48 protein-coding genes (2 of these 48 running past the window's edge) are annotated in these 57,671 nt (G+C 71.4%); 27 read left to right on the top strand and 21 right to left on the bottom strand.

The window, feature by feature from the left end:
• Positions 1–184, bottom strand: the 5' end (the start) of a protein-coding gene (locus HKK74_RS06855; protein ID WP_187242208.1) for a 3'-5' exonuclease. Its footprint begins 440 nt before the window's first position; the window shows 184 of its 624 coding nt (coding positions 1–184); its start codon is at positions 182–184; the stop codon falls past the left edge of the window.
• A gap of 204 nt (positions 185–388) precedes the next feature.
• On the opposite strand from HKK74_RS06855, the gene HKK74_RS06850 reads away from it, so the two are divergent.
• Positions 389–1,300, top strand: a complete 912-nt coding sequence (locus tag HKK74_RS06850; RefSeq protein WP_187242207.1) for a helix-turn-helix domain-containing protein — start codon at positions 389–391, stop codon at positions 1,298–1,300.
• On the opposite strand, the gene HKK74_RS06845 is transcribed toward HKK74_RS06850, so the two are convergent.
• Positions 1,269–2,180, bottom strand: coding sequence for a LysR substrate-binding domain-containing protein (locus HKK74_RS06845; protein ID WP_187242206.1), 912 nt, complete (start codon positions 2,178–2,180; stop codon positions 1,269–1,271). The genes HKK74_RS06850 and HKK74_RS06845 overlap by 32 nt on opposite strands.
• Before the next feature lie 99 nt (positions 2,181–2,279).
• Here HKK74_RS06845 and HKK74_RS06840 point away from each other — a divergent pair, with 99 nt between their 5' ends.
• A complete protein-coding gene (locus HKK74_RS06840) occupies positions 2,280–3,548 on the top strand; it encodes an aminotransferase class I/II-fold pyridoxal phosphate-dependent enzyme (protein ID WP_187242205.1) in 1,269 nt (422 codons plus the stop codon).
• A 153-nt stretch (positions 3,549–3,701) separates the two neighbouring features.
• Positions 3,702–4,478: a dioxygenase family protein gene (locus HKK74_RS06835; protein WP_187242204.1), complete on the top strand. Its 777-nt coding sequence runs from the start codon at positions 3,702–3,704 to the stop codon at positions 4,476–4,478.
• Between the two features lie 13 nt (positions 4,479–4,491).
• Here HKK74_RS06835 and HKK74_RS06830 read toward each other — a convergent pair whose 3' ends face one another.
• Positions 4,492–5,874 (bottom strand): MFS transporter, encoded by a 1,383-nt coding sequence (locus tag HKK74_RS06830; RefSeq protein ID WP_222721951.1) that lies wholly within the window; start codon positions 5,872–5,874, stop codon positions 4,492–4,494.
• Positions 5,875–5,959: 85 nt separating this feature from the next.
• On the opposite strand from HKK74_RS06830, the gene HKK74_RS06825 reads away from it, so the two are divergent.
• Entirely contained in the window at positions 5,960–6,487 is a 528-nt protein-coding gene (locus HKK74_RS06825; RefSeq protein WP_187242203.1) for a winged helix-turn-helix transcriptional regulator, read from the top strand.
• Positions 6,488–6,519: 32 nt separating this feature from the next.
• Here HKK74_RS06825 and HKK74_RS06820 read toward each other — a convergent pair whose 3' ends face one another.
• Both HKK74_RS06820 and HKK74_RS06815 read right to left on the bottom strand, forming a co-directional pair.
• Positions 6,520–7,401 (bottom strand): DoxX family protein, encoded by an 882-nt coding sequence (locus HKK74_RS06820; protein ID WP_187242202.1) that lies wholly within the window; start codon positions 7,399–7,401, stop codon positions 6,520–6,522.
• Positions 7,402–7,535: 134 nt separating this feature from the next.
• Positions 7,536–7,700 carry a hypothetical protein gene (locus tag HKK74_RS06815; RefSeq protein ID WP_187242201.1) on the bottom strand — a complete coding sequence of 55 codons (165 nt, stop codon included), beginning with the start codon at positions 7,698–7,700 and terminating at the stop codon, positions 7,536–7,538.
• A gap of 76 nt (positions 7,701–7,776) precedes the next feature.
• On the opposite strand from HKK74_RS06815, the gene HKK74_RS06810 reads away from it, so the two are divergent.
• Both HKK74_RS06810 and HKK74_RS06805 read left to right on the top strand, forming a co-directional pair.
• Entirely contained in the window at positions 7,777–8,244 is a 468-nt protein-coding gene (locus tag HKK74_RS06810) for an SAM-dependent methyltransferase (protein ID WP_187242200.1), read from the top strand.
• A gap of 853 nt (positions 8,245–9,097) precedes the next feature.
• The gene (locus HKK74_RS06805) at positions 9,098–10,375 is read left to right on the top strand and encodes a TerD family protein (RefSeq protein ID WP_187242199.1); all 1,278 of its coding nucleotides are present in this window, start codon (positions 9,098–9,100) and stop codon (positions 10,373–10,375) included.
• A gap of 149 nt (positions 10,376–10,524) precedes the next feature.
• On the opposite strand, the gene HKK74_RS06800 is transcribed toward HKK74_RS06805, so the two are convergent.
• On the bottom strand, positions 10,525–11,796 hold the full coding sequence (locus HKK74_RS06800; protein ID WP_187242198.1) for a glycoside hydrolase family 16 protein: 1,272 nt from the start codon (positions 11,794–11,796) through the stop codon (positions 10,525–10,527).
• 146 nt (positions 11,797–11,942) lie between these two features.
• Entirely contained in the window at positions 11,943–14,768 is a 2,826-nt protein-coding gene (locus HKK74_RS06795) for a DEAD/DEAH box helicase family protein (protein WP_246491271.1), read from the bottom strand.
• Positions 14,769–14,928: 160 nt separating this feature from the next.
• On the opposite strand from HKK74_RS06795, the gene HKK74_RS06790 reads away from it, so the two are divergent.
• Together HKK74_RS06790 and HKK74_RS06785 are read left to right on the top strand one after the other, a co-directional pair.
• Positions 14,929–16,134, top strand: coding sequence for a cysteine desulfurase-like protein (locus HKK74_RS06790; RefSeq protein ID WP_187242196.1), 1,206 nt, complete (start codon positions 14,929–14,931; stop codon positions 16,132–16,134).
• A 115-nt stretch (positions 16,135–16,249) separates the two neighbouring features.
• Positions 16,250–16,750 (top strand): hypothetical protein, encoded by a 501-nt coding sequence (locus HKK74_RS06785; protein WP_187242195.1) that lies wholly within the window; start codon positions 16,250–16,252, stop codon positions 16,748–16,750.
• Positions 16,751–16,796: 46 nt separating this feature from the next.
• On the opposite strand, the gene HKK74_RS06780 is transcribed toward HKK74_RS06785, so the two are convergent.
• Positions 16,797–18,950 (bottom strand): acyltransferase family protein, encoded by a 2,154-nt coding sequence (locus tag HKK74_RS06780; RefSeq protein WP_312881306.1) that lies wholly within the window; start codon positions 18,948–18,950, stop codon positions 16,797–16,799.
• A gap of 279 nt (positions 18,951–19,229) precedes the next feature.
• Positions 19,230–19,865, bottom strand: coding sequence for an HhH-GDP family DNA glycosylase (locus HKK74_RS06775; RefSeq protein WP_187242193.1), 636 nt, complete (start codon positions 19,863–19,865; stop codon positions 19,230–19,232).
• A gap of 185 nt (positions 19,866–20,050) precedes the next feature.
• Between HKK74_RS06775 and rnhB the strand changes: the two genes are divergently transcribed.
• From rnhB to HKK74_RS06745, 6 genes are all read left to right on the top strand, one after another.
• Positions 20,051–20,800 carry a ribonuclease HII gene (gene rnhB, locus HKK74_RS06770; RefSeq protein ID WP_376771512.1) on the top strand — a complete coding sequence of 250 codons (750 nt, stop codon included), beginning with the start codon at positions 20,051–20,053 and terminating at the stop codon, positions 20,798–20,800.
• A gap of 76 nt (positions 20,801–20,876) precedes the next feature.
• Entirely contained in the window at positions 20,877–23,321 is a 2,445-nt protein-coding gene (locus HKK74_RS06765; RefSeq protein ID WP_187242192.1) for an AAA family ATPase, read from the top strand.
• Positions 23,322–23,442: 121 nt separating this feature from the next.
• Positions 23,443–24,525 carry a winged helix DNA-binding domain-containing protein gene (locus HKK74_RS06760; protein ID WP_187242191.1) on the top strand — a complete coding sequence of 361 codons (1,083 nt, stop codon included), beginning with the start codon at positions 23,443–23,445 and terminating at the stop codon, positions 24,523–24,525.
• Between the two features lie 83 nt (positions 24,526–24,608).
• Complete coding sequence (locus HKK74_RS06755) at positions 24,609–25,127, top strand: PadR family transcriptional regulator (RefSeq protein ID WP_187242190.1); 519 nt, start codon at positions 24,609–24,611, stop codon at positions 25,125–25,127.
• Positions 25,124–25,858, top strand: coding sequence for an ABC transporter ATP-binding protein (locus HKK74_RS06750; protein WP_187242189.1), 735 nt, complete (start codon positions 25,124–25,126; stop codon positions 25,856–25,858). The genes HKK74_RS06755 and HKK74_RS06750 overlap by 4 nt, the downstream gene beginning before the upstream one ends.
• A complete protein-coding gene (locus HKK74_RS06745) occupies positions 25,858–27,660 on the top strand; it encodes an FtsX-like permease family protein (protein WP_187242188.1) in 1,803 nt (600 codons plus the stop codon). The genes HKK74_RS06750 and HKK74_RS06745 overlap by 1 nt, the downstream gene beginning before the upstream one ends.
• A gap of 28 nt (positions 27,661–27,688) precedes the next feature.
• On the opposite strand, the gene HKK74_RS06740 is transcribed toward HKK74_RS06745, so the two are convergent.
• From HKK74_RS06740 to HKK74_RS06720, 5 genes are all read right to left on the bottom strand, one after another.
• Entirely contained in the window at positions 27,689–28,483 is a 795-nt protein-coding gene (locus tag HKK74_RS06740; RefSeq protein WP_187242187.1) for a putative hydro-lyase, read from the bottom strand.
• Between the two features lie 44 nt (positions 28,484–28,527).
• The gene (locus HKK74_RS39660) at positions 28,528–29,970 is read right to left on the bottom strand and encodes a TY-Chap domain-containing protein (RefSeq protein WP_246491322.1); all 1,443 of its coding nucleotides are present in this window, start codon (positions 29,968–29,970) and stop codon (positions 28,528–28,530) included.
• A gap of 99 nt (positions 29,971–30,069) precedes the next feature.
• Positions 30,070–31,614 (bottom strand): hypothetical protein, encoded by a 1,545-nt coding sequence (locus HKK74_RS06730; RefSeq protein WP_312881305.1) that lies wholly within the window; start codon positions 31,612–31,614, stop codon positions 30,070–30,072.
• A 242-nt stretch (positions 31,615–31,856) separates the two neighbouring features.
• Positions 31,857–32,588, bottom strand: coding sequence for a cytochrome b/b6 domain-containing protein (locus HKK74_RS06725; RefSeq protein WP_187242186.1), 732 nt, complete (start codon positions 32,586–32,588; stop codon positions 31,857–31,859).
• Positions 32,585–33,304, bottom strand: a complete 720-nt coding sequence (locus HKK74_RS06720) for a molybdopterin-dependent oxidoreductase (protein WP_222721949.1) — start codon at positions 33,302–33,304, stop codon at positions 32,585–32,587. The genes HKK74_RS06725 and HKK74_RS06720 overlap by 4 nt, the downstream gene beginning before the upstream one ends.
• A gap of 583 nt (positions 33,305–33,887) precedes the next feature.
• Between HKK74_RS06720 and HKK74_RS06715 the strand changes: the two genes are divergently transcribed.
• Positions 33,888–36,062 carry a SpoIIE family protein phosphatase gene (locus HKK74_RS06715; protein ID WP_187242185.1) on the top strand — a complete coding sequence of 725 codons (2,175 nt, stop codon included), beginning with the start codon at positions 33,888–33,890 and terminating at the stop codon, positions 36,060–36,062.
• 208 nt (positions 36,063–36,270) lie between these two features.
• A complete protein-coding gene (locus tag HKK74_RS06710; protein ID WP_187242184.1) occupies positions 36,271–37,980 on the top strand; it encodes an RNA polymerase sigma factor in 1,710 nt (569 codons plus the stop codon).
• A gap of 193 nt (positions 37,981–38,173) precedes the next feature.
• Here the strand turns inward: HKK74_RS06710 and yaaA are convergent, their stop codons facing one another.
• Positions 38,174–38,971, bottom strand: a complete 798-nt coding sequence (gene yaaA, locus HKK74_RS06705) for a peroxide stress protein YaaA (protein ID WP_187242312.1) — start codon at positions 38,969–38,971, stop codon at positions 38,174–38,176.
• Positions 38,972–39,091: 120 nt separating this feature from the next.
• A complete protein-coding gene (locus HKK74_RS06700) occupies positions 39,092–39,322 on the bottom strand; it encodes a DUF7455 domain-containing protein (RefSeq protein WP_187242183.1) in 231 nt (76 codons plus the stop codon).
• Between the two features lie 363 nt (positions 39,323–39,685).
• Between HKK74_RS06700 and HKK74_RS06695 the strand changes: the two genes are divergently transcribed.
• The 4 genes from HKK74_RS06695 to HKK74_RS06680 all read left to right on the top strand — a co-directional run bounded on the left by HKK74_RS06695 (position 39,686) and on the right by HKK74_RS06680 (position 43,503).
• Positions 39,686–41,782 carry a DNA gyrase/topoisomerase IV subunit B gene (locus HKK74_RS06695; RefSeq protein ID WP_376771511.1) on the top strand — a complete coding sequence of 699 codons (2,097 nt, stop codon included), beginning with the start codon at positions 39,686–39,688 and terminating at the stop codon, positions 41,780–41,782.
• Between the two features lie 133 nt (positions 41,783–41,915).
• Positions 41,916–42,158, top strand: a complete 243-nt coding sequence (locus tag HKK74_RS06690; RefSeq protein WP_222721947.1) for a type II toxin-antitoxin system VapB family antitoxin — start codon at positions 41,916–41,918, stop codon at positions 42,156–42,158.
• 5 nt (positions 42,159–42,163) lie between these two features.
• Positions 42,164–42,592, top strand: coding sequence for a type II toxin-antitoxin system VapC family toxin (locus tag HKK74_RS06685; protein ID WP_222721946.1), 429 nt, complete (start codon positions 42,164–42,166; stop codon positions 42,590–42,592).
• Between the two features lie 80 nt (positions 42,593–42,672).
• Positions 42,673–43,503, top strand: coding sequence for a 1-aminocyclopropane-1-carboxylate deaminase/D-cysteine desulfhydrase (locus HKK74_RS06680; protein ID WP_246491270.1), 831 nt, complete (start codon positions 42,673–42,675; stop codon positions 43,501–43,503).
• Positions 43,504–43,513: 10 nt separating this feature from the next.
• Here the strand turns inward: HKK74_RS06680 and HKK74_RS06675 are convergent, their stop codons facing one another.
• Both HKK74_RS06675 and HKK74_RS06670 read right to left on the bottom strand, forming a co-directional pair.
• Positions 43,514–44,899: an LVIVD repeat-containing protein gene (locus HKK74_RS06675; RefSeq protein ID WP_187242180.1), complete on the bottom strand. Its 1,386-nt coding sequence runs from the start codon at positions 44,897–44,899 to the stop codon at positions 43,514–43,516.
• 89 nt (positions 44,900–44,988) lie between these two features.
• Positions 44,989–45,558 carry a thioredoxin family protein gene (locus HKK74_RS06670; RefSeq protein WP_187242179.1) on the bottom strand — a complete coding sequence of 190 codons (570 nt, stop codon included), beginning with the start codon at positions 45,556–45,558 and terminating at the stop codon, positions 44,989–44,991.
• A 730-nt stretch (positions 45,559–46,288) separates the two neighbouring features.
• On the opposite strand from HKK74_RS06670, the gene HKK74_RS06665 reads away from it, so the two are divergent.
• Positions 46,289–46,858, top strand: coding sequence for a Uma2 family endonuclease (locus HKK74_RS06665; protein WP_187242178.1), 570 nt, complete (start codon positions 46,289–46,291; stop codon positions 46,856–46,858).
• Between the two features lie 39 nt (positions 46,859–46,897).
• Here HKK74_RS06665 and HKK74_RS39655 read toward each other — a convergent pair whose 3' ends face one another.
• Together HKK74_RS39655 and HKK74_RS39650 are read right to left on the bottom strand one after the other, a co-directional pair.
• Positions 46,898–47,902, bottom strand: coding sequence for a tetratricopeptide repeat protein (locus HKK74_RS39655; protein WP_246491269.1), 1,005 nt, complete (start codon positions 47,900–47,902; stop codon positions 46,898–46,900).
• Positions 47,892–48,983, bottom strand: a complete 1,092-nt coding sequence (locus tag HKK74_RS39650; RefSeq protein ID WP_246491268.1) for an AfsR/SARP family transcriptional regulator — start codon at positions 48,981–48,983, stop codon at positions 47,892–47,894. Before HKK74_RS39650 ends, HKK74_RS39655 begins: the two co-directional genes overlap by 11 nt.
• 92 nt (positions 48,984–49,075) lie before the next feature.
• On the opposite strand from HKK74_RS39650, the gene HKK74_RS06655 reads away from it, so the two are divergent.
• Positions 49,076–49,681, top strand: coding sequence for a DUF6506 family protein (locus HKK74_RS06655; RefSeq protein ID WP_187242177.1), 606 nt, complete (start codon positions 49,076–49,078; stop codon positions 49,679–49,681).
• A gap of 82 nt (positions 49,682–49,763) precedes the next feature.
• Here HKK74_RS06655 and HKK74_RS06650 read toward each other — a convergent pair whose 3' ends face one another.
• Positions 49,764–52,232, bottom strand: coding sequence for a DNA gyrase/topoisomerase IV subunit A (locus HKK74_RS06650; protein WP_187242176.1), 2,469 nt, complete (start codon positions 52,230–52,232; stop codon positions 49,764–49,766).
• A 116-nt stretch (positions 52,233–52,348) separates the two neighbouring features.
• Here HKK74_RS06650 and HKK74_RS06645 point away from each other — a divergent pair, with 116 nt between their 5' ends.
• From HKK74_RS06645 to HKK74_RS38970, 5 genes are all read left to right on the top strand, one after another.
• Positions 52,349–53,509, top strand: a complete 1,161-nt coding sequence (locus HKK74_RS06645; protein ID WP_187242175.1) for a lactate 2-monooxygenase — start codon at positions 52,349–52,351, stop codon at positions 53,507–53,509.
• Positions 53,510–53,600: 91 nt separating this feature from the next.
• On the top strand, positions 53,601–55,232 hold the full coding sequence (locus tag HKK74_RS06640; RefSeq protein ID WP_187242174.1) for an amidase family protein: 1,632 nt from the start codon (positions 53,601–53,603) through the stop codon (positions 55,230–55,232).
• Positions 55,233–55,668: 436 nt separating this feature from the next.
• A complete protein-coding gene (locus HKK74_RS06635) occupies positions 55,669–56,733 on the top strand; it encodes a methionine ABC transporter ATP-binding protein (protein ID WP_187242173.1) in 1,065 nt (354 codons plus the stop codon).
• Positions 56,730–57,386, top strand: coding sequence for a methionine ABC transporter permease (locus tag HKK74_RS38975; protein ID WP_312881303.1), 657 nt, complete (start codon positions 56,730–56,732; stop codon positions 57,384–57,386). Before HKK74_RS06635 ends, HKK74_RS38975 begins: the two co-directional genes overlap by 4 nt.
• Positions 57,387–57,491: 105 nt before the next feature.
• On the top strand, positions 57,492–57,671 hold the start of the coding sequence (locus HKK74_RS38970; protein ID WP_312881302.1) for a MetQ/NlpA family ABC transporter substrate-binding protein. Its footprint extends 651 nt past the window's final position; 180 of the gene's 831 nt are visible here — the first part of the coding sequence; the start codon lies at positions 57,492–57,494; its stop codon lies off the right edge, out of view.

Here is a 57,671-nt window from a genome sequence, read left to right as displayed (position 1 = left end):
CGCCGACCGTGGAGCGGGCCGGCCGGACCAGCACCCGGTGGCGCGAGACCCGTTCCCGGGACGCCAGGTCCACGACGCAGAGACCGATCTCGATGATCTCGCTGACCTGACCCGCGGGCGGCGCGCCCGGCCAGCAGGTGGCTTCCACATCGACGACGTTGAGGAAGCGTCCGTACGGCTCCATGGCGGACACGCTAATGATCGCTGCTCCGCCGCGCCGCTCATTTTCGCCGCGCTCGCCGGTACCGCCGGGCCGGATGGGTGATCTCGCGCTTCCGGACACTCGCGCTTCCGGACACCGGCGCCAAGGCCCGTGGCGCGCGCCCGGTCGCCCGGCCTCGTTGACCGGTTTGAGGTTCCACCTACTGGAAGGTGCACAGTCGTGCCCATGACCGAAAGCGCGGAGCTCTTCACCATCGGGCGGCTGGCCCGCCGCACCGGCGTGTCCGCGCGGACGATCCGCTTCTGGTCGGACGCCGGCCTGGTGCCGGCCAGCGCGCGATCGGCGGCCGGTTACCGCCTCTACGACGCCGAGGCGGTGGCCCGTCTCGACCTCGTACGGACGCTCCGTGACCTCGGGCTGGGTCTCGACGCCGTACGGGAGGTCCTGTCCCGGGCCACCACGCTCGCCGAGGTGGCCGAGACGCACGTCACGGCACTGGACGCGGAGATACGAACCCTGCGGCTGCGCCGCGCCGTTCTCAGGACGGTCGCCAAGCGCGGCAGCACGATGGAGGAGGCACAACTGATGAACAGGCTGGCCAGGCTGTCCGCCGAGGAGCGGCAGCAGATCATCGACGAGTTCGTCGACGGGATCGCCGAGGGGATCGACCCGGAGGCTCCGGCGATGGGCATCGCCCGCAGCATGCGGCAGCTGCCCGCCGACCTGCCCGACGACCCCGCGCCCGAGCAGGTCGACGCGTGGGTCGAGCTGGCCGAGCTCGTCGGAGACGAGGACTTCCGGCGGCGGGTCAGGGAGATGGCGGTCGCCGGCGACGGGGCCGATGAGCTCGAGTTCGGGCTCGACCACCACTCGGTCGTTGAGCACGCGGGCCCGGCGCTCGCGAGCGGGATCGCGCCCGGTTCGGCCGAAGGGCAGGCCGTACTGCGCCGGATCGTGACCGCGGACATGCCCGCCGAGCAGCGGGCCCGCATGCTGGAGCAGCTGGAGACGTTCACCGACGCCCGGGTGGAGCGGTACTGGCAGCTGTTGTCGATCCTCAACGGGCGCGTCCCGCAACCGGCGGCCGTGCCCTGCTTCGAATGGCTCATCGCGGCTCTGCGCGCTCACGCCGCCTGAGCACGCGTAGCACCGCCTGGACCGCCGGGCGGTCCCGGCTGCCGGCGCGCAGGAGCGCGACCACGTCGCGTCCCACGCCGTCGGCCGCCGGCTCGAGCGTCGTGACGTTCGGCCACCGGTCCACGTCGCTCGAGGCCGGGATGAGGGCGACGCAGTGGTCCGCTGCGACCAGGGCGGCGACGACGGCGTAGTCACCGCTGCGGTGCACGATGTCGGGGGTGAACCCGGCCTGGCGGCACAGCGAGGGCACCAGCTGCCCGAAGTAGGTGCCGCGGTCGCCCGCGATCCAGCGTTCGGTCGCGAGGTCGCCGATCCGGACCGGCCCCGGCCGGCCGGCCAGCGGGTGAGCCGCGGGCACCGCGAGCCGCACGGGGTCGCGGAACAGCGCCTCTTGGCGCAGGCCACCGGAGACGCGCAACGGCGTGGTGTCGTACGAGGGCACGACCGCGAGGTCGATCTCGCCGGACGACACCGCGACGAGCGCGTCCTCGGTGGTGAGGCTGCGGCCCTCGACCCGCAGTAGCGGGTGCTCCTCCCGCAGCTCGACGAGGACGCGCGGGAGCACGTGGATCGCCATGGTCTGTACCAGGCCGACCCGGATCGTGCCCGACAGCGTCCCGTGCAGCCGCTCCATGGCGGCGCCCGCCTCCTCGATCTCGCGCAGCACGCGTTCGGCGCGGATCGCGAGCTCGACTCCGGCCTCGGTCAGGCGCAGCGTGCGCCCGACCCGTTCGGTCAGCGGCGTCCCGGCCGCCCGCTGGAGCGTCGCAAGCTGGTGGCTGGCCGCCGACCGGCTGAGGAACAACGCCTCGGCGGCGGCCGTCAGCGTTCCCCGCAGCCGCAGCTCGTGCAGCAGCCGCAGGGCGGGTACGGACAGCATTGGTGCACCATATCGAACAGTTCACGGCAGAAAGTTGAGCTTGTCCGGTCCTGACCGTCCTGATCTGCTGGAGGTCCACGCACCATCAATGGAGGCGCCGTGACCGACACAGACCCGAGCCGTACAGACGGGCTGCCGTACCCGCCCGGGGCGATCCTCGCCGACACCCAGGCGCACCTCGACAAGCTGGCGGAGGCCTGGCGGCACATCCAGCGGCGGCGTGCGGCCGGGCTGCCGCTGCACAACGCCAGCGGGCTGGAGCGGGGCCTGCCGTTGCCGGCCGACGTCGACCCGTGGCTCCTCGACGACGAATGGGCGGGTGCGCTGTGCGCCGAGAAAGTGCGCGAGCTCGGGCTCGGGCACCTCGGCGGGACGCCGGACCGCCATGACGTCTTCGTCACCAACCGCCTCACGGCCGCGCTGTACGCCGCCTTCCAGATCACCGTGCGTCCCGGTACGACCGTGGTGGGCGTCTCGCCCAGTTACAGTCATCCGGCCGTGGTCCGCGGGGTACGCGACGCGGGTGGCGTGCTGGTCGACACGGTGGGCGCCGACGCCTTCGAGCGGGCACTGGACGAGCACGGCGACGAGCACGGCGACGTGCCGGTGGTCGTGCTCACCCGGCTCGCGGTCACCTATGAGGCGCTGCCCGAGAAGGAGCTGAACCGGGCCGTCGAGCTGGCGCACGCGCGTGGCGCCATCGTGATCGTCGACGACGCGGGCGGCGCCCGGGTCGGTCCCGCCGTGCTGGGTCAGCCGCGCACCCTCGAACTCGGCGCCGACCTCGGGGCGACGGGCATGGACAAGTACGGGCTGGCCGGTCCCCGTGTCGGCCTGCTCGGTGGCCGGACCGATCTCGTCGCCAAGGCGCGGGCGCGGGCGTTCGAGCTCGGAACCGAGTGCCGGCCGATGCTCTACCCGGCGGTGGTCCGCAGCCTGGAGGGCTACCGGCCGGAACTGGTACGCGAGCTGGTCGCATCCACCCGCGAGGTCGGGGAGGCGCTGCGCGAGCGGCTCGGCGACTGGGTGGAGCACACTCCGTTCATCACCCGGCTGCCCGGTGAGGGTGTCCGCGACGAGCTCGCGCGCCGGGCCGGGGCGCAGAGCCTGGAGCTGGCCGCGATCGAGGCGACCGCCGCCCTGTCGATGATCCTGCTGCGCGACCACGGGCTTCTCACCGTGCACTTCGCGGGCATGCCGCCCGGTACGGCCGCGCTACTCATCAAATTCCTGCCGGCCCGGGTCATCAGCGCCATCGGCGGCCCGGAGGCGTTCGCCGCGGCGGTCGACGGCGCGCTGGACGAGGCCGCCGCAGTCGTCACCGATCCGGCGGCCACCCGCCGCCTTCTGCACGGGGCTCAGGCCTGACGTGCCGTACCGCGGGCGGACGCCGGCCGCCGCACCGGTGCCGTCCGCCCGCAGTACGGCGGGCAAGGGCATGGGCAGGGACAAGTCATTGAACTCTCAAGCACTTTGACCTACAGTCGACGGTATGAAGTTGAAGCTTCAAGGACCGTTGCTATGACGCGAGCGCCCGTGCTGTATCTGAGTCATGGGGCACCGCCGCTGGCCGACGACACGCTGTGGACCCGCCAGCTCGCCGACTGGGGCGGCGAGCTGGCCCGGCCGGCGGCCGTCCTGATGGTGTCCGCGCACTGGGAGGAGGCGCCGCTGACGCTGGGCGCGACCCGCACGGTGCCGCTCGTCTACGACTTCTGGGGCTTCCCCGAGCACTACTACCAGGTCACCTACCCCGCGCCGGGTGCGCCCGAGCTGGCGGGCAAGGTCCGCAAGCTGCTGCGGACGGCGCAGACGCCCGTGCACGACGATCCGGGGCGAGGGCTCGACCACGGCGCCTACGTGCCGCTCGCCGAGATGTTCCCCGGCGCGGATGTACCTGTGCTGCAGATCTCCATGCCCACCCTCGACCCCCAGGGTCTGTACGAGGTGGGCCGCAGGCTCGCCCCGCTGCGCGACGAGGGCGTGCTCATCGTGGGGAGCGGTTTCTTCACCCACAACCTGAGCGGCCTCGATCCCTCACTGGCCTTCGACCAGGCCCCCGGCTGGTCGAAGGAGTTCGACGCCTGGGGTCGCGAGGCGCTGGCCGCCCGGGACGTCGACGCCCTGCTCGACTTCCAGCGCAAGGCGCCGAGCGGCCGTATCGCCCATCCGCGCACCGAGCACTTCGCGCCGCTGTTCGTCACCCTGGGCGCGGGCGAGGCCGATCAGGAAGCGCAGCGCACGGTCATCGAGGGCTTCTGGTACGGCCTGGCCAAGCGGTCCATCCAGATCGGCTGACGCTCGGATCCGGTCACCGGGCGGCCGGTGTCCGGCCCGACAGCAGAGCGGCGGCCGCTCCGAGCGCAGCGCCGCCGGCGGCGGTCGCGATCGCGATGTCGGTGCCGTGCACAAGGCCGGCGGCCCCCGTGATCGCCACAACGATCGCGACGCCGAGTGACGACCCGATGTAGCGGGCGGTGTTGTTGGCCCCCGACCCCATGCTCACGCGGTCGGCGGGCACGCTCTCGACGGCGAGCCGGGCGAGCGCGGCGTTGACCAGCCCGCTGCCGAGCCCGGCGACCAGCAGCCCGGCGGCGGTCTGCGGCCAGGGACGGTGCGTCGCGAGGCCGAGGAGCGCGACGTTTCCGGCGGCGGCGAGCGCGAGGCCGAGGGCGAGCTGGTGGTCGCCGCGCATGCGCAGCCTCCTGGCCTGCAGCGCGGTGACGAAGGACGCGCCCGACCAGATGCTGAACACTCCCGCGCTCGTGAGCGGGCTCTGCTTCAGCGTGTGCTGCAGGACGGTCGGCAGGTAGCTCATCGGGCCGATCACGGTGAGCCCGGTGACGAGGGCTCCGCCTGTGGCGGTGAGGAACAGCGGCCGCCGGAAGAGCGCGAGGTCGAGCATCGGCTGCGCGATCCGCCATTCCACCGCCACGAAGGCGGCGATCAGCAGGGCCGCCGCCGCGAACAGCAGCGTCACCTGCGGGCGGGCCCAGCCGGCCCGGCCTTCGGTGACGGCTCCGAGCAGAGCAGCCAGCCCGAGGCCGAGCGTCACCACTCCGCCGACGTCCAGGCGCCGCGTACGGGCGGCTCGCGACTCCGGCAGCCGCAGCCCGGCGAGGACGATGGCCGCGGCGCCGCCGACGAAGATCCAGTAGCCGGCCCGCCAGCTGCCCGCCTCGGCCACGAGACCGGTCACCACCGGCCCGAGGGCGATGCCCAGCCCGATCATGGCGCCCCAGAGGCCCGTGGCGCGGACCCGCTCCGCACCGGCCGGGAACGCGTGCCCGATCAGGCCCAGCCCGGCCGCCAGCAGCGCGGCGCTCGCGGTGCCCTGGACCACCCGCGCGGCGACGAAGACGAACGTGCCGGTGGCGACCGCGCACACCACGCTGGCCACCGCCAGCACGCCGGCGCCGACCACGAACACGCGCTTGCGCCCGTAGTCGTCGGCCAGGCTGCCCGCGACCAGCAACAGCGCCGCCAGCCCGAGCGCGATGCCGTTGAGGATCCAGGTCTGCCCGGTCGCCCCCGTGCCCAGGCCGGCCGAGATCTCGGGAAGCGTGGTCATCGGAGCGGTGTAGTTCATCAGGACCAGCAGCGTCGCCGCGCACACCACGACCAGGGTCGTGGTGCCGCGTCCCTCCGGGCTCTCGGTGACGGTCCCGCCCGTTCCGATCGCGGTCTGCGCCACGGCCCCTCCAAGGTTCGTTCACTGAACTCCAGGGACTGTAGCAGTGTTGGTTCGGTCAACGAATCGACTGGGGTAGCCTCGTCGTGTGGCGCTCGGCAAGGACTACGCAGGGCAGGACTGCTCGCTGGCGCGGGCACTCGAGCTCGTGGGCGAGCGATGGACGCTGCTCGTCGTACGTGACGCGTTCTACGGCGTCCGCAGGTACAGCGACTTCCTCGCTCACCTCGACATCCCGCGCGCCGTCCTCGCCGAACGGCTGCAGGCGCTCACGGCGGCCGGCGTCCTGGACAAGCGGCGCTACCAGCACGCGCCGCCGCGCGACGAGTACGTCCTCACCGAGATCGGCCGTGAGCTGTGGCCGGCCCTCCGTGCGCTGTCCTCGTGGGGTGCGCGGCACCTGTCGGACACCGGGCCGAGCCGGGTCTTCTCCCACGTGCACTGCGGCACGCCGCTCGGCCGTTTCGGCGAGTGCCCCTCCTGCGGGGATCCGGTGCCCCCACAGGACGTGGAGGTGCGGCCCGGACCAGGTGCGGGCACCCGTGACGACCCGGTGAGCCGCGCGCTACGGCAGCCGCACCGGCTGCTCGAGCCGCTCTTCGGCGCCCCCTCCTGAACCCGCCCCGTTGCGAAGGGAGCGGCCGGCGGTCAGCCCTCGGTGGGCGGCTTCGCCGGCTCGGTGCCGGCCTGCCCGCTGCCGGCCGCGGGCTTCTTGGTGCTGCGGCGCTTGCGGCGGCCCGCCACGAGGACGTCCTTGGACGCGTCCTCGACGATGTTGGAGACGAGCCGGGGCTGCCCTGCCGGGTCCGCCGCGGCAGGGCGGTCGCCCGTGGACGGGTCGGCGGGCGTCCCGGAGATCGCCCGCCCCGGCTCCCGGCCGCGGTCACCGGTGGGATCCGCCGGCTTCTCCGGCGCCTCGCCCGAGGTCTCATGCGTGCTCTCCGCCTTTGCGCGCGATGCCCCGGCGGAGGCCCTGCCGGACCGGGACCGGCCGAAGAGCTTACGAGAGGTCCCGCCGGAGGTGGACTCCGGTCGCGGCTCGGGCTCCCGGCCCGGTGGAAGCGCGGGGACGTCGGCAGGGGCGGGGGAGGACGGCGCAGGCGGGGCGGTTCGGCGCGGGAACAGCCGGCGGTCGACGGTGAAGCGGCCCGCGCCGCCCGCCGCGAACAGCAGGCTCGCCACCGCGAGGACGAGCACCAGCTCGAAGCCGTTCTCGACGGACCCCTCGTTCACCAGGAAGACGCCGTTGTCGGCGTGCACGAACACGAACGCGCCAACCATGTCCACGAACAGCAGCAGCCCCACTACCGGTAGGGCGAGTCCGAGGATGAGGGCGACACCGCCGAGAAGTTCCACGAACGTCGCGTAGATGGCGGTGGCCGTCGGAGCGGGGACGCGCAGCCTGTCGAAGTCCCGGCTCGTGGCGGTGATGCCGACCTGGATCTTCTGCCAGCCGTGCGCCAGGATGACGATGCCGACCCCTAGGCGGGCGAGGAGCGCGACGTAGTCGTACAGCGGCCGAGTGCGCATGGCCGTTCCCTTTCTGCGAAGACGGTTCCCCCCGGCGTTCCGGATGTCGGACCACGATGAGCCGACTATATGGCGCTGCGACACGTATGTGGCATCTGCTGCACACCTGCACTAAGAAGCGGTGCGGACCACTTTCACTCCTCGGAGGGCACTTTGGGGGCACTTTGGTCGGGGGCTGTGAAGAACGAGTCGATCGCCTGGCGGCCGCGCTCGGATGCCGTTGGCATCAGGTGAGCGTATGTGCTCAGCGTGAAGCCGGGGTCCTCGTGGCCGAGCGAGGCGGCGACGGTCCGTTTCATCGCCTACCAGGCTGCACTCCACCTCGCGGCCGTCCTCATCTGGGCACGACGCTGACCAAAGAGATAGAACCTTGCCATGCCAAGCTTCGAGGTCACACCGATAGGTACAGTCCGGAACAACCGGACGGACGTCCAGCACACGGACAACTGGGGTGCCGTCCGCAGCACGATCACCATCGACGAGCGCTTCGGCGAGGCGTGCCTCCAGGGTCTGGAGGGCTTCTCCCACGTGGAGATCCTCTTCATCTTCGACCAGTTCCCGGAACACGACGACTACCGCGAACCCCGCCCCTACCGCGGCCGCTCCGACCTCCCGCCCGTTGGTGTTTTCGCCGGCCGCGGCCCCCGCAGACCGAACCGCATCGGGGTAACGTGCTGCGCCATCGAATCCGTCCACGGCCGCGAACTGACGGTGGTGGGCCTCGATGCGGTCTCCGGCACCCCGGTCATTGACCTGAAGCCGACGATGGCGGAGTTCCGCGCGGTGAACATCAAGCAGCCGGAATGGGTCAGCGGCCTGATGTCGGAGTACTTCCAGCCGTGAACGCCCCCCGTCAACCCGCCCGCGCTCACCGCCTGACCCTCTGACAGGTCACGAATGCGGCTGGAGTACTAATCGGACAGGCATGTCCGATCTACTGACCACCCGACCTAAGAGACACGGCCTAACCGTCCTGGCCATGGCACTGGCCGCGTTACCGACCGTCCCTCGACCCCCGGACGCCAGCGTGCGCTAGCCCCATCCGGGCAGGGTGTGCGACGGCCCCGGCCCCTCCGCGATCCGCGAGGAGGGCCGGGGCCGTTTTGGTGTTACCAGCCGTGGATGGCCAGGGCGCTTCCCGTGATGTAAGCGTGAATGCCTGCGGCGGGGTATTCGATGGTGTGCGACGGCAGGACGGCGGGGTCGCTCCACAGAAGCTTCCCGCACTTGTGCGGTTCCGCGTTGTACGGTTCCCCGGCCCACCGCGAGGCGGCGTGAAATTGGCATCGTGCGCCGTGGGTGGGGTGCACGCGTTGACGGTGGTGCCGTAGATCGAGACGACGCCGGGGACGGTGACGCTCGGGGTGGCGGGGGAGAAGTGGCACGGCACCAGGCGCACGCTTCGCCCCGGGTCTGGCGGTCGGTGAGGTTGCCTCGGCGGACAGTGATCTTGCTCCGCCCCGAGGGCACATTGAGGGCACATGGCGGCCGGTGAACGCCGGGGGTAGAAAGTGCGGCTCTGGCAGGGCGGATGTGGATACCGTCAGGTCGCAGACAGGGTGCTGGCCAATATGTGGCATCTGTGCAAGGGCAGCGGTACGCGCTCGATGCGGGTCGATGAGTACGCGGCGACGTCCATGCTTGGTTATGGTTTGCGACATATCTCTTTGTCGCCGTCCAGGGTGAGGGAACCGTAATGTCGATGCAGAAGGGCACCAACGTGCCCGTCCCGGTGGCCAAGGTCACGGTGGAGCTGGGCTGGCAACAGGCTCCAGGCACGCCCGACGCGGACGCGTCGGCGTTGCTGCTCACCGCCACCGGCAAGGTCCGCTCCGATACCGACTTCGTCTTCTACAACCAGCCGTCGCACGGCAGCGGCGCCGTACGGCACCAGGGCAAGCGCCAGGACGGCGGTGCCATGCGCGACGTGCTCGCCGTGGACCTGTCGACCGTGGAACAGCAGATCCAGACGGTCGTCGTGGCGGCCTCGACCGACGGCGGGACGTTCGGTCAGCTGCGCGGGTTGTACGTGCGCGTGCTCGACGCCGCCAACGGAGCCGAGGTCGCGCGGTTCGACAGCACCGACGCGACGACCGAGACCGCCTTCGTGCTCGGCGAGCTGTACCGGCGCAACGACGCGTGGAAGTTCCGGGCGGTGGGCCAGGGCTACTCCTCCGGTCTGGCCGGGCTCGCCACCGACTACGGCATCAGCGTGGACGAGCCCGCCGCACCGGCGCCCGCCCCGCAGAGCCCGCCCCCGCCCGCGCAGCGCAGCGTGCCCACGCCTCCGCCGCCCCCGCCGGCCCCGGCCCCGCCCGCGCCGCCGGCTCAGCCGGTACGGCTGACGAAGCTCACGCTGACCAAGGCCGCGCCCTCGGTGTCCCTCACCAAGCGGGGCGCGACCTCCGGGGCCATGCGGGTGAACCTCAACTGGGCCGCCCGCGGCGGTGCGGCGAAGGGACGGTTCGGCAAGCTCCGCCGGGGCGTCGACCTCGACCTGGACCTGTGCTGCCTGTGGGAGCTGACCGACGGCAGCAAGGGCATCATCCACGCGCTCGGCGACTTCGGCTCGCTGCACCAGCCGCCCTTCATCCAGCTCGACCGCGACGACCGCAGCGGCGCCGTCGAGACCGGCGAGAACCTCACGATCAACCTTGACCACTCCGCCAAGTTCCGGCGGATCCTGGTGTTCGCGGAGATCTACGAGGGCGCGAACGACTTCGTCGGACTCGACGCCACGGCGACGCTCTACCCGCAGGGCTCGCCGCCGATCGAGATGCGTCTGGACGACTGCACGGTGCCCGCCCGCGACGCGACGCTGTTCCTGCTGGAGAGCGTCGGCGGCGAGCTCGTGGCACGCCGGGAGGCGAAGTACATCCTGCCGCCGCCGGGCCGGCCGCGCTGGGGCAAGCTGTCGGTCGACCAGGCGTACGGCTGGAACCTCGAGTGGGTCGCCGCCAAGGGCAAGGACTGAGCGCCACAACTGCGTGATCACGGCGGAGGGCTCTCTGCCGCGATCATGCAGTTATTCGCCTTTCCCCGATCATGCGGCACTCACAGGATCCTCGGGTTCGGCGGCCCGCCGAGGACGGCGAACCCGAGGATCACGATGAGCGCGCCGGGTCAGGCGGGGCCGTTCCACCTCTGGTTGGTGCCGCCGGTGCAGTCCCAGATCTGCAGCGGTGTGCCGTTGGCCGAGCTCGGGCCGGTGGCGTCGAGGCACTTGCCGAGAGCCCGCAGGGTGCCGTCGCCGGGCCGGGTCCACTGCTGGGCGGCGGTCCCGTTGCAGTCGTACAGCTGAACCTTGGTCCCGTTGGCCGAACTGGCGGCGGCGACGTCCAGGCACTTGCCGAGGGCACGCAGACTGCTGCCAGAGGCGCTCCATTGCTGGGCGGCGGTGCCGTTGCAGTCGTACAGCTGAACCTGCGTACCGTTCGCGGGGTTGGCGCCCGCGACGTCGACGCATTTGCCGCCCAGCCCGGTGATCGCGCCGCCGCCCGAGCCGCCGTCACCGCTGGTGACGTGCACGTAGTCGACGACCAGTTGCTGCGGGAAGGTGGTGCTGCCGTCCGGGTCGCCGGGCCAGTAGCCGCCGACGGCGAGGTTCAGGATGAGGTAGAAGGGGTGGTCGAACACCCATGCGCCCTTGCCGGCCGTGTCGGCGGGCGTCCTCGTCTGGTACACGTTGCCGTCCACCGACCAGGTGATCGAGTTCGGCGTCCAGTCCACCGCGAACGTGTGGAATCCGTCCGCGAACGCCTGCCCGCCGGGCAGGGTGTAGCCGGCGCCGATGCCGCCCGAGCCCGAGTAGCCGGGGCCGTGCAGGGTGCCGTGCACGGTGCGTGGCTCGAAGCCGACGTTCTCCATGATGTCGATCTCGCCGCTGGCGGGCCAGCCCACGCTGCCGATGTTGTTGCCGAGCATCCAGAACGCCGGCCACATGCCCTGGCCGCGCGGGAGCTTCATGCGGGACTCGAAGCGTCCGTACGCCTGGGTGAACCGGCCGGCGGTGGACAGCCGGGCCGAGGTGTACTGGCAGTAGCCGTACCAGCAGTTGTTGCCGCCGGGGTTCTCGCGCTTCGCGGTGATGACCAGCTGGCCCTGGCCGTTCAGGGCGGCGTTGTTCGTGCCGGAGGTGTACCACTGCCGCTCGTGGTTGTTGACGTTGTCGCCGGTCTCGTGCTGCCACCTCGCGCCGTTGACCGCGCTGCCCGCAGGCCCGTCGAAGTCTTCGGTGAAGGTGGCCGCGGCGGCGGCCACGGCGGGACGGGTGGCGGTTGCGGGGGCGGTCGCGGTTGCGGGGGTGGTGGCGGCCGCCGTCCAGCCGAGCGCCATGAGGACGGTGACGAGGATCGCGCCGGTGCGGGAAGGTCGTGCCCGGAGTCGTACGGACATGGTCGTTCGCCTCTCGTGAGGGGGGCCACGGCGGTGAACTATAAAGAAACCTTCTTATATTGAGGCGCAGCGTAAACCCGCGGTGATCGGTGGTCAAGGGGCCTGTCAGGATCGGCCGGTCCCAGTCATGCGTCGCGCTCTGGGGGTCAGTCCCAGGCGATGCGCAGGACGGTGGTGGCCGAGAACGGATCGGCGCCGCGATGGGTGGCCATCACGCCCGCGCCCTCGGCGCTGCTCGCGTAGACGGCCGATCCGGCCGAGATCCACCGGTTCCACGCCGTGACGAAGGCGGTGGTCCGCTGCCGGTTCTGGCCGAACACCGAGGGCACCGCGTGATAGACGACGCCGTCCGCTTGCGCCTGCCCACGCAGCCACGCGCGTGCCCGCTTGCGGCGCGTGCCGGCGCCGCCCTCGAGCCGTACGACATAGCGCGGGACGAGATAGCGCGGTGAGGCGATCGGGGACAGGACGTCGTCGAGGGCGAGGGCGAACCGCTCCGAGGTGGCCGCGTCGACGTCCGTGAGCGAGAAGCGGTACCCGCCGTACGGCTCGGTGTGCACTCGCACGCCCTCCGCGCCGCGGCGCGACAGCCCGCAGGCGACGAGGGCGTCCGCCACCGCGTAGGCGAACCTCGTCACGGGCGGGTCCGGCGCGACGGCGTCGAGGATCCGTGCCGCACGGCTCTGCGGAAGGCGGACGGTGACGCCCCAGCCGACGCCGATCATCCCGAGGATCGCGATCACCGCGGCGATCAGTTGCGGTATCGCGGAGGGCCGCCCCCCGGCCGCCACCAGGCCGAGCCCGGTGACCCCGCAGAGCAGCAGGACGCTGACGCTGCCGACCCACCACGTCTCCACCGGATCGGCAGGGCCGCCCGACCACCAGCTCGGCGTGGGCGTCGCGCAGTTCTCGGCCGGGACGACCGCCGGCGCCTGCGGGCGCACGTCGGTGGCCGGGACCGGCGCCCGCTCGGTCCGGGCGGGCCTGACCCGCAGCGTGTGCACGAGCTCGTCGCGGAAGGGCGTTCCGAGCCGCCACGCCGCCCTGGTCGCTGCGCGGTCCTCGGCACGGACCAGCATCGCGGCGTTGATCGTGTCGAGGGCCTCGACGGCGGGCGGCGCGTACGGGGAGAACGCCGCGTCGACATGCGCCACTCCGGACATGATCTCGCCGTCGGGGGTGGCGACGAGGTAGCCGTCGTGCTTGCGCACGAAGCGGTTCCAGTCGGCCGCCCCCTTCGGATGCCGGTCCGTGACGCACACCACCGTCCAGGTGTTCGCCGCCTTGTCCGGCCACGCCGGGTCGAGCCGTACCGCGCGTCCACGGGTCTGCACGACCGACGTGGGCGTGGTCGAGGTGGTGAGATCGATGAGCGCGTTCACCCCGTGCGCGTCCCAGCCCTCGCCGAGGAGCGCCCGGGTGCCGACCAGCACCTGGCACCGTCCCTCCTCGAAGTACGAGGTCACGGCCCCGACCCAGGTGCGTGACGTCCACGGCCCGGTGATCCGCGCGATGCCCCGGCCGGCCGGTTCGACGGTGAGGCCGGGATGCGCGGACGCGACGGCCTCGACCAGGTCGCGCGCGGTGTCCTCGGCCGCGGCGACCGTACGGCCGGTGACGAGCAGCGGGTTCAGCGGGCGGGTGCGCGGATCGGCGACCAGGTTCTCGAGCATGAGCCAGGCCGACCCGGCCTCGGCGTCGAGCACGTCCCGCAAGCGGGCGGGCAGGGTGGCGCCGGCCCGTTCGTGGTCGCACAGCACCAGGCAGCGCAGTCGTTCGCCGAGCGACCCGGCTTCGGCCGAGATGATCTCCACGGCCCCGTGGGTCTTGGCGGCGCTGCGGGCGAGGACCCGGTCGACGGGGGACCGGGCAGAGCGGATGCCGCGCCGGGTGAGCTGGTAGCCGACGGCGGGCAGTGCCCGCTTGACGGCGGCGACCGCCTCGGCGTCCAGCGGGTCCTCGCTCGGGAGCAGGCAGCTCTTGACGTAGTCGTTCAGCAGCGCGACCCAGTCCTCGGCGGACGGCGCGTGCCGGTGCTCCTCGCGCAGCCGCGCGCCGTCGGGCAGATCGAGCAGGCCGGCGTGATGGAACCGCAGAGCCGCGGCCGCGATGAGCGGCTCGCCCTTGGCGATGGTGTCCCAGGCGACCGGCTCGCCCGACGAGGTCTCGGGCTTGACCAGCCGGAGGTCCAGCCAGGTGAGGAACCCGGTGGTGGCGAAGTCCGGCTTGAGCAGATCGGTGGTGAGCTCGGTGAAGCGCTCCGCCTCACCGGCGATGTAGGCGTCCTCGACCGGGGTGGGGGTGGTGAGCCAGGCGAGCTCGGTGAACGGCGCGAGGTAACCCTGCCGCACCAGCGCGGGTACCGAGGCGCCCAGGATCGGCACGCCGAACAGCGTGTCGACCAGCCTGGCCTCCTCGGGCGTCAGCGACCCGGGCGGCGTCGCGGTCAACCCGATGACGAGCGCGTCCGGAAGCCGCTCCAGCACCTCGGCCAGCAGCCGCCCCCACACGTCGAGCAGGTGGTGGCATTCGTCGAGCACCAGGGTGACCGGCCCGGCGGCGCGCAGCGCGGCGATCAGCTCGTGGCCGTTGTCGTGCAGGCGCCGCAGCAGTCCTCTCTCGTGGCCCTCCTCGTCGGTCTCGGCGTCGGCGTCGAACACCGCGAGGGACTGGTAGGTCAGGACGCTGACGTCCGTGCCGAGGTCACGGGAGGTCCCGGCCGTGCCGCCGAACCGCCTCCAGTGCTCGGCCCACTGGTTCTGGATGGCGGTGTTGGGCACGAACACCACGGCCTTGCGGCCGAGCCGGCGCGCCGCCTCGAGCCCCACCAGCGTCTTGCCCGCCCCGGGCGGCAGCACGACCCAGGCCCGGCGGCGTCCCCCGGCCCACCCCGCGTCCAGTTCCCCGAGCGCCTTCTCCTGGTACGGCCGCAGCTCGCCCGGCCAGCGGGCCGTATCCATGGGGGAGGACATGCGTAGATCCTGCCCCATGTGGGCCGCCCGCGCCCGAAGTCGTAGCCCGAGATTGTGGTATATGTCCACTCGGCCGTCGGATCACCGTCCGCCGGGCCCGAGGAGAGGTCCGCGCGGGCCGGGGTCGTGCGCTCTGGGCGACCTCGCTAGCGTCTGTTCGGTGACCTACGACATCGCCGCGGTACGTGCCCTTTATCCAGCCCTGACGGACGGTTACGCCTATCTCGACGGTGCGGCCGGTACGCAGGTGCCGTACGCGGTCATCGACGCGATGGCCGACGCCTACCGTCACGGGATCGGCAACGTCGGCGGGGCCTTCGCGGCGGCCCGGCGGTCGGAGGGCATCGTCGCGGAGTGCCGCCGCGCGGTGGCGGACCTGGTCGGCGGCGACCCGGCGGGTGTGATCCTCGGCCCGAACATGACGACCCTGACCTATCGGCTGGCGTGCACGCTGGCCGCCGGCTGGGGCCCCGGCGACGAGGTGGTGCTGTCCCGGCTCGACCACGACGCGAACGTACGGCCGTGGGTTCAGGCCGCCGGCCGGGCCGGGGCCACCGTGCGGTGGGCCGACGTCGACACCGCGACCGGTGAGCTACCGGCAGCACAGTACGACGACCTGATCGGCGAACGCACCCGGCTCGTGGCCGTCACCGCCGCGAGCAACGTGCTCGGCACCCGGCCGGACGTCGCCGCGATCACCGCCAGGGCGCACGCCGCCGGCGCGCTCGCCTACGTCGACGGCGTGCACGCGACGCCGCACACGCCGGTCGACGTGGCCGCGCTCGGGGCTGATTTCTACGCCACCAGCGCCTACAAGTGGTCCGGCCCGCACGTCGGCACCGTCGTCGCCGACCCGGCGCTGCTCGAGGGCCTGCGCCCGGACAAGCTCGCGTCCTCATCCGACGAGGTACCGGAGCGCTTCGAGTACGGTACGGCCGCGTTCGCCGATCTCGCCGGAGTGGTCGCCGCCGTCGATCACCTGGCGTCGCTCGATCCCGGCGCGTCGGGCGGGCGGCGCGAGCGGCTGCTCGCCTCGATGGCCGCCGTCGAGGCGTACGAGGCCGGGCTGTTCGGCCGGCTGCACGGCGGGCTGGAGCGGATGGAGCACGTGACGACCTACGGCCGGGCCGCGCGCCGCACCGCCACCGCCTACTTCACGGTGGCGGGCAGGACGCCCGAGGAGGTGGCGCGGCACCTCGCCGAGCGCGGCGTGAACGTGTGGAACGGGCACAACTACGCCTGGGAGCTCACCAAGGTGCTCGGCATCCGCGACTCCGGGAGCGCGGTGCGGGCCGGGCTGGTCCACTACAACGACGCCTCCGACGTCGACCGCCTGCTCGAAGGTGTCGCCGAGCTGGCGACGTGAACTCGTTCGCGTCCTCGCCTCAACGACGTGCCTGCTTTGCCATCGCGGCGGGCGGTCCCCCGGCACCCCGGCCGGAGGCGCCGACGGCCGGAGACGTGCACCGATAATGAGGATCATGACCCCGTCCCGAACGCACCTGATCCTTGTGATGATCGCGGCCGCCGTGCTCGCCGGCGGTTGCGCCGGGACGCCGAAGCACACCATCACCGCGCAGAAGGCACTGGAGCGGGTCGACGGCCACCTGCGGAGCACCCTGAGCGCCGTCGCCGGCGGGCTCCGCTTCTCCGGCCGGGAGACCGACACCGACGACGGGAGCAGCTGCACGAAGGCGATGACCGGCTCGGGCTTCACCGGCCAGGTGCAGGCGCAGATCGAGTACACGGCGTCTCCCGTGACCGCCGACGCCGCGGGCCGGTTCCTCGACTCGCTCGGGTCCCATTGGAAGAGCCGCTCCCACGACGTGACGCGCACCGGCGATCACATCGGCGCCTACACCGACCGGGACAATTACTTCCTCGCGGCGAACTACAATCCCGAGCGGCGGGAACTCCGTCTCAGCGGATCCTCGGAGTGCGTCTGGCGCGACGGCACTCCGCGGCCGGGCGACGACCCGTGAGCCACGCCCGTTTGGCGCCAACGCGGCGGCCGGACGGGACCCACTCTCACCGGGCCGGTGGCGTGACCCGGCCGCCAGGGGGCTTGGGACACTTGCCGGACGGAGTCGGCCGCATGCACGTGACCTGCCGCTGCAGCGCCTGCCTGACCTGTCTCTCCAGCAGCGGAGTCATGGTACGGGTGAACGTCGCGGTGAAGTGCCCGAAGGAGTCCCAGTACACCAGCACGTTGCCGATGACGGATGGACAGCGATCGTTCGGGCAGAGGTACGGCGTGAAGTCGGAGAACTTGACGTTCACCGGCGCGTCGCGAAGGGCCAGAATGGGCGAGATCTTCGCGAGGCTGTAGGACTCGGCCTCGGTGCACTCGTCGCGCCCCTTGGCCTCGACGCACTCGGGGGCCTTGAACCGGAACCGCGGGGTGTCGCGAAGCGCCAGCACGCGCACGCCCATCGAACCGAGTTCCCGCCAGCGCGAGATCATGCCGGGGGTCAGCGTCTCGCCCTCCGTACCACTGGAGTGCGTGCCCGTCGTGATCACCAGGTCCGGCGGGCGCCGCTTCAGCTCCGCCATCACGTTCTCCTGCCACGCCGTACAACTCGGCTGGGGCTTGCCCTTGTAGATCTGCTCCTCGTCGGCGAGCATGCAGGAGCCCTTGGTCATGACGACGATCCGCCAGCCGTTCGGCGCGGCCATCTTCTCCAGGGCCGGAAGCCACTGGGCGGCGTGGGAGTTCCCGATCAGGGTGATGGTGTGACTCGGCTGCTTGGCGCCATAGGAGCACTGCTCCAGCTCGCTCTCGCGGGTGTTCTGCATGCAGTCGTTCTCGTAGACCGACGGGAGGTCCTGGGTCGCGACGTCCGGTGCCGGGCGTATCGGCAGGCGCGGCGGCTCTACGACGGGTCGTCGCATCAGCACCGCGGCGCCCGGGTACCTGACCAGGTCGTCGGTGTGCGGCACGCGATCGTGGGACTCCTGCTCCAACTGCGCCGACCAGCCGACCGTGACGAAGACGACCGGCAGCAGGCACGCCAGGCCCAGCGCGAGCGACCAGCTTCGCGCCGCCCGGGCCCGGCCCGCCCATCCGGCGGCGTGGTCGGTCACCCAGGTGGTGCCGGCGGCCAGCACGAACGAGACGGCCAGGATCCCCCCGCCGGCCAGCAGCCCCACATCCCCGTCGATCTTCACCCGGTAGAAGATCAGCAGCGGCCAGTGCCACAGGTACAACGAGTAGGAGACGTCCCCGGCGTACTTCAGCGGCCTGCTGGCGAGCAGCCGGTCGGCCCCGATCGGGCTGTTCGTCGTGCCGGCGAGCAGGATCAGCACGGCCGCCCCGGTCGGCCACAGCGCCACGTACCCGGGGAACATGGTGGAGACGTGGAGCAGCAGGCCGCATGAGATCAGTGCGGCCAGGCCGAACCAGCCCAGCCCCACCCGCAGCACGCGCGGTGTCTTGATCCAGGGCAGGACGATCGCCGCGATGCCGCCCAGCGCCAGCTCCCACAGCCGCGCACCGGTGTCGAAGTAGGCCCAGGGCTGGTCGGTCTCGGTCCGCCACACCGAGTACGCCAGCGAAACGACCAGGACGAGCCCCAGCACGACGAGGAAGACCGCGCGCGCCGTGAAGGGCGTCACCCGGGCCACCAGGATCGCCACCGCCAGCAGGGCGGGCCAGATCAGGTAGAACTGCCCCTGGATCCCCAGCGACCAGAAGTGCTGCACAGGGCTCGCGTCGGCGCCGCCCGCGAGGTAGTCGACGGCGGTCAGCGCGAGCCGCCAGTTCTCGAAGTACAGCGCCGAGGCGAGCACCTCGCCGAGGGTGTCCCGCCAATGTGTCCGTGGCAACAGGAGCAGAGTCCCCACGAGCACCGCGGTCAGCACGATCGCGGCCGGGGGGAACAGCCTGCGGGCCAGCCGGGCGATGAACGCCGCGAACTGCACCCGCCCGGTGCGCTCGGCCGTCCGCAGCAGCGATCCGGTGATCAGAAAGCCGGTGAGCATGAGGAACACGTCCACGCCACCCGACACCCGGCCCAGCCAGATGTGGTACGACGCCACCAGCAGGATGGCCACGGCCCGCAGCCCCTGGATCTCCGGTCGGCGTTCGGTGCGCGGCCGGCCGGAACCGGCGGAAGGGGGTTCCGCCGCTGGGCGCGCATCGTGCTGGGGAGGTGCACCGGGAGTGTGTGCGGGGGCTGACACTTCAGAAGATCCCCTTTGTGAAGCTTGGGAGCGGCGTCGGCCGAGACCACACGGCTCACCGATCCCCGCGTGCCTCCGCAGTCCCACGCGGCGCTCGATTTCAGCAGGCCAGGTTACGGCGAACAAGGTGAATTGCGGGAGACCCGGCACGTGAACGTCACGTGACATGAGGACCGGCGCGGTGGCCCGGCGACTGGCAGGGACGGGCGACGTCGCCCGCCGGAGGTCCGCTCACGTCGCCGGATCTTCCACGCCGACCTGGTGCGGCGCCGCCTGCGGTCAGCGTTCCCGGCGGATCGAGTCGGCGAGTTTCCTGTCGCGTGCGACTCGCACGAGCGCGGCGGCGAAGCGGGCTAGGTCGCCCTCGGGAACCAGGTCGGCGAGCCTCTTGGGGTCCTTGGGCAGTCCCAGCCGATCCGCACCCTTGGTGGTCTGGTCGTCCAGATAGGGCCGCAGCCACGGCCACACGGCCTGCGCCTCTCGGCAGAAGATGCCGGCGCCCGTCGGGCCGATGCCGGAGAACTCCTGAAGCAGTTCACGTGCCCGGCCGGGATCGTGTTCCGAGTCGCGGGCGAGCCGGCGCAGGTCGCCGCCGTACTTCTCCCGCACCAGGTCGCTCATCTCACCGAGCCGGGTGGCGGTGCTCTCGTCGTAGCGCACGTAGTGCCCCCGGCCGAGCGCGTCCACCCGGTCCTGCCAGCTGAGCCTCGTCATGCCGCGCGGCGTGGTGCCGCCCGCCGCGAACAGCTCGCGTGCGGCGGCCAGCGCGATGTCCGCGTTGATCCGGGTACTGAGCAGATTGGCGAGCACCAGCAACTGGAAGAGCGGCGCGGGCTGATCCTTGAGGGTGATGCCGGCCTCCCTCGCATAGCTCGTGCCGGCCTCGCGCAGCAGATGACGTACCAGGGTGTCCATCGCACCCACCTCCTCCGGGGTCCGCCCCCTACCCACGGTCACGATCGTCAATCCGGGGCCCGGGCGTGCGGGCGCGGTGGATGCCATCATGACCCGATGCGGATTCTGCGAACCCCGGCCGATCGGCTCGGCCACGAGATCTCCGGGTTCGCCCGGGAGACCGCGTGACCGGCGCGCTGCCGGGCCTGGAGGCGTCGGCCACCTCCGGCCGGGCGAGTGGCGGCGGCCCCGCGGATTATCAGATCGAGCGGCGGCTCGCCGCGGCCTTGCCGAGCCGCACCGCGCGGATCGCCGGGGTCGACGAGGTGGGCCGGGGCGCCTGGGCCGGCCCCGTCGTCGTGTGCGCGGCCGTCACCGACCTCAGCCCGCCCCCTGCCCTGCCGGGCCGGGGCACCCGCGTCGTGCGGCTGACCGATTCCAAGCTGCTGACAGAGGCACAGCGCGAGGCATTCGCCGAGATCCTGCCCGGCTGGCTGAGCGCGCACGCCCTCGGGGCCGCGAGCCCGGAGGAGATCGACGAGGTGGGCATGACCGAGGCGTTGCGCCGTGCCGCCGTGCGCGCGCTCGAGGCGCTTCCCACGGCTCCCGACTTGGTCATCCTGGACGGCGGGCACGACTTCCTCGGAGCGCCATGGCGGGTGCGGTGCGAGGTGAAGGCCGACCAGCGCTCGGTGACCGTCGCCGCGGCCTCGGTGCTGGCCAAGGTGCACCGCGACCGGTTGATGGCGGACCTCGACGCCGACTTTCCCGCGTACGGCTTCGCGGCGAGCGCCGGCTATCCGTCGCCGGTCCATCAGGAGGCGCTCAGGGAGTTCGGCCCGACGCCGCACCACCGGCTGTCCTGGTCCTACCTCGACGACCTGCCGGAGTGGCGGCATCTGAAGAAGCACCGCGACCCCCTCGCCGGTGAGGGGCAGCTCTCCTTCTTCCAATGACGCCGGCGGTACAAATGTCCTTCTTGGTTTTTTGGTCCTGCCGCGCCTACCGTGTTCTGCGCTATACACGACAATGATGCGACTCTTCGGCAGATCTCGCTCTCGCCCCGCGGTCGGCACCGCGGCGCGCGACCTGTTCGAGCGCGTCCGCTGGCGTTATTTCCAGATGCAACCGGGTGTCCGTCCGCTCGCCGGCGTGGCCCTCCTCGTCCTCGCCGTCGCGGTCGCCGTGGTGACGGACCAGCCGGTCCCGTTCGTCGTGCTGTTCACCGCGATCCTGCTGATCGCGATCGACCTCACGATGCGTTCGCCGGTCGGCATGGCGGTGGTCGCCATCATCGCCTGCTGGCTCGCCGCGACGGTGCCGCTCGGCCGGCTCTATCCGGAGCCGGAGCATCAGGCTGTCCTCCTGGCGCTGTTGGCCGCGCCGGTCGCGTTCGTGGCGTTCCGGTTGCGCGGCTTCGCACCGTGGCGCACGACCCTGGTGGTCCTGGCCTTCGCCGGGATCGCCGCGGCCGCGACCGCCCATCCGCTACCGGGGTTGCACGTGGCGCCCGCCTGGCTGGTCGCCGCGATCGTGCTCGCCTACCGATGGGACCATGCCCGCCGGGTCGTTCCCGCCGAGGCCTACGACACCGGGTGGGTACAGGAACAGCCGGATCGCGAGAGCGTCCCGCCGCCGAACGGCGCCTACGCGCCCGGGGTGCCCGTCGCCACGCAGGCGGCGTACGAGGAGCGCGCGGTGGCGCCCGAGCCGCAGGTGCCCGGGGACGAGAGGCCGCAGATCTCCGTCGCGGAGGCGCTCGACGAGCTCGAGGAGATGATCGGCCTCGAACCGGTGAAGCGACAGGTGCGCTCGATCGCCGCGTCGATCGAGGCCGCGCACCTGCGGGCCGAGGCCGGGGTGCCCTCGGAGAAGCCCATGCGCCATTTCGTGTTCGTCGGACCGTCCGGCACCGGCAAGACCACGGTGGCGCGCACCCTCGCGAAGATCTTTTATGCCTTCGGCCTGCTGCCCACCGCCAACGTCGTGGAGGCGCACCGGGCCGACCTGGTGGGGGAGTACCTCGGCGCCACCGCCCTGAAGACGAACGAGCTGGTCGACTCGGCACTCGGCGGGGTGCTGTTCGTCGACGAGGCGTACAGCCTGATCAACGCGGCCGACGGGCAACCGGACCGGTTCGGCAACGAGGCCGTGCAGGCGCTGCTCAAGCGGGCCGAGGACGACCGTGAGCAGCTCGTGATCATCCTGGCCGGCTACGAGCAGCAGATGGAGGAGTTCCTCGGCTCCAACCCTGGTCTCGCGTCGAGATTCGGCACCCGGGTTCGGTTCCCCAGCTACCGGCCGGCCGAGCTGCTGCGGATCGCCGACTTCCACACCCGGCTGCGCGACGATCGGCTCGACGACGGCTCCCGGTCGCGGCTGGCGTCGCGGTTCGAGGAGGTGTGGCGCCGCGGCATCATCGACGAGCTGGGCAACGGGCGGTTCGTCCGGTCGCTCGCCGAGGCGGCGGGGCGGGCCCGCGACGTGCGGATCGTCTCGGGCGACCGGCCGCCCACCCCCGACGAACTCGTCACGCTCTCCGCCGACGATGTCGAGACGGCGTTCGCCGAGGTGACCGAGCGCTACCGGGGCTACGCCGAGACCCCGACCCTCGAGGAGGCGCTCGCGGCCCTCGACGGCATGGTCGGCCTGGCGCCGGTGAAACGGCAGGTCCATGAGATCGCCGCCCAGTTGAAGGTCGCGAAGATGCGCCGGGAGCAGGGCCTGGTCGCTCAGCCGCCGATGCGTCATTTCGTGTTCGCCGGGCCCCCCGGCACCGGCAAGACCTCCGTCGCCCGGGTGCTCGGCCGGGTGTTCTCGGCGCTGGGGATGCTCGCCCGGCCCGCCGTGGTCGAGGCTCAGCGGGCCGACCTCGTCGGCGACCATCTGGGCGCCACCGCGATCAAGACCAACAAGGTGATCGACTCGGCCCTCGGCGGGGTGCTGTTCGTCGACGAGGCCTACGCGCTCGCGGGCGTCGGCTACGCCGGTGGCGACGCGTTCGGCTCGGAGGCCGTGCAGACGCTGCTCAAGCGCGCCGAGGATGATCGGGAGCGGCTCGTCGTCGTGCTCGCCGGTTATGAGTCCGACATGGACCGGTTCCTGCACACCAACCCCGGGCTGGCCTCGCGCTTCGACGTGCGGGTGGCGTTCCCGTCCTACGGGCCGGACGAGCTGCTCGAGATCGCGCAGGTGATTGCCGAGCGGGGCGGGGACCGCTGGGAGGAGGCCGCCCTCGACGATCTCGCCGGCATCTTCCAGCGCGTGTGCGGCCGCGGCTGGATCGACGAACTCGGCAACGGCCGGTTCGCCCGCTCGGTGTACGAGAAGGCCTGCGCGTCGCGGGACGTGCGCGCGGCCCAGCTGGGCGATGCCGCGACGACCGCCGACCTGACGACGCTCACCGCCGAGGACGTCCGCAACGCCTACGACGAGCTCACCCCGCGGTTGCCCGGGGCGCGGCGGAGCGGGGGCTGACGAAGGGCGTGCTCGCCGGCCCCGCAGGCGGTCGCCGAACGCGTCCTCTCGTGCCGGGCTCAGCGGGGGCTCCGGTGGATTCCTGGCGGTTTCTGTGGCTCGCGGTCGTACGCTTCGCGGCATGGAATCTCTCACGTGGTCGCAGGCGCTGGCCTGGCGGATGCGGCGGCAGTTCCTCGATCCGATCGGCGACGCCCCGGCGGTGCGGATCGTGGGGCGGCTCGCCGGAGTGCAGGCCCAGGTCGCCTCGGCGGCCGAGCTGGCCGTGGCGGTGCGGCAGACCTCGCCGCGCGACCGTGAGGTGGAGAAAGCGCTCTGGGACGAGCGCTCTCTGCTGAAGACCTGGGCGATGCGGGGGACCCTGCACCTGCTGCCGGTCGATGAGGCGGGCGCTTACCTGGCCCTGTGCGCGACGATGCGCAACTGGGAGAAGCCGAGCTGGCAGCGGGCTTCCGGGGTCACCCCCGCCGAGCTCGAGGTGATCGCCGCCGCGGCCGCCGACGTGCTCGGCGACGGGTCCCCCCGCTCCCGCGAGGAGCTCAGCGCGGAGATCATCGAGAGCACCGGGTCAGGTCACCTGGCCGAGCTGCTGGGTTCCGGCTGGGGCACGCTGCTCAAGCCGCTGGCCTGGTGGGGGGTGCTCTGTTACGGACGCTCGCGCGGAAACCGGGTGACCTTCACCGCGCCGGTTCACCACATTCCCGGCTGGCGCGGCCTGCCGCCGGTCGAGGAGGCGGCCCGTACGGTCATCCGCGCCTTCCTGGGTGCCCACGGGCCCGCCTCGGCGGAGATGTTCGACGCGTGGCTGACCCGGGGGACCAGCCGCAAGAAGGAGCTGCGCGGCTGGTTCGCGGCACTCGGCGACGAACTGACCGTCGTGGAGGTCGAGGGCACGCCGATGTACGTCCTGACCGACCATCTCGCCGAGATGCACGCCATCGAGCCGACCTCGGCGGTACGGCTGCTGGGCGGATTCGACCAGTACGTCCTCGGTGCCGGCACCAGTGCGACGTACGTCCTGCCGGCGGAGCACCGGGCGAAGGTCAGCCGGCAGGCCGGCTGGATCTCGCCGGTGGTGATCCACGGTGGCCGGGTCGCCGGGGTCTGGGCCGCCAAGGACGGCGCGATCGAGGTCACGGCCTGGGAGGACGTCCCCGAAGGGTCGCTCGGCGCCGAGACCGCGCGGCTGGCCGCCCTCTCGTAGGTCCGAGCGACCGGGCCGGGAGTGGTTTGACGGGGTGATGGCTAACCGCTATCTATATGGTTAACCGTTAGAGGTGATGGTCCGTGCAGGATGTCGTGCTGGCGTTGCTGGCCAAAGAGCCCTCCCATGGCTATGAGCTGCGGGCCCGGTTGCAACACGCGCTGGGGCCGCTCGGTGACGCGCTCAACGCCGGTCAGGTCTACGTCACGCTGGGCCGCCTCGAGAAGGCCGGATTGGTGGCGGCCCAGCGGGTGGGCCAGACGGATCGTCCCGACCGCAAGGTGTACGAGCTCACCGCCGCGGGTCAGGACCGCGTGACGGCGTGGCTGGCGGAGGTGGGCTGGGCGAAGCCGGTATCGGCGAAATTCCATCTCAAGCTGGTCGCGGTCGCGGCGGCGGGCCTCGCGGATCCGGTCGCCATCGTCGACGCGCAGCGCCGGGAACTGCTCCGTCAGCTCGGCGACCTGCAGGGCGCCGCGCTGGCGGAGCCGGACGGCTCTTCCGCCGCGCTGCTGCTCGAAGGCGCCGTGCTGCGGTTGCAGGCCGATCTGCGCTGGCTGGAGGCCTGCGCGCGGCACTGGGAGCGAGAGGAGAGGGCATGACCGCGAACGCGGTGTTGCGGGCCGCTGGGCTCCGCAAGGAGTACGGCAGGGGAGCGGCGCTGGTGCGCGCCGTCGACGGCGTCGACCTGGACGTCGCGGCGGGCGAGGCGGTGGCGATCGTGGGGGCGAGCGGGTGCGGCAAGTCGACCCTGCTGCATCTGCTCGGTGGGCTGGAACGGGCCTCCGGGGGTGAGCTGAGCATGGCCGGGGAACGGTTCGACACGATGTCGGAGACCCGGCTCGCCCGGCTGCGCCGCAACGCGATCGGCTTCGTGTTCCAGGGTTTCCATCTCGTCGACGAGCTCACCGCCGCCGAGAACGTCGAGCTTCCGGCGCTGCTGGCCGGGGTCTCGCCGCGCGCCGCCCGGCGGCGCGCGGCCGACCTGCTCGAGCGGGTCGGGCTCGCGGATCGGTCGAGGCATCTCCCCTCGGCGCTGTCCGGAGGTCAGCGGCAGCGGGTCGCGGTGGCGCGGGCACTGGTCAACCGGCCCCTCGTCGTGCTCGCCGACGAGCCGACGGGCAACCTCGACAGCACCGCCACCACGGACGTGCTGCGGCTCTTCGATGGGCTGCGCCGCAACGGGCACACGCTGGTCATCGTCACCCACGACTCCCGGATCGCCGCGACGTCGGATCGCCTGATCACCATGCGCGACGGGGCCTTCGTCGACGAGACCCGGCTGGGCGGCGGCGCCCGCCGGCTCGGTTCCCTCGCCGGGCTGGGGGGCTGATGGGCCGGCTCGTGCTCATCCTGCGACTGGCGACGCGCGATCTGCGCCGCCGCCGGGTCGAGGCGCTGTTGCTGCTCGTCGCGCTGGCCGCGACCACCACGACGCTGACGATGGGGCTGGCCGTCCGCGGGGTGACGGACCGCCCGTGGGAGCGCACCCGTGCCGCCACGGCCGGTCCGGACGCCGTCGTGACCTCCACCTCCGTCCCCGCTTCCATCACCGCCTCCGCCTCCGCCCTCACCGGACTCGCCCGCTCACCCGGGGTGACCGCGATGTCCGGTCCGTACACCATGCGCTACTACGACGACCTGCGGGTGCGGGATCTGCGCGTGGCCACGACGGTGCAGGGCCGTGACGCGGTACCGAGCGCCGTCGACCGGCCGCGCGTGACCGACGGCGCGTGGGTCCGCGATGGCGCCGTCGTCGTCGAGCGCGCCTTCGCGGACGCGCTGAAGGTACGGCCGGGCGACACGGTCACCATCGCGGGCAGGCGGCTGAGCGTCGGCGGGATCGCGGTGACGACCGCGCGGGCGCCCTACCCCAACTCGGCGCCCGGCCTGATCTGGGCGAGCGAGGCCGACGCCGCCCGGCTGGCCCCGGCGGCCGAGAACTTCAGGCGGGTGGTGTACCTGCGGCTGGCCGATCCCGGCTCCGCCCCGGCGTTCGCGGCCCGCGGCGCCGCCGGTGGGAGCACGCCTGGCGTACAGGTCGTGCCGTGGCAGGAGGTGCGCGCCGGCGGCACCGCCGAGCTGACGCTCGTGCGCACCGCCCTCTTCACCGGGGCCTGGGCGCTCGCGCTGCTCGCGGTGGCGTCGGTCGCGGTGCTCGTCGGCGGGCGCATGGCCGACCAGACCCGGCGGGTCGGGCTGCTCAAGGCGGTCGGGGCGACCCCGCGCCTGGTGGCGGTCGTGCTGCTGGCCGAGCACGTGATGCTCGCGCTCGCCGCGGCCGCCGTGGGCCTGGGCGTCGGCCGGCTGGTGGCGCCATCGCTGACGCGGCCCGGCGACGGTCTGCTCGGCGTCGGCAACCCGCCGTCGCTGACGCTCGCGACGGCGGTCGTGGTGGTGCTCGCGGCCGTGGGCGTCGCGGGGGTGGCCACGGTGTTCCCGGCCGTGCGCGGCGCCCGTACGAGCACTTTGCGGGCCCTGGCCGGCACCACACGCGCCCCCCGCCACCGCTCCCGGCTGACCGCGTTGTCGGCCCGGCTGCCGGTGCCGCTGCTGCTCGGGGTCCGGCTGGCCGCCCGCCGGCCGCGTCGGACTGCGCTCGCGGCGGTCAGCCTGACGATCACCGTGGCCATGGTGGTCGCGGCGCTGGCGATGTGGCACGACGTCGGCGTCAACGACGCGAGGATCAACGGGAGCGTGGACTTCGTGCAGGGAGCGGGCAATCCCGTGACCGAGCGGCTGGAGCAGGTCACCGTCGCCATGATGCTGGCGCTGCTGGCCCTCGCCGCGGTGAACGCGATCCTCATCGCGTGGGCGACGGCCGTCGACACGCTGCGGCCGACGGCCCTCGCCCGGGCGCTCGGCGCCTCGCCACGTCAGGTCGCCTCCGGACTGTCCGCCGCCCAGCTCCTGCCGGCCCTGGCCGCCGGGATCGCCGGCATCCCCGCCGGGTCGCTGGTCTATCGATTCGCCCAGATGATCGCCGGCGGGCAGGGGAGCAGCGGGTATTCACCGCCTCTGCCGTGGCTGTTGGCGGTCGTGGCGGGCACGCTCGCCGGCGTCGCCGTGCTCACCGGGGTGCCCGTACGGGCGGCGGCGCGGCGCCCGGTCGCCGAGGTGCTGCGCAGCGACTGATCCGCCTCCGACTCGGGTGGCCGCAGGCTCATGCGGGGAGCACCAGAGCCTGGTCGGTGATGAACATGCGGCCGGGGGCGTGGGTGAGGGCGAACTCCGGCCGGCTGGCCATGACGACCGCCTGCGGGGTGACGCCGCACGCCCAGAACATCGGTACGTCCCCGGGGTGGAGATCCACCGGATCGCCGAACTCCGGCCGGGCGAGGTCGGCGATCCCGAGCTCCGCCGGGTCGCCGACGTGGACCGGTGCCCCGTGCATGGTGGGGAACGCCTCGCTCACCTCCCGGGCGGTATCGATCAGAGCGGGCGGCACCGGCCGCATCGACACCACGAGCGGGCCGCTGAGCCGCCCGGCCGGTACGCACTCGCGCGTGGTGACGTACATCGGCACGTTGCGCCCCTGCTCGATATGGCGGACGGGCACGCCCGCGGACGTCAGCGCCGCCTCGAAGGTGAAACTGCAGCCGATGAGGAACGCCACGAGATCGTCACGCCAGTAGTCGGTGGCGTCCGGTACTTCCGCCACCAGCGTGCCGTTCTCGTACACGCGGTAGGCCGGGAGGTCGGTGCGCAGGTCCGCGTCGACGGCCAGGCTCCTGGGATGCGGATCGCCCGGATCGGTGATCTCGAGCACCGGGCACGCGGCCGGATTGCGGTAGGCGAACAGCAACGCGTCGAAGGCCAGGTCATGAGGGACGGCGAGCAGGTTGGCCTGGGTATGGCCGCGGCACCAGCCGCTGGTGGTGAGCGGCAGGGCACCGGTGCGGAACTGGGCACGGGCCTGTGTCGGGGTCAGCAGGGACGGCTGGACAGGGAGCCTCATGGTGGGTCTTATGCCCACACACGGCGCTTGTGTGCGGGTGAGCCCTACTCGGTCCGGGGTGCGGCGTCGGCGACCGTCCAGTGCCCGCTCGCCGCGTCGTAGGCGGCCACCTGTGTGAGCGACCGGCCGTCATATCGCCACAGGCGCGAGCCGTGCGGCAGATCCGCGATCTTGGCCGCCGTGGCGCGCGGCACGTCCACGATGGCGTCGACGGTGGCCGCCCGCGCGGCCGTGCGGCGCATGTCGTCGAGCCGGGCGACCGTCGCGGCGTCGAGGTGTATCTCACTCGGCAGCCCGGCGTTGACCACCAGGGACCAGTGCGGATGCGGCCACGCGGCGGCGAGTTCACCGAACCCGGCCGCGCGGTGCGGGCGGTGCCGGTCGCCCTGCGCGTCGGCCGTCGCGTCGCCCGGTGTGCCGCTTGGCGCGTCGGCCGTCGCGCTGGTCATCGCGTCGGCCATCGCCTGGGGCGAGGTGAACGCCATGAGGTACGTGCCGGTGCCGATGGTCGTGGTGGCGAACCGGCCGCCGTTCTGGTCCGTGGCCGTCTCGTCGAGCAGGAGCAGCAGATGGTCGGTGGTGAGCAGCAGCTCGAAGCAGGCCAGGTGGTCGCCGCGCTGCTTGGCCTCGGCGAGCCGGGCCTCCAGAAGGGCGGCGTCCTGCGCCGGCGATGAGGATGGCGATGGCGATGGCGATGGCGATGGCGATGCAGATGGGGATGCAGATGGGGATGGACGTGGGTTCGGGGGGGCCGGCCGTGGCGGGGCGGGCTGGTGGGCGGCGTGCCCGGACGGCGCGGCCCCGTTGGCCCCGTTGACCCTGTTGACGTCGCCGGGGGCGGGCTTGTGCGGGTCGGGCATGGGCGGTGCGGACAGCGCCGCCATCGCCTCATCGATCCGGCGCGGGCCGGCGGCCGGACCGGAGGCGCGGTCGGCGGTCTGGCCGGAGGCACGATCGGCGGCGTGCCCGGGGCCGCGGACGGCGCCGTCATCGGCCGCTGAGGCAGGGTCCTGGCCGTCGCCGGTGCGGTGTTCGGTGATCCGGCTCGGATCGGCCGGGGGGATGCCGAAGTCCACCAGCTCGATCAGGCCGGTGCCGTGCCGGTGGAACGACTCGTACACCAGATCGGCCGGTCGCCGCAGGCCCTGCACGTCGCGCAGGGCGGTGACCATCATGTCGGCCAGCCCGGCGTAGTCGGTGGCGGTCGCGAGGGGAGGCAGCTCGGTCCACCAGTTCGCCGGCGACCAGTCCGCCGTGGGCGACCGCCACCCGGCCTCGGTGAGCACCTCCTCGTCGGCGGGGGTCAACAGGAGCGGGCCCTCGAGGAAGTTGTTGCTGACGGCCTCGGCGTAGAGCCGGTCCGGTTCGCGCATGGCCTGGACGTAGTGGCGGCTCTCGTCGTGTTCCCGCACGATGAGGATGGTGTCGCGATCGAGACCCGCCAGCTCACGGCCGAGGCGTTCGGCGAATTCGGACCACTCCAACAAGATCACTCCTCACCGGCCGCCGATAGCCACTCGGGTTCCGCGACCCCACCGTAAACGCCGATAATCGCCGTCCGTGGTCCCCTCTCGCAAACCGCCCGATCAGTCCGCCGACGGCGGCCGGTCGTGGCGGAGCGCGCGCAGAGCGTCGCGCAGAGCCTCGGCGTCGTCGCCATGTCGGTCGATCACCTCGATGAGCCGGTGCAGGATCTCGTGTCGCTCGTACCCGAGATCCAGCAGGTTCTGCGCGGTATGCCACAACTGCGGTGGATCGCCTGCCCACAGCCGTACGGCAAGCCGCTCGTGCTCGGCCAGATGTTCCTCCGGCGCGCCGGGATGCTCGAACTCGAGCAACCGCCGGCGGTCGGCGGGGTCGACCGGGTTGAGCGACGTGAGGTCGACGTTGCCGTGCCGTCCGTTGAGGAACGGCAGTGCGAACGCCCGGCGGGGCAGCGCCTCGAGATCGCCGTCCGGAAGCAGCCGCTCGACGATGTCGCGGTCCAGGCCGGCCTCGGTCGGATCACGGTAGACGTCGGCGAACCTGACGGTGGCGTCCCACACCGCGTCGAGGGTGGCGCGGACGCCCTCCTCGGGCAGGCCGGTGCGCTTGCTCGCCCACCGCACCCAGGCCGCGAGCACATGCGGCATCGCCTCTTGCTCGTTCGGCCACAGCAGTACCTTGCTCGGTACCCACTCCAGCAGGAACCGCTCACACTTGATCGGGCTGACCCGCAGCGGACGGCCGGAGTCGTAGGTGCACCCGTAGTCGATGATCCGGTCGACGCAGCGGCTCGCCGCGGACCGGTCCGACAGCTCCTCGGCCTCGTCCGAGGCCAGGAACTGGGCCGCCAGGGTCGCCCGCCGGTCGCGGCCGTAGACGGGCGGCGCGGGGTGCCGCCCGCCCGGCGGCAGCGCCCGCACCCGGGCGCGTACGAACGCGTTGTACGAGCCGAAGCCCTCGTTGACCGGTGGATCGATCCAGCCGTCGGTGGCCCGCAGCGCGGTCTCGAGCAGCGCCCGGACGCGGCCCGGCTCGAGCTCCTCGAACCGCATCAGCGGGTTGTCGCGGCCGTCGCTGCGGCAGTGGTCGAGGACCTTGCCCACCTGTGACGAGACCCACGCGTCCCGCACCATGCCGCCGTAGTTGTGGTCGACCGAGACGATGAGGGCGTGCCGCTCGGCACCGCCATAGGTGAAGGTGCAGACGATCGACTCCCGGTCGCCGTAGACGTCCCGGGAGGCGTAGCAGTCCTCGGCGGCGACCATGCCCACGCGGCCGGCCCATCCGGGCCGGGCCACGCCGCGCTCCATGAGACCCAGCGCCGCGCGCTCGGCCATGGCGGCCTGCCTGCTGGTGCCGAGATAGGCCATGCCGGTCAGCAGTGCCAGTGCCGCGGGCGTGCCCGCACGGCCGGCGTGATCGACCAGGGCCTCGCCGACCACCTCGTCGGCGTCGGCGCCGCCCTCGCCCGACCGCCGGCCCCACCAGGAGCCGAGGATCTCGCTCACGATGAGCTCGGCGTCGAGGGGGCTGCGCACCGCCAGCAGCTCACGGGCGTGCTTGAGGATGTCATCGAAGATCGCGTAGATCTCGTCGGAGGGTGGCTTGGCGTCCCCCGGAGGACGGCGGCGGCTGCGGGGACTCACGGACTTACCCTCTCAGATTCGCTCGTGACAGTCGCCCACGACCTGCATGATGTCGCCAGCGGAATGCTCTGGTAGGACCGCTCCATCCGACACCACCGATATTCGGGAATTGTCGTAGACGAAACCGCTCCATGCTCGAACAAGCATTTTACTCCCCCATGGCGGCAAAGGCGCCCATTGCCAGGAGGGTTGACTGAGCCTGTCAAGGCCGAGAATCCTAATTCACGCAGCAAGGAGCCTTGTCAAGGCCCCGGGACGCCACGCTCTTCAGTCGCTTCCGGTGCCGCCTCTCGCGGCGCCCGTTCCCGTAGTGCCGGCTCTCGCGTCGCGGCCTGCTCGGAGAGCCACGCGGGGTGGTGGCGGGCGGCCCACGGCAGGTCGACGTGCCCGTCCCACATCCCGGCCATCGCACCGCGGTCGCGCAACGCGTAGCGGAGATGCCCCAGGAAGACGACGAGAACCGCGAGGGTGAGCCAGTCGTGCACGAAGGTGGCCCCGGTGCGCCAAGCGTCGGGGAACGGTCCGGGGAAGGTGAGCATGGCCCCGGTTCCCAGCATGACGAGGACGGCGCCGGCGACGAAGGCGGCGTTGAGCTTCTGGCCGGCGTTGAACTTCCCGACGGGGATGGCGCCCGTGCCATCGATGACCGCCCGCCGGTCGCGGCGGCGCAGCCACTCCCAGTCCTCGTCGCGGAACCGGTTGAGGCGCCGCAGGTCGGCGCGGAACGCCGCGAAGAGCCGGCCGGCCAGGATCGGGACTGGCAGCCCGAACCCCGCGATCACGTGAATGGTCTTGATCAGTTCCCGGCGGCCGACGGCGGCGGCGATGGCCGGGACGTACAGGCACGCCGCCGTCACCAGGCAGATGATCATCAGGAGCGCGACGGCGTGATGGACCGCGCGTTCCGATCGCGTGAACCGCAGGATCGTCCGCCCGCCGCGGCGGCCCTGGCGGCGCGGGCCGGGTCGGCTCATGTCGGCTCGTCGTCCCTGCCGTTCGACCGGCCCACCCACGCGTCGATGTCGTAACCGCGTTCCTCCCAGTAGCCCGGGACGACCTTGTCGCCGACCTCGATGCCGTCCAGCCACTTGAGCGACTTGTAGCCGTACATAGGCGCGACGAACAGCCGCACCGGCCCGCCGTGATCATGACTGACCGGGCCGTCGAGCATGTCGGTGGCGATGAGCACGTCGCGCCTGCGCGCCTGTGCCATGGTCAGGGATTCGGTGTACGCGCCGTCGAAGGAGCGGAAGCGCACCGCTCGCGCGGCGGGGGACGCGCCGACCGCGTCCAGCAGATCGGGCAGGGCCACGCCGGCCCACGGCACCTTCGGCACCCGCCATCCGGTGACGCACTGGAAGTCGCGGATGATCCGCGTCTGCGGGAGCGCGCGAAGATCGGCCAGCGTGAACGTGCGCCGGTCGCGGACCCGCCCGCTCACCGTCAGCGTGTAGTCGCCCGCGTCGCGGGGCTCGACCCGGTCGACCACCGAGTAATACCGGAAGCCGCCGCCGACCGGGAGGAACCGGTTGATGGGGGACAGTGCGCGGTCGACCCTCTCCTGTACGGCCGCTCCCACCGCCACGCCGGCCGCGCCGAGGCCCAGCATGCCGAGGACGATCCGTCGCCCGACCGGGGTGCCCTCATCCGGCCGCGCGGAGGCGCCGCCGCTCGTTCCCGTGCCCGTCACCCCACTATTCGAGCACTGCGCGGACCGTACGGCCACGAGAACGGCCGGACTGTAAGAAATCGGTCATATCTGGCGGCGTGGGCTCGTCGTCGCCCTCCCGGAGCACGGAACGGCCGGATCCGGCCAATCGCAATCACGCACGGGGCCTCGAGACGGGCCCGGCGGCGTACGCGATCGGGCGGCCGGCCTCGGCGCGTCGCGTGCGGATCCGCGAAGGGACGCGCCGGAATGTCACTCTCGGCTGCCGATCGGGCCGAGGCGCTCTATCATCTCGTACCTGCCGATTACCCCGGCTGTTCTGGCGCCCCGGCGGGCCGGGACGGGACGGTGGCCGTGCCCGCGGCACCGTAGGGTGGCCGGTGAAGGTGCCGAACCGGCCACTGGGGGTAAGACTTGTCTTCGGCGCCGAACCACCGAGATGATGAAGGCCTGACTCCGACCGGTGTTGTGAGGGAGGCGGGGGCTCGGCCTGGTCCCGTTCACCCAAAGTGATGACGATCTGCCTTTTGGCAAAGCCTCGCCCGCGACGGAGGTGTCGACGGTGAGCACCGATACTTCTGTTCCGCACCCACGGGTGGCCGGCATGGATTCCTCCGATATCGCCCTTTTCGAGACCTTGATCAAGGAAGCGTCCATCGGCTTCGCGTTCTTCGACGCCCAGCTCAAGTTCCGCCGGGTCAACGAGACCCTCGTGGAGATCCACGGCGTGCCCGCCGATGAGCTCATCGGACGGCGCCCGGCCGAGGCGCTGCCGGACGACGGGGCCACGGCCACCGCCATGGAGTCCGCGCTGCGCAAGGCCCTCGAGGAGGGCCAGGCGGTGATCGACGCGTTCGATCTCGCCGTCGAGGCCGCCGGGCAGGGCGGCGACGAGGCGAGCGCCGAGGACGGCGCGGCGGCTGGTGTGGCGGGCGGCGTGACCGGCGGCGTGGCGGGTGGTGCCGAGGGCGGCGCGGCGGGTGGTGCGGCCCCCGGCGTGGTGGTCGAGCCCGCCGATCGGACCCGGCACTGGGCGTACTCCTGGTTCCCCTCCCGCGGCCCGGACGGGAAGGTCCTCGGGATCGTGCTGATCGTGGTCGACGTGTCCGAGCGACGCCGCGCCGAGGAGGTCATCCGCCGCAAGGAGGAGCGTTACCGCTCTCTGGTCGAGGCCAGCTCACAGGTGGTCTGGGTGACCCTGCCAGACGGTCAGGTGGCCGACGACGCGCCGGAGTGGCGGGCGATCACCGGCCAGACCATCGACGACTATCTCGCGAGCGGCTGGCTCGCCGTCATCCATCCCGAGGACCACCAGCGCGTCGAGGCCGGCTGGCACGAGTGCCTGCGGGCCAACCGCGTCTTCGAGGCCAACTACCGCGTCCGCACCAGATCCGGCAACTACCGCCACTACGACGTACGGGCGGTGCCGATCTGGCGGGGCGAGGACGTCGTCGAGTGGGTCGGCGCCAACACCGACGTCACCGGCCAGCGCGAGGCCGAGGAGATGCGCGGCCGGCTGACCGAGCAGCTGTCGGCGGCCGCGCTCCGCACGGCCAGGCTCCAGCAGGCCACCTCGATGCTCGCCGAGGCCCTCACGGTGGCGCAGGTCGTCCAGGTCATCACCGAGGTCGGCCGGTCGGCGATCGGCGCCGATCAGTCAGCGGTGGCGCTGCTCAACGACGACAAGCTGCTGCTCCGGATCATCATGCCGAGCGGCACCCAGGACGTCGCTCTCGCCACGCCCGACGACATCCAGGTCAGCGACCAGACCGTGATGTCGGTCGCGGTCCGCGAGAGCCGGCCGTTCCTGGCCGAGAATCCGGACAGCCTCCGGATGCAGCTCGGCGGCGACGAGACCGGCCTGTTCGCGCGTCAGATCGAGGAGCGGGCCTGGGTCGGGCTGCCCCTGCTGGCGGCGGGCGCCGCGATCGGCGCGCTGCGGTTCTCGTTCATGCGGCCCCGTGAGATCACCGAGGAGGAGCGGGTGTTCCTCGAGGCGCTCGCAGGCCAGTGCGCGCTGGCGGTCGAGCGGGCGCTGCTGTTCGAGCGCGAGCACAAGACCGCCGAGGAGCTCCAGCGCAGCCTCCTGCCGAGCGATCTTCCGCAGCTGTCCAACATGCAGCTGGCCGCTCGCTACCACCCGGCCACCCGCCACGTGCAGGTCGGCGGGGACTGGTACGACGCGTTCCGGCTGCCCGACGACCGGCTGGCCATCGCGGTCGGCGACGTCATGGGCAAGGGCGTGCTCGCCGCGGCGGGGATGGGCCGGGTCCGCAACGCCCTGCGCGCCCTGGCGCTCAACGACCCGCGCCCCGCCGCCGTGCTCGCCGGGCTCGACCGGCTGTTCAGCGCCACCGAGGACGAAGAGCAGTTCACGACGGTGGCCTACGCCGTGATCGATCCCGAGACCGGGGTGGGCGTGCTCAGCAACGCGGGGCACCCGCCACCCCTTTTGATCAGCCCGGACGCCCCCGCACGCCTCAGCGCGAGCGAGCCGGGCACGCCGTTGGGCTGGCCCAGTCAAAGGCAGCAGACAAGTTTTTCCATCGAGACCGGCAACACTGTGGTGTTCTATTCCGATGGACTCGTGGAGAACCGTAGGCGTGGAGTGGACGCCGGTCTCGACGAGCTCGTCGGGGTCGCGGCGGACGCGCCACCGGAGGTGGTAGCAGATCCTGAAATAATCGTCGATTTCTTGGTCGATCGCATGCTTGCCGGGTATGAGCAAGACGACGATGTGACCGTACTTGCCCTACACGTTCCGCCGAAGACGGCGTAGTCCGTACGAAGGACCACTCAGCTCCCCCTAAGGTGGTGTGTTACCGGGCAGGACTCCCCGTACGGAATGCGCAGCCGTGCCAGAATGCTGACCCTAGGAGAAGCGGGTACGCTGCTTTCCCGCGCGGGGTTCGTGGCCCCGCCCGCGAGGCCACGCCCGACAGGCCGCCTGGGTCAACCTAGCCACATGTTTCGTTCGAGAGGTGTTTGTGTCGCCTGCCAGTTCGACCTCGAAGCCAACAGAGCAGCTGCACGAGCACGTCATCGGGCAACTGATCGAGCGTGGACGGTCCCAGGGTTACATCGAAGCCGACGATGTACGCCGCACGTTCGAAGAGGCCGACATCCCCGTGTCCAAGGCCTCGAGCATCTTGCGGAGCCTCAGCAAGGAGGGTGTGACCGTCATGGTGAGCGCTGCCGACTCCGCGGCGCCGAAGCGTCCGCGCAAGCGCGCCGGGACGCAGCCGGCGCGAAAGGACAAGACCGAGGAGGGGGCGGGTTCCCGTCAGGGGGCGCCCAAGAGCGTCGCGGCCGCCAAGGAGCAGCCCGACACGGTGACGGCCGTAGTCGACGACGGCGCTGACGGCGGCGCGCCCGACACCACGCGTGCCCGTACGGCCCGGCCCCAGGCCGCCAAGCCCAAGAAGGCCGCGGCCAAGCCGAAGCGGCCCACGGGCGCGAAGAAGACCCAGCCGGCCAAGGACACGGCCAACGGGAACGGCGCGGCCAAGCGGCCGGTCGAGAAGGTCGAGCCGATCGTCGACGACGAGGTCGAGGTCACCGAGCTCGACGAGGAGCTCGAGGTCGATCTCGAGGTCGATGTCGATCTCGAGACCGGCGCCGACCCCGAGACGGCCGCCGAGCCGGAGGCCGCCACCGCGGAGCCGGAGGCCGAGACCGGCACGCCGCCGCAGGGCAACAAGAAGGGCGAGGACTCCGAAGAGGAGGCGTTCGTCCTCGGTGACGACGACGAGGACGCCCCGGCGCAGCAGATCGCGGCCGCCGGCGCGACCGCCGACCCGGTCAAGGACTATCTCAAGCAGATCGGCAAGGTCCCGCTGCTCAACGCCGAGCAGGAGGTCGAGCTGGCCAAGCGCATCGAGGCGGGCCTGTTCGCCGAGGAGCGACTGGCCGTCGAGGGCCACGCGATGTCCGAGGACGATCTCGAGGACTTCGAGTGGATCGCCGAGGACGGCCGCCGGGCCAAGAACCACCTGCTCGAGGCCAACCTGCGGCTGGTCGTGTCGCTGGCCAAGCGCTACACCGGCCGCGGAATGCTCTTCCTGGACCTGATCCAGGAGGGCAACCTCGGCCTGATCCGCGCGGTCGAGAAGTTCGACTACACCAAGGGCTACAAGTTCTCCACGTACGCCACCTGGTGGATCCGGCAGGCGATCACCCGGGCGATGGCCGACCAGGCCCGTACCATCCGCATCCCGGTCCACATGGTCGAAGTGATCAACAAGCTGGCCCGGGTGCAGCGGCAGATGCTCCAGGACCTGGGTCGCGAGCCCACCCCCGAGGAGCTGGCCAAAGAGCTCGACATGACGCCCGAGAAGGTCGTCGAGGTCCAGAAGTACGGTCGTGAGCCGATCTCCCTGCACACGCCGCTGGGTGAGGACGGCGACAGCGAGTTCGGTGACCTGATCGAGGACTCCGAGGCGATCGTCCCGGCCGACGCGGTGAGCTTCACGCTGCTGCAGGAGCAACTCCACTCGGTGCTCGACACGCTGAGCGAGCGCGAGGCGGGCGTGGTCTCCATGCGGTTCGGCCTCACCGACGGCCAGCCGAAGACCCTCGACGAGATCGGCAAGGTCTACGGGGTGACCCGGGAGCGGATCCGCCAGATCGAGTCCAAGACCATGTCGAAGCTGCGTCACCCGTCGCGCTCCCAGGTACTCCGCGACTACCTGGACTGAGATCTCCGCGGCACGGGCCTCCGGTCGGCGACGTCCCGGGGGAGGCCCGGCCTGCCGCGATTCGCCCTTCCGGTGCCGTGGCGGGCGGGCCGACACGCCGACCGGCGCGGCGTTACGAAGTCTTTACCCACCGCGTCTTGCGCGCCGTGCCTTGTCCTCCGTGCTGGTGCTTGTTCACGCCCCGTGCCTTGTTCTACGTGCCGGGGCCGGCCGGCTCGTCCAGGATCACGTCGGCGGTCCACGGCGCTCCGGCGCGGGCCGGCCGGTCGAGCTCCACCACGTGGCCCAGATCGCTCAGGAGCTTCGCGAGCTCCTCGGGTGACCCCGGGTCGGCGTCCGCCGCGATGAGGTCGCGGGTCACCGCGCCTCTGGTGGCCTTGGCCATATGGCTGACCACCGAACGCCGCACCACGCCGTCGACGATCCGCTCCCGGAACACCCGTACCGCCACCGTCGGTACCGCCGGTCTCCAGGCGGCGGCGTACGGCGCGGAGCGCATGTCGACGATCAGGCCGGGGCGGCTCGAGCGCATCGCCCGGGCGATCGCCGGTCGCCAGACGCCCGCCAGCGCGCCGAGCGGAGGCAGCCGCACCCCCATGGCCAGCCGGTACGGCGGTACGCGGTCGTCGATGCGCAGCACGCCCCACAGACCCGAGAAGATCGCCAACCGTTCGGCGGCCCGCGCGGCCGCCGCCGCGTCCAGGTCGGCCAGTCCGAGATTGTCGTACAGGACCCCGGTGTAGAGGCGCGCGGCCGGGAGCGCCGGGGCCGAGCGGAGCACACGGTTGCGCCCGACGGCCTCGGCCTGTCCGGCGGGCAGGCCAAGGATCTCCATGGCCTGGCGCTCCGGGCCCTTGCAGAGTGCGGTCAGGGCCTTCAGTACCCGTTTCCTGGTCGCCGCCAGTTCCGGGCGGCTCAGGCCGGCCAGATCGACGGGCGCGCCGTCTCCGACGGCCGCCTTCCCCTCGGACGGGGGCAGCAGGACGAGCACGGTCCCTCCGATGTGTTCCGTGAAGCCCGGCCGGACGCCGTCGGCGCCGGCTGGAAGCGAAAGATGGCGGCCATCGTCGCCGATGGCCGCCATCTTCTCTCTATGTATGGAGCTGTCGAACTACCGTTCCTTGTCAGGGGCGATGGCAGGGGTCTCGATCAGCCGGTCGGTCTCGTCCTGAATGTCAGCCCCGCCTGCGCGAAGCGCCTCACTGAACCTGCGGCCGTGATGCGCGCAGAACAGCAGGTCGCCGCCGCCAGCAAGGACCGCACGGACATAGGCCTGAGCACCACAGCGGTCGCAGCGATCTACGGCCGACAGTGGCTTGGATGGGGCAAGGGCTCCAGTCACGGCACCTTCCTCGTCTCGGGGTCGGTACTTAAAAGAACATCTAACCGGACGCGGACGTTCCCAACCCGCCTCTCACTACGCCCAGAGCAGAATGCTGCAATAAGTGACGGATTTCACAAACCGCCCCCTCTGCGGTGTGGATCGCCGGAAAAGTCGCAGCAGTTGGAGCGGGTCACAAGGCAGCATCCTGCCGCATGTGGGAGCCTTGTTCGAGGACCCACGAGATCGCGTTAGGGCATCTTCGCGACATCTCGCGCCGTCGTGCGGCATCTTCGTCACAGCTTCGGAGTGGTCGACAGGCGAACGGCGTCAGGAGAGGTAGCCTGCTGCCTGACGTTCTGCCCCCCGAGGAGTCCGACCAAGTTGACCGCTGTGACCGCTGAGACCGCTGAACTGACCGCCGACGACCCGCACGGCTATTCGGCCCGGCATCTGTCGGTGCTCGAAGGCCTCGAGGCCGTCCGGAAGCGGCCGGGCATGTACATCGGCTCCACCGACAGCCGTGGCCTCGTGCACTGCCTCTGGGAGATCGTCGACAACTCCGTCGACGAGGCGCTCGGCGGCCACTGCACCCACATCGAGGTCGTCCTGCACGCCGACGGCTCCATCGAGGTCGGCGACGACGGCCGGGGCATCCCGGTCGACATCGAGCCCAAGACGGGGCTGCCGGGCGTCGAGCTGGTGATGACGCGACTGCACGCGGGCGGCAAGTTCGGAGGGGTCTCCTACACCGCCTCCGGTGGTCTGCACGGCGTCGGCGCCTCCGTCGTCAACGCGCTGTCCTCCCGGCTCGACGTCGAGGTCGACCGTGACGGCCACACCCACTTGATGAGCTTCAAGCGCGGTCTGCCCGGCGAGTTCGCCGACGAGGGGCCGACGGCCAAGTTCAAGAAGAAGTCCGGCATGAGGCTCGGCAAGAGGGTCGCCAAGAAGATCACGGGCAATCGGGTGCGATTCTGGCCGGACCGGCAGATCTTCATCAAGGACGCGACGATCGCGACCGAGCTGGTGCTCGACCGGATGCGGCAGACCGCCTTCCTGGTGCCGGGCCTGTCGATCTCGGTACGGGACGAGCGCGGCGAGGAGCCGATCGAGGAGTCGTTCCGCTTCGACGGCGGCATCGGCGAGTTCTGCTCCTACCTCGCCTCGGACGAGGCCGTGAGCGACGTGCTGCGCCTGCAGGGCCGCGGGCACTTCACCGAGACGGTGCCGGTGCTCGACGATCAGGGACACCTGACCCCCACCGACGTCGAGCGCGACCTCGAAGTCGACGTGGCGCTGCGCTGGGGCACCGGCTACGACACGATCACCCGGTCGTTCGTCAACGTGATCGCCACCCCCAAGCACGGCACCCATGTCTCCGGATTCGACCGGGCACTGGTAAAGACGATCAACGAACAGCTCCGCAGCACCCGGCTGCTGAAGAACGGCGACGATCCCGTCCTCAAGGACGACATCCTCGAGGGGCTCACCGCCGTCGTCACCGTACGGCTGCCCGAGCCGCAGTTCGAGGGGCAGACCAAGGAGGTACTCGGCACCTCGGCCGCGACCCGGATCGTGTCCCAGGTGGTGACCAGGGAGCTCAAGGCCGCCTTCGAGTCGCCCAAGCGCGGGCAGAAGCAGCAGCTGCGCAACGTGCTCGAGAAGGTCGTCTCCGCGGCCAAGACCCGGATCGCCGCCCGCACCCAGCGCGACAACCAGCGCCGCAAGAACGCGCTGGAGAACTCCGCGCTGCCGGCGAAGCTGGTCGACTGCCGCACCTCCGACGACCGTAGCGAGCTCTTCATCGTCGAGGGGGACTCGGCGCTCGGCACCGCCAAGCTGGCCCGCAACTCCGAGTTCCAGGCGCTCCTGCCGATCCGGGGCAAGATCCTCAACGTGCAGAAGTCCTCGGTCGCGGACATGTTGAAGAACGCCGAGTGCTCGGCGATCATCCAGGTCATCGGTGCCGGCTCCGGCCGTACGTTCGAGCTCGACTCGGCGCGATACGGGCGGATCATCCTCATGGCCGACGCCGATGTGGACGGATCGCACATCCGGTGCCTGCTGTTGACCCTGATCTACCGCTACATGCAGCCGATGCTCGAGGCCGGGCGAGTGTTCGCGGCCGTACCGCCGCTGCACCGGATCCAGCTGAGCAACCCCAAGAGGGGGCAGAACCGGTACATCTACTGCTACACCGACGGTGAGCTGCGCAAGAAGCTCGTCGAGCTCGAGCGCAAGGGCCAGCGCTGGAAGGAGCCGGTGCAGCGGTACAAGGGCCTCGGTGAGATGGACGCCGACCAGCTGGCCGAGACCACCATGGACCCCCGGCACCGCATGCTGCGGCGCATCCGGATCGAGGACGCCGAGGACGCGGCCAAGATCTTCGACCTGCTCATGGGCTCCGAGGTCGCGCCGCGCCGCGAGTTCATCACCGCGGGCGCCTCCGAGCTCGACACCGCCCGCATCGACACCTGATCCGGATTCGAAGCGCCCCTCGACCCCGGCCCCGGCGCCGGCATCGGCATCGGCATCGGCTACGGTGCGCGCTGACGAGCGTACGCAAAGTGCTGATGTATGGGAGTATGGGTCCATGGGTATGGTCAGCCGTATGAAGACGACCGTGGACATCTCCGATGCGTTGCTCCACGAGGCCAAGCAGGCCGCCCAGGCGGAGGGCACCACGCTGAAGGCCCTGATCGAGGAGGGGCTGCGTGACGTTCTGGCCCGGCGTACCAAAGCGAGCCGCTATGCGCTTCCGGACGCCAGCGTCGACGGGAACGGCCGACGCCCCGAGGTGCGCGACGCGTCGTGGGAGGAGATCCGCGCCCTGGCGTACGGGGAGCGGCGGTGATAGCCGTGGACACGAACATCCTGGTCCACGCGCATCGCCGGGACAGCGAGTTCCACTCTGCGGCGATGGCCTGTGTGCGACGACTCGCGGAGGGCCAGGCGTCGTGGGCGGTCCCCTGGCCATGTGTGCACGAGTTCTTCTCGATCGTCACGCATCCGCGTATCTATGTTCCGGCCAGTACGGCTGACGAGGCCATCGCGCAGATAGAGGCGTGGCTGGGTTCGCCCTCGCTCGTCCCTCTCGGCGAGCCTGCCGGATACTGGTCCGTGCTCCGAGCCCTGCTGATCGAGGGCAAGGTGGCGGGCCCGATGGTGCACGATGCCCGGATCGCGGCGATCTGCCTTGCACACGGCGTACGAGAGTTGTGGACCATGGATCGTGACTTCAGCCGGTTCCCTGCCGTGAAAAGACGCAACCCGTTGGCCGCCGTGTGATCGACGTTCGGATGCGCGTGAACCCGGATCGGCTGTCCGTCACCCCGGTGCGATCGCGGTTGCCGTCACCGGTCGTGGAGATGGAAGACGATCGAATGGCCCGGCACGGCCTGCGGTTGTACCTGAAGCGCGATGATCTCATCCACCCGGACCTGCCCGGCAACAAATGGCGCAAGCTGAAGTACAACCTCCAGGCCGCCGCCGAGCAGGGGCACCGCACGCTGCTGACCTTCGGCGGCGCCTACTCCAACCACATCCGCGCGACGGCGGCGGCCGGCCGCCGGTTCGGGTTCGCCACCATCGGGGTGATCCGCGGCGAGGAGCATCTGCCGCTCAACGACTCGCTGGCGTACGCGGTGGCGCAGGGCATGCGGCTCACCTACCTGGACCGTACGGCCTATCGCCGCAAGACCGACCCGGAGCTGATCGACGGGTTGCGCGAGCGGTGGGGGGAGTTCTACCTGCTCCCGGAGGGCGGCAGCAATGCCCTCGCGGTGCGCGGCTGTGCCGAACTGCCCGCCGAGATCGACGAGCCGTTCGACGTGATCTGCTGTGCCTGCGGCACCGGCGGCACGCTCGCGGGCCTGGCCGCCGGGATCCCGCCAGGGCGGCGGGCGCTGGGCTTCGCCGCGCTCAAGGGCGGCCGGTTTCTGGACGGGGAGGTCGACCGGCTCCAGCGCGAGGCCAACGGCCGGGGCTCCGGTAACTGGAGCATCGAGTACGGCTTCCACTTCGGCGGCTTCGCCCGTCGCACGCCGGATCTGGACGCGTTCATCGCCGACTTCGCCGCTCGGCACGACGTCACGCTCGACCGGGTGTACGTGGCCAAGATGATGTACGGGATCTTCGCGCTCGCCGAGCGCGGCGCCTTTACCGAAGGCACGCGCATCGTCGCCGTCGTCACGGGCTGACGACCTGGGCTCAGCGTTCCGGGCCCGTGTAGCGCAGGATCCAGAGGCCCTGGTTCTTGTCGGAGATGTAGATGTACCCGCGCCGGTCGACGACCACGTCCTCGGTCTGCAGCACCAGCTTGTCCTCCGGCATCGGCCCGTACCTGCGGGTGGGCTCCGGCGGGATGAAGTAGCCCACCTCACGTGGTGTACGGACGTTCGAGACGTCGTACACGCGTAGCCCGGCGTTGAAGTGGGCGATGTAGAACAGGTTCCCCTGCCGTTGCACGTCGGGGTGGTGCTGGTGGTGGTTGATGTTGTGCGGCCCGCTCCAGCCGCCCCGCGTGACGAAGTCGTCGTAGGGCGCCTCGTCCGGCGGCACCGGAGCCGGGAGCGTGGAGAGCAGCCACGGCTCGGCCGGATCTGAGATGTCGATGATCGAGGCGTGCGGCGCGGGGCCGGCCCCGTACGACACGTCCTCGGAGTTGGCGAACGCGATGGAGCGGCCGGGCACGGGCAGCACGCCGTGCACGCCGAACCTGGAGTGGAACGGCGGGCTGAAGTTGAGCCCGCCCACCCGCCTGGGCCGGGAGACGTCGGAGATGTCCAGCACGATCATGCCCGCCCCGCCGTAGGGCAGGTAGACGTGGTTCCCGGCCGGATAGGGCGGCCCGTGCAACGACACGTCACCGGCGTCGCCACAGCAGAAACCGTGCGTGTGCGGCCGCGCGGACCGATTCGCCAGGCCTTCGCGAGGCTCGCCCTCGCGCTGGCCGGGCACCCACCACCGGCCGGCCTCCCGTGGCCGGGCCCGATCGGAGATGTCCAGGATCACGTAGATGTTGCCCTGATGGCCCGGAACCCCCGCCGCCAGGTGGACGTGGCGCCCGCCGGGATAGAGGTTGCGATGCGTGCCCGTTCCGCCGGTGCGGTAGTGGCTCAGCCGCCGAGGGCGTACGGGATCCGCGATGTCCCAGATGTAGACGCCGTCCTCGAAGTCCTCGGCGGGATCGCCCCCGAAGTTGGGGAAGATGCTCTCCAGCGCGGTGACCATCGTGTCACCGGACAGGTCCACCTGCAGCGTCCAGGTGTCGGCCGGCCCGGGAACGAAGGCGGCCACCTCGGGGCGGCGTGGGTCGGTGACGTCGACGACGCTCCACCCGCTGTGCCAGAAATGGCCGGTGTAGAGGTACCAGCGGCCCCTGACCTGCCGGATCGCCATCTTGAACGCCGGCCGGTGATCGAGGTCGCTGTAGCCGATGGCCTCCACGTTGCGGGCGTACGCGCCGCGCGGCGCCCGCCCGCCTGCCGGACCGTCGGCGGCCTTCGCGACCCCGGTCTGTGTGGCCCCGAGTGCGGCGGCACCGGCCAGCGACGCTCGCAACGCCTGCCGACGCCCGATCTCCTTCGCCGTCATTCGCTCCTCCTTCGGATGTCATAGATCATCCAAAGGGCCGCGGGATAAAGGCGATCGAAAGTGCGCCGCCGTGAGGTGAGGAACGCCGGTCAGACCGGGTCGTTGCCGGGCTTCCACTTGATGCCGCAGCCGAGGCTCGCGATGTGCGGTTCGGGTACCGGGCGCCCGCCGAGCACCTGGTAGAGCGCCGCCCGCAGGGTCGCGCCGTCGGAGGGCAGGTCGTTGCGCGGCCGGGCGCCGTCGAACTCGCCCCGGTAGGCGAGCCCCCGGTCGGCGTCGTACAGGAAGAAGTCGGGCGTGCAGGCCGCCTTGTACGCCTTGGCGACCTCCTGCGTCTCGTCGATGAGGTACGGGAACGTGAAGCCGGCCCGCTTCGCCTGCTCGGCCAGGTGCTCGGCGTCGTCGTCGGGGTAGTTCTCGACGTCGTTGCTGCAGATGCCGACGGCCGCGAGGCCCTCCTTCGCCTGGTACTCCGCGACGGCCTCGCCCAGGGCGCTCTCGATCCTGCGCACATAGGGGCAGTGGTTCGACAGGAAGACGACGAGCAGCGCCGGAGCGCCGACGAAGTCGTCGATCGACACCGTGTCGCCCTGTATCGACGGGAGCGAGAAGGACGGAGCGCGGGTCCCCAGCGGGACCATGAACGACGAGATGGCCATGCCGCGATTATCCCCCCGCGCCCCGGCCCGACCCATGGTGTGGTGACAGCGGGTCCTGAGCCGGCCGGGAGAGTCGCGGGACTTCAAGAACCCCGGGGACCGGTGCTCGCGTTCGAGGTGGCAGGCTTCCGGCGATTCGTCGAGGCGGTCCGCGCCGGCGACCACGATCTCTGAGTAACGAAGTAGATCAGCTTGGGGCCGCCCTGATGGCTCGTCCGAGTCGATCAAGGATTCGGGCACGCCTGGGTGCCCGGATCCTTGATCGAATGCGTGCCGAGGCACTGCACGTGCTGCGTGGCGGCGAACAAGTGCATGATCACGGCCGGAGGGTTGGCTGTGCTCTGCCTGGCCGTTTGGCGGACCGGCGACGAGGGCCGAAGCCTGTTCAGTGTCGGCGTATGCACCACCAGGTCGGCTTTCGGTGGTGCGTATGCCGACACCGAAGGCTGCTCGGTACTTGTTTCTCAGCGCACACGGGGACGAAGCGGGCCAACACCCTGGCGTTCTCGCGGTCACGGGCAGACACTTGGGCGCGTTTCCAGGGTTGAGTCACTGCACGAGTGCGTGGAACACCATCGAGGGCCCGCAATTCGAGGTTGCGCGACCGATCGCATAATGCTCTGTCGCACTCCTTGACTACAGTCTGTGCTGAAGTCATCACGATCACATGACAGGAAAACAGGGATGAGGGCTCATCGCCCTCGCAACGGCTCGAAGGATGGCCCGTCCCATGGCAGATCCGGCGTCGCACAGACCGACCCTGCGTGAGATCCACGAGTCCATGGAGGTACCGGGCCACCGGGTGGAACTCATCGGCGGGCGGATCATCGTGAGTCCGGTACCGCAGATTCGCCATGGTGAGATCGTCTTTTGGCTGGGCGACCAGCTTCAGAATGTGTGCGCCGCAAAAGGATGGAGCCGGCTGCCGCAGACCACGCTCGACATGCTCGCCACAGACGAGCGGATCGTGCCTGACGTGCTCGTCTACCCCAGGGAGGAGTCCATCGCCGAGGCGTGGCTCGTCCCGGCGGCACGAGCCCTGCTCGTTGTCGAGATCGTGTCCCCGTCGAGCAGGCGCACCGATTACGAGGACAAGTGCGTGAGCTGCGCGAAGAACGGGATCCCGATGTACCTCATCATCGATCCCTACGACGCGACGCTGACGCTCTGCACCGAACCCAGCGAGAAGGGCTATCGCCTGGTCCATTCGGTGGACGTCGGTGACAAGCTCGATCTCCCCGAGCCCTTCGGCATCACGCTCGACACCGGCACGCTCCCGATCAAAGCCGCTGAGAGCTGAACGCCGGGCTCCACCGTGAGCAGCCCCTACCGTTGAGGCTCATCGGACGCCGCGTCCGGCGATGCGTGCGGCGATCCTTTCGACGTCGGCGCGCTCGGCCGGCGGAAGCGGCCTGATCGCGGAAGCCTCGTCCAGCAGGCGCGCGGCCTCGCCGGCGTTCCCCTTCAGGGAGGCCGCACCGGCCAGCCCTTCAGTGGCCAGCGCCACCGCGCGCCGGTCGCCCGTGTCGCGGGCCAGCGCCAGGCTCTCCTCATGGCGGGCACGGGCCTGGGCGGCGTCGCCGCGCAGTTCCGCGACGAAGCCCAACTCCGCCAGCACGTACGCCAGGCCGGAACGGTAGCCGTCCGCCCGGTGGGCCTCCTCGGCGGCACGCAGATGCTCCTCGGCGGCGTCGAGCCTGCCCTGCCTGCGCGCCGAGGCCCCTAGGCCCACGCGCGCGTGGACGGCTCCGTGGTGGAACGACCGTTCGCGCGCCACCCGCAACGCACGCTCGTAATGGGCGTCGGCTCGACCATGATCTCTGGCCAGCGTGGCGATCCTGCCCAGTTGCGAGATCTCCTCCACCACGACCGGCCACAGCTCCAGTTCCTCGGCCGAGGCCAGGCCCGCCCGGTGCAGCCGTCCCGTGCGGTCGTAGTCCCCGTCCACCTCCGCGAGCACGCCCAAGAGCTGGAGGACGCGGGACTCGCCCCAGCGGTCGCCCACCTCGCGGAAGATCGCCAGCCCTTCCTCGCCCTCGCGGCGCGCGGCCTCCAGTTGTCCGAGCCGCAGCGACTCCCATCCGAGCACGGTGAGCGCCGCCGCTGCCCCCCAGCGGTCGCCGAGCCGCCGGAAGTCCTGCAGCGTGCCCTTCACCAGCCCGATGGCGGCGGGGAGGTCACCGCCGTCGGATCGGGCGTACTCCAGGAGCCAGCGCTCGTCGGGGGACAGGTCGCCAGAGGGCTCCACCGGATCGACGGGCATACGCTCCCACGCCTCCAGGGCGGCCCGCCAGACCAGCGCACCGGCTCGCGTCCCGCCTGCGGGGCTGAGTTCACCCTGCACAGGCGCAGGCCGGTACGGCGAGGTGCTCGACGGTGTCCAGGACCAGCAGCAGCCGGCGGGTGCGCAGGGCCTGGGCCAGCTCGCCACGCACACCGAGCGCCGCGGCGATCCGTTCGGCCAGGACGGCGGCGTCCTCGAGCGCCCCGGCGGCATCGACGCCGCCCAGCTCGACCAGCCACGCGCCCTCCTCGGCGGTGGCCGCGACCTCCAGCGCCAGCCGGGTCTTGCCCACCCCGGCCGGACCGGTCAGCGTGACCAGCCGGTGCTCGCGCAGGAGCGCCCGGACCTCGGCGACCGCCTCATCCCGACCGACGAGCGCGGTGAGCGGGACGGGAAGGTTGGACGCGAGCCTCTCCGGCGGCCCGGCCAGCGCCGGGTCCTGCCGGAGGACGGCCTGGTGGACCGCGGTCAGCTCCGGGCCCGGGTCCACCCCCAGCTCCTCGGCGAGCCTGTTCCTGATCTGGCGGTAGGCCTCCAGCGCCTCGGCCTGCCGCCCGTCCAGGTAGAGGGCGCGGATCCGTACGGCATGCAGCCGTTCACGGAGCGGATGGGCGGCGAGCATCGCCGGTAGCTCGTCGGCCAACGCCCGATGCTCGCCGCGTTCGACGCGCTGTTCCGCGAGTCCTTCGAACGCGGTGACGCGCTGCTCCTCCAGCCGCTGTGCCGCGGCTCGGGCGAACGGCGCCTCGGCGTACTCGGCGAAGGCGGGGCCGCGCCACAGGGCGAGGGCCTCCTCGTAGCGCGCGCCCGCGACCAGTTCGCCGAAGTTCGCCGCGTCGACCCGGGACGGCTCGGCCCGCAGGCGGTACCCGTGCGGCGCGGTCTCGACCAGCGCGCGGGCGCCCGGTTCGGCCAGCTCCAGGGCACGCCTCAGCTGCGCCACCTTGGACTGGAGCGCTCCGGCCGCGTGCGCGGGCGGCACGCCCTCCCAGAGGTCCTCGATCAGGGTCTCCGCCGACACCGCGTGCCCGTGATGGACCAGCAGGTCGGCCAGCAGGGCGCGCACCTTGGCGCCCGGCACGGCGACATCCTTCCCCGTGTCGGTCCAGACGGCCAGAGGCCCCAGCACTCCGAATCGCATGCCGTGATCGTAAGCGGACCGTCAGCCGGTCATCAGCGGACTTCCGTAGCGTCGCCGACGTACCGAGAGAACGAAGTCCAAGGAGCGAAACCATGTCGCAGTCAGTCGTCATCTACCCGCGGCCGGGCGCCGACCCGGAGAAGGACCGGATCGAGTTCGAGGGCGGTGGGCACCGGGTGACGCTCGTCGCGGTGCCGGACGAGGACGAGGCGGCGCCGGTGGTCGCCGGGCTGGTCGGCGAAGGCGTCGGCCTCGTCGAGCTGTGCGGCGGGTTCGGGCCGGTCCGGGCGGCGAAGGTGATCGCCGAGGTCGGCGACCGGATCCCGGTCGGAGCGATCGGCTACGGCGCCGAGTCGCTGGCCGAGATCTCCCGCTTCCACCTGTCGTTCCTGGCCGGGGAGGTCCAGTCGGAGCTGTTCCTGGTGCTGGTGCCCGGCGCCGACCCGGAACGGGACCGGATCGTCCGGGAGCGCGGCGGCGGCGCCCGGTTCACCACGGTCGCGGTGCCCGACATCGACGCCGCGGAACGGGTCGCCGCGCAAGAGACGGTCGGGCTGATTGAGCTGTACGGCGGGTTCGGCGCCGACGCCGCGGCGCGGGTGCACGCGGCCGCAGGGGGCGGCACCCCGGTCGGCTCGGTCGTTTACGGCATCGAGTCGATGGACGCCGCGGCGGCTTTCCGCGCCGACCCGAGTTGATGAGGGCGAAAGCTCGGACCGAGTCGATCAAGGATCCGAGCACGCCTGGGTGCTCGGATCCTTGATCGACTGCAACTGCTGATCACGGCGCGGTCGGGCCGATAGGGCCGCTGACGGCGGTGACGCGGTAGCCCGCTCGCTCGCCGGAGCCGTCTCGCCGGCCGAGTTCGGTCGGCAGCTTCACGGGCGCGCCGGTGGCCGAGGCCGCGCGGACCGGTGTCGGGCCGGCCCAGGCCAGCAGCAGCGTGTCCTCGCCCTTCAGGAAGCGGTGTGACCGTACGCCGCCGGTGGCGCGGCCCTTGGCCGGGAACTCCGCGTAGTCGCTGATCTTGACGGCGCCGGGCTGGGTGCCGGGCAGGGCCGCCGACGAGCCCGCGACCGTGACGACCACGGACTCGCGGGTCGGGTCGACGGCGCCGAACCACATCACGCGGGCATCGGCGGCCAGCCGGATGCCCGCCATCCCGCCGGCCGGGCGGCCCTGCGGGCGGACGGAGTCGGCGCCGAAGCGCAGCATCTGCGCGTCGCTCGTGAGGAAGACCAGGTCGACTTCCTCGGATTCGAGCTGCACGGCGCCGACCACCTTGTCGCCGTCCTTGAGCCCGATCACCTCGAACTCGTCCCGGTTGGCCGGATAGTCGGGCACGACCCGCTTGACCACGCCCTGCTCGGTGCCGAGCACCAGCCCCGGGCCCTCGGTGTCGAACGTGCCGAGGCCGATCACGGTCTCGTCCGATTCGAGCGTGATGAACTCGCTGAGCGGCGCACCGCCCGCCAGTGACGGGGGAGTGGCCGACGGCGGCAGCGCGGGCAGGTCGAGCACGTCGATCCGGAGCATGCGTCCGGCGGTGGTCACCGCGCCCACCTCACCTCGCACGGTGGCCCGGACCACCGACACGAGCGTGTCGTGCGGCGCTCTCGGGCCGTCCGCCGGAAGCGGGTCGGTGCCGCCCGTACGGGCGAGCAGGCCGGTCGAGGACAGCAGGATCAGGCAGGGGTCGTCGCCGACCTCCAGCGGTACGGCCGCCGTCGTGGCCTGACCGGAGGACTCCAGCAGCACGGTGCGGCGCGCGTTCGCGAACTCCTTGGCGACCTTTCCGAGCTCGTCCGACACGACCTTGCGCAGCTTGGTCTCGGACTCGAGGATCGCGGTCAGCTCGGCGATCTCGCGGCTGAGCGTCTCCTTCTCCTTGTCCAGCTCCAGCCGGTCGTAGCGGGTGAGCCGCCGCAGCGGCGTGTCGAGGATGTACTGCGCCTGGATCTCCGACAGTTCGAAGATCTGCATCAGCCGCTGCTTGGCCTGTGCCGAGTCATCGCTGTCGCGGATGACCTGGATGACCTCGTCGATGTTGAGCAGCGCGATGATCAGGCCGTCGACGAGGTGCAGCCGCTCCTCGCGCTTGCGGCGCCGGAACTGGCTGCGGCGGCGTACGACGTCGATGCGGTGGTCGACGTAGACCTGCAGCAGGTCGCGCAGGCCGAGGGTGCGGGGCTGGCCGTCGACCAGCGCCACGTTGTTGATGCCGAAGGTCTCCTCCATCGGCGTCAGCCGGTAGAGCTCTTCGAGCACCGCCTCGGGGTGGTAGCCGTTCTTGACCTCGATGACCAGCTGGAGGCCGGTGGACCGGTCGGTGAGGTCCTTGAGGTCGGAGATCCCGGTCAGCTTCTTGGCGTTGACCATGTCCTTGATCTTGGCGACCACGCGCTCGGGGCCGACGCCGTACGGCAGCTCGGTCACCACGATGCCCTTGCGGCGGGGGGTGATGTTCTCGATGCGTACGGTGGCGCGGGTGCGGAAGGTGCCGCGGCCGCTCTCGTAGGCGTCCCGGATGCCCTCGAGTCCGACGATCCGCCCGCCGGTGGGCAGGTCCGGGCCGGGTACGAACCGCATCAGGTCGTCGAGCGAGGCGTCCGGGTGGGAGATCAGGTGGCGGGCTGCGGCGATCACCTCGCCGAGGTTGTGCGGGGCCATGTTGGTGGCCATCCCGACCGCGATGCCGGACGCGCCGTTGACCAGCAGGTTCGGGAACGCCGAGGGCAGCACCTCGGGCTCGTTCTCCTGCCCGTCGTAGTTGGGCCGGAAGTCGACGGTGTCCTCGTCGATCGAGGTCACCATGAGCATGGCCTCGCGGGACAGCCGGGCCTCGGTGTACCGCATCGCGGCGGGGGAGTCGTCGCCGCCGAGCGATCCGAAGTTGCCGTGCCCGTCGACCAGCGGCATCCGCATCGACCAGGGCTGGGCCAGGCGCACCATGGCGTCGTAGATCGCGGTGTCGCCGTGCGGGTGCAGCTTGCCCATCACCTCGCCGACGACACGGGCGCATTTGACGTGCCCCCGGTCAGGGCGCAGGCCCATGTCGTTCATCGAGTAGAGGATTCGGCGCTGCACGGGCTTGAGCCCGTCGCGCGCGTCGGGGAGCGCCCGCTGGTAGATCACCGAGTAGGCGTACTCGAGGAAGCTGCCCCGCATCTCCTCGGAGACGTCGACGTCGACGATGTTCTCTTCGAAGTCGGGCGGGGGCGGAGGGGTCTGCGTACCGCGTCGTGCCATACGGCCATTGTTCCGTGTCCGGGAGACAGATGCGTACGGACCGCGCCCCCGGCGTGGCTCTCATGCGTCACAACGATCACAATGGGCGTGCACGTCACGATGGAGGAGGCGCCCAGATGAGTTCGTTCGCCGATTTCCAGAACGAGATCTACCTCAACGGGCTGGGGGACGTGCTCCCCGGGCTGCCCACCGACCTCACCCGGCTGGAGCGGCTGGCCAGGAAGCGGTTGTCGCCGGGCGCGCACGGCTACGTGGCCGGCTCCGCGGGCACCGGGGCGACCGCGCGAGCCAACCGGGAGGCCTTCGACCGGTGGCGGATCGTGCCGCGGATGCTGCGTGACGTGACCGTACGCGATCTGTCCGTGGAGGTGCTCGGGGCGTCGCTGCCGGCACCGGTGCTGCTCGGGCCCGTGGGCGTGCTCTCGATCGTGCATCCCGACGGTGAACTGGCGGTGGCGCGCGCGGCTTCCGCGCTGAACGTGCCGATGGTGCTCAGCTCGGCCGCGTCGTACACGATCGAGGAGGTCGCGGAGGCCGGTGGCGAGGGTCCGCGCTGGTTCCAGCTGTACTGGCCGAAGGACCCCGAGATCGCGGCGAGTTTCCTGGGGCGGGCGAAGGCGGCGGGTTACACGGCGCTGGTGGTCACGCTCGACACCCCGATGCTCGGCTGGCGCCCGCATGATCTCGATCAGGCCTATCTGCCGTTCCTGCGCGGCATCGGGGTGGCCAACTACTTCTCGGATCCGGCGTTCCTGAAAGGGATCGGCGGCTCGGTCGGAGCCGATCGATCCACCGCGCTCCTGCACTGGGCCGCGATCTTCGGCAACCCGGCGGTCACCTGGGACGATCTCGGCTTCCTGCGCGAGCACTGGGACGGCCCGATCGTGCTCAAGGGCATCCAGCACACCGACGACGCACGCCGGGCGGTCGACGCCGGGATAGACGGCGTGATCGTGTCCAACCACGGCGGCCGGCAGGTCGACGGGGCCGTCGGCGCGCTGGACATGCTGCCGGAGGTGGTCGCCGCCGTCGGGGAACGGACCACCGTGCTGTTCGACAGCGGCATCCGCTCCGGCGCCGACGTGGTGAAGGCGCTCGCGCTCGGCGCGCGTGCGGTGCTGGTCGGCCGGCCCTACGCGTACGGTCTCGGTCTCGCGGGCGAGGCGGGCGTACGGCACGTGCTGCGCTGTCTCATGGCGGAGCTCGACCTGACGATGGCGCTGTCGGGAATCACCCGGCCGGCCGACCTCACGCCGGAGTTTCTGCGCGGACCTTGACGATCAAGGGCGATCCAGGCGATACCGAACCGCAACGAAACAGCAATAGAAGATCCTTACGGTCGAGGGCAGGCCCCTCGAAAGGATCTTCATGGCAAACGATCCGTCGGCGCGCAGGCTCCGCTGGGTGATCGCTCTCGTCACAGCGGCGGGACTGTCCAGCACCCTCATCACACCTCCCGCCGTCCACGCGTCGCCGCCCCGGCCCTCCGCGCCGCCGCAGGTGGCCGGACTCGGTGTGGACGACATCCGCGTGCTGCTGAAGAACCGCAAGGTCACGTCGGTCCAACTCGTACGGGAGTACCTGCGTCGGATCGAGGCCTATGACGACGCCTACGGCGACCAGCCGGGCCTGAGCGCCGTGATCGCGGTGAACCGGCGGGCGGAGGCCGAGGCGGCACGGCTCGACGGCGAGCGCAGGGCGGGCCGGACCCGCGGGCCCCTGCACGGCGTTCCCATCGTGCTGAAGGACAACTTCGACACCAAGGACATGCCGACGACGAGCGGGTCGGTGGCCCTGCGGGATCTGCAGCCGAAGGACGACGCGGAACAGGTACGGCGACTGCGTGCGGCCGGAGCGATCGTCCTCGCCAAGACGAACATGCACGAGTACGCGATGAACATCTACACGATCAGCTCGCTCGGCGGCCAGACCCGCAACCCGTACGACCAGACCCGGCATCCGGGCGGTTCCAGCGGAGGCACGGGCGCCGCCGTCGGGGCGGGTTTCGCGCCGGCGGGCATGGGCAGCGACACGTGCGGTTCGATCCGCATCCCGGCCGCGCACAACAATCTCGTGGGCATGCGGCCGACGATGGGCCTGTCCAGCCGCGACGGCGTCGCGCCGCTCGCCGGCACGCAGGACACGGCCGGGCCGCTGGCCACGTCGGTGCGCGACGTCGCGCTGATCCTCGACGCGACCGTGGGGTACGACCCGAAGGACCCGGTGACCAAGGAGTCGCTCGGCAAGATCCCGCGCAGTTACCTCCCGTCACTGCAAAAGAACGCCCTGCGCGGCAAGCGCATCGGGATCTTCACCGACTACTTCGGCACCACCCCGCAGGAGCAGCCCACGAGCGACCTCATCCGCGCCGCCGCGGACGACATGGTCCGCCAGGGGGCGAAGACGGTCGAGATCGGTCCCCAGCCCGAGATCGCCGCCGCAGCGGCGGCGGCCAACCGGGTACGCGACGAGTTCGAGCGCGACCTGAACGCCTATCTCGAGGACGCGAACGGCCGCCCGAGCGAGCTGGCCGGCCTGGAGCCGCCGTACGACGAGATCACGCTCGCCGACATCGCCACCTCGGGCCAGGTGACCCCGAGCGTGCTGTCGACGCTGAAGGCCTGGGTCAACAGCCCGGCTCTGCCGAACGACGCCTACAACGAGAAGCTGCGCCAGCGCGGCGTACTCCAGGACGGGCTGAGGGCGCTGATGCGCGCCCACGATCTGGACGCGCTCCTCTACCCGTCGATCACGCAGCCGGCGACCGTCGTCGGCACCACGCAGTCCTACGTGAACTGCCGGCTGGCCGGCTACAGCGGGTTCCCGGCGCTGAGCGTTCCGGCGGGCTTCACCGCGGGTGGTCTGCCGGTCGGGGTGGAGCTGCTGGGCGTGCCCTACAGCGAGCCGACCCTCCTCGGGATGGGCCACGCGTACGAGCAGGCCACCCACCACCGCAGGCTTCCCGCCGGCACGCCGCCGCTCGCCACCACGGCGAAGTAGCGGTCCGGCGTCCTTCCGGCCGCGCCGCGATGGCGCGGCCGGGAGGGTACGGCCGAGAGGTGCGGCTGGGCCCACGGGCCGGACGTGACGCGGGTAACCCGGCGGAGATTTGGGACAGCAGCCTCCCTCTGCTTTACTAATGCCATGACCACCGTACGTAAGCGCCCCCTGGGCCACCCGCTCACCATGCGGGCCATGCGGTGTCGTCGAATGTGTGCCTGCTGAGGGCCCCTGTCAGTGACGGCTCACGCCCCGAAGTGAGCGGACTCCGACCTCCTGAGCACATGTCCTTCGTTCTTCACCTTCTGAGCCACCCGCCGTTCCCGCCCGGGAGCCGCTGAGCGCGCTCGGCACCGCCTGCACCGTTCTCTCTTCTGTTCTCTTCCGTCCGCCGTCGCCGGTCGTAGCCGGATGGCGCCTGCCCGGGAAATTCCCTGTGATTCAGATCGAAAAACTTAGGAAGACCTACCGTTCCCGAGGACGCGAGGTGACCGCCGTCGACGGGGTCGACCTCCACGTCCGCGCGGGCGAGGTCTTCGGCGTCCTCGGCCGCAGCGGCGCGGGCAAGAGCACCCTGCTGCGCTGCGTCAACCTCCTCGAACGCCCGGACGAGGGCCGCGTGGTGGTCGCGGGGCGGGAACTGCCGGCCCTCTCGGGCGGCGAGCTGCGCCGGGCCCGGCAGGGCATCGGCATGATCCATCAGCACTTCGGCCTGCTCGGCTCCCGTACGGTCGCAGGCAATGTGGCCTTTCCGCTGGAGGTCATGGGAGTGCCCCGCGCCAGGCGGGCCGAGCGCGTCGCCGAGCTGCTGGAACTGGTCGGGCTGGCCGACCACGCCAAGGCCTATCCCGCGCAGATCTCCGGTGGGCAGAAGCAGCGCGTCGGCATCGCCAGGGCACTCGCGGGCGAGCCCAAGGTGCTGCTGTCCGACGAGGCGACCTCGGCGCTCGACCCGGAGACCACCGACTCGATCCTGGAGCTGCTGCGGCGCCTGAACCGCGACCTCGGGCTCACCATCCTGCTCATCACGCACGAGATGAACGTGGTGAAGCGGATCTGTGACGCGGCGGCGCTGATGCGCGACGGGCGGTTCACCGAGTCGGGCCCCCTGCGGGAGTTGCTGGCGCGGCCCGGCTCCGAGCTCGCCCGTGGCCTGTTCCCGCTGCCGCCCGTACCTCACCGGCCCGGTGCCACGGTCGCCGACGTGACCTTCGTCGGGGCGGCGACGGGCCGGCCGGTCATCTCCACTCTGGCCCGGGAGCACGACGTCGACGTCAACATCCTCGCCGGCGCGGTCGAGACGGTCGGCGGTGCGCCGGTCGGCCGCCTGCGGATCGAACTGCCCGGGCCGCCCGAGGGCAACGCACAACACCTGGCGTTCCTGCGGGAGGCCGGTCTGACGGTCGAGGTCGCCTCGGCCGTCCCGGCCGAGGTCCTCCGGGTCGGCGGTGCCCCTCCGGACGTCGCGGCCGTGGGCACGAGTGACGAGGAGGCGAAGTGAGCTGGACCGAGATGGCACCGCTGCTCAGAGACGCGACGGTCGACACCCTCTACATGGTCGGGGTGTCCACGCTGCTGACGGCTGTGTTCGGGCTGCTGCTCGGCGTACTGCTGGTGCTCACCGACCGGGGCGGCCTGCTCACGGCGCCGCTGGTCAACCGGGTGCTCGGCGCGATCGTCAACGTCGGCCGGTCCCTTCCGTTCATCATCCTGCTGATCGCGCTGATGCCGTTCACCCGGCTGGTCGTCGGCACCACCATCGACAGCACGGCCGCCATCGTGCCGCTCACCGTCGGCGCGATCCCCTTCTACGCGCGCCTCGTCGAGGCCGCGCTACGCGAGGTCGACCGCGACGTGGTCGCGGCGGCCAAGGCCATGGGCGCCTCGGTCCGCGAGATCGTCGTGAAGGTCCTGCTGCGCGAGGCCCGGCCCGGCCTCGTGGCCGGTCTCACGGTCACCGTGATCGCGCTCATCGGCTATTCGGCCATGGCCGGCACCGTCGGCGGCGGAGGGCTCGGCGACGTGGCCGTTCGCTTCGGTTACGAGCGGTTCGAGACCGAGGTCATGGTCGCCACGGTCGTGCTGCTCATCGTGCTCGTCCAGGTCGTCCAGATGCTGGGCGACCTCATGGCCCGGCGGCTGTCCCGCAGGTGACCCCACCTGCGGGTGCTCCGGCCACCCCCACCGATCCATCTCGGCCCATCCATCAAGGAAACATGTGCGGGCGACCCCCGCACGAGACACAGGAAGGCACTCTTCGTGCTACGTAAGATCACCATTGCGCTGGCCTCCGTCGGACTGATCGCCGGGCTGACCGCCTGCGGTTCCTCCGACTCGGGCGAGACCGCCAAGGCCGGCGAACCGGCCGCCCCGCTGAAGGTCGCCGTGAACCCGGTGCCGCACGGCGAGATCCTCAAGTACGTCGGGGACGAGCTGGCG

This window comes from Actinomadura alba, assembly GCF_014323705.1.
Lineage (GTDB): Bacteria > Actinomycetota > Actinomycetes > Streptosporangiales > Streptosporangiaceae > Actinomadura_C > Actinomadura_C alba.
Note: the sequence above shows the minus strand (reverse complement) of the source record. Positions and strands in the feature narration are given on the sequence as shown.

What these genes read in the sequence shown, in the direction of transcription:
- HKK74_RS06820 (WP_187242202.1), bottom strand. Translation starts at nt 7,401, where the DNA reads ATGCGCACTCGGCCGCTGTACGACTACGTCGCGCTCCTCGCCCGCCTA.
- HKK74_RS06675 (WP_187242180.1), bottom strand. Translation starts at nt 44,899, where the DNA reads ATGACGGCGAAGGAGATCGGGCGTCGGCAGGCGTTGCGAGCGTCGCTG.
- HKK74_RS06850 (WP_187242207.1), top strand. Translation starts at nt 389, where the DNA reads ATGACCGAAAGCGCGGAGCTCTTCACCATCGGGCGGCTGGCCCGCCGC.
- HKK74_RS06765 (WP_187242192.1), top strand. Translation starts at nt 20,877, where the DNA reads ATGCGACTCTTCGGCAGATCTCGCTCTCGCCCCGCGGTCGGCACCGCG.
- HKK74_RS06680 (WP_246491270.1), top strand. Translation starts at nt 42,673, where the DNA reads ATGGAAGACGATCGAATGGCCCGGCACGGCCTGCGGTTGTACCTGAAG.
- HKK74_RS06795 (WP_246491271.1), bottom strand. Translation starts at nt 14,768, where the DNA reads ATGTCCTCCCCCATGGATACGGCCCGCTGGCCGGGCGAGCTGCGGCCG.
- HKK74_RS06750 (WP_187242189.1), top strand. Translation starts at nt 25,124, where the DNA reads ATGACCGCGAACGCGGTGTTGCGGGCCGCTGGGCTCCGCAAGGAGTAC.
- HKK74_RS06640 (WP_187242174.1), top strand. Translation starts at nt 53,601, where the DNA reads ATGGCAAACGATCCGTCGGCGCGCAGGCTCCGCTGGGTGATCGCTCTC.
- HKK74_RS06670 (WP_187242179.1), bottom strand. Translation starts at nt 45,558, where the DNA reads ATGGCCATCTCGTCGTTCATGGTCCCGCTGGGGACCCGCGCTCCGTCC.
- HKK74_RS06805 (WP_187242199.1), top strand. Translation starts at nt 9,098, where the DNA reads ATGTCGATGCAGAAGGGCACCAACGTGCCCGTCCCGGTGGCCAAGGTC.
- HKK74_RS39650 (WP_246491268.1), bottom strand. Translation starts at nt 48,983, where the DNA reads ATGCGATTCGGAGTGCTGGGGCCTCTGGCCGTCTGGACCGACACGGGG.
- HKK74_RS06725 (WP_187242186.1), bottom strand. Translation starts at nt 32,588, where the DNA reads ATGAGCCGACCCGGCCCGCGCCGCCAGGGCCGCCGCGGCGGGCGGACG.
- HKK74_RS06740 (WP_187242187.1), bottom strand. Translation starts at nt 28,483, where the DNA reads ATGAGGCTCCCTGTCCAGCCGTCCCTGCTGACCCCGACACAGGCCCGT.
- HKK74_RS06745 (WP_187242188.1), top strand. Translation starts at nt 25,858, where the DNA reads ATGGGCCGGCTCGTGCTCATCCTGCGACTGGCGACGCGCGATCTGCGC.
- HKK74_RS06815 (WP_187242201.1), bottom strand. Translation starts at nt 7,700, where the DNA reads ATGAAACGGACCGTCGCCGCCTCGCTCGGCCACGAGGACCCCGGCTTC.
- HKK74_RS06655 (WP_187242177.1), top strand. Translation starts at nt 49,076, where the DNA reads ATGTCGCAGTCAGTCGTCATCTACCCGCGGCCGGGCGCCGACCCGGAG.
- HKK74_RS06715 (WP_187242185.1), top strand. Translation starts at nt 33,888, where the DNA reads ATGGATTCCTCCGATATCGCCCTTTTCGAGACCTTGATCAAGGAAGCG.
- HKK74_RS06775 (WP_187242193.1), bottom strand. Translation starts at nt 19,865, where the DNA reads ATGGACACCCTGGTACGTCATCTGCTGCGCGAGGCCGGCACGAGCTAT.
- HKK74_RS06785 (WP_187242195.1), top strand. Translation starts at nt 16,250, where the DNA reads ATGACCCCGTCCCGAACGCACCTGATCCTTGTGATGATCGCGGCCGCC.
- HKK74_RS06665 (WP_187242178.1), top strand. Translation starts at nt 46,289, where the DNA reads ATGGCAGATCCGGCGTCGCACAGACCGACCCTGCGTGAGATCCACGAG.
- HKK74_RS06690 (WP_222721947.1), top strand. Translation starts at nt 41,916, where the DNA reads ATGAAGACGACCGTGGACATCTCCGATGCGTTGCTCCACGAGGCCAAG.
- HKK74_RS06810 (WP_187242200.1), top strand. Translation starts at nt 7,777, where the DNA reads ATGCCAAGCTTCGAGGTCACACCGATAGGTACAGTCCGGAACAACCGG.
- HKK74_RS06835 (WP_187242204.1), top strand. Translation starts at nt 3,702, where the DNA reads ATGACGCGAGCGCCCGTGCTGTATCTGAGTCATGGGGCACCGCCGCTG.
- HKK74_RS06800 (WP_187242198.1), bottom strand. Translation starts at nt 11,796, where the DNA reads ATGTCCGTACGACTCCGGGCACGACCTTCCCGCACCGGCGCGATCCTC.
- HKK74_RS06845 (WP_187242206.1), bottom strand. Translation starts at nt 2,180, where the DNA reads ATGCTGTCCGTACCCGCCCTGCGGCTGCTGCACGAGCTGCGGCTGCGG.
- HKK74_RS06645 (WP_187242175.1), top strand. Translation starts at nt 52,349, where the DNA reads ATGAGTTCGTTCGCCGATTTCCAGAACGAGATCTACCTCAACGGGCTG.
- HKK74_RS06650 (WP_187242176.1), bottom strand. Translation starts at nt 52,232, where the DNA reads ATGGCACGACGCGGTACGCAGACCCCTCCGCCCCCGCCCGACTTCGAA.
- HKK74_RS06760 (WP_187242191.1), top strand. Translation starts at nt 23,443, where the DNA reads ATGGAATCTCTCACGTGGTCGCAGGCGCTGGCCTGGCGGATGCGGCGG.